Annotated in this window: 32 protein-coding genes (1 of these 32 cut by a window edge); 16 read left to right on the top strand and 16 right to left on the bottom strand. The window is 71.3% G+C overall.

Features of this window, described 5'->3' with window-relative positions; genetic code table 11:
- Positions 1–238 precede the first annotated feature (238 nt).
- From AB7F12_RS22940 to AB7F12_RS22925, 4 genes are all read left to right on the top strand, one after another.
- Positions 239–1,771: a sugar transferase gene (locus AB7F12_RS22940; protein WP_428501161.1), complete on the top strand. Its 1,533-nt coding sequence runs from the start codon at positions 239–241 to the stop codon at positions 1,769–1,771.
- On the top strand, positions 1,764–2,924 hold the full coding sequence (locus AB7F12_RS22935) for a glycosyltransferase family 4 protein (protein ID WP_428501162.1): 1,161 nt from the start codon (positions 1,764–1,766) through the stop codon (positions 2,922–2,924). The genes AB7F12_RS22940 and AB7F12_RS22935 overlap by 8 nt, the downstream gene beginning before the upstream one ends.
- Positions 2,925–2,987: 63 nt before the next feature.
- Complete coding sequence (locus AB7F12_RS22930; RefSeq protein WP_428501163.1) at positions 2,988–4,010, top strand: hypothetical protein; 1,023 nt, start codon at positions 2,988–2,990, stop codon at positions 4,008–4,010.
- Positions 4,007–6,112: an O-antigen ligase family protein gene (locus AB7F12_RS22925; RefSeq protein ID WP_428501164.1), complete on the top strand. Its 2,106-nt coding sequence runs from the start codon at positions 4,007–4,009 to the stop codon at positions 6,110–6,112. The genes AB7F12_RS22930 and AB7F12_RS22925 overlap by 4 nt, the downstream gene beginning before the upstream one ends.
- Before the next feature lie 1,348 nt (positions 6,113–7,460).
- Here AB7F12_RS22925 and AB7F12_RS22920 read toward each other — a convergent pair.
- On the bottom strand, positions 7,461–8,546 hold the full coding sequence (locus AB7F12_RS22920) for a hypothetical protein (RefSeq protein ID WP_428501165.1): 1,086 nt from the start codon (positions 8,544–8,546) through the stop codon (positions 7,461–7,463).
- 417 nt (positions 8,547–8,963) lie between these two features.
- On the opposite strand from AB7F12_RS22920, the gene AB7F12_RS22915 reads away from it, so the two are divergent.
- Entirely contained in the window at positions 8,964–10,166 is a 1,203-nt protein-coding gene (locus AB7F12_RS22915; RefSeq protein ID WP_428501166.1) for a hypothetical protein, read from the top strand.
- 1 nt (position 10,167) lies between these two features.
- Here the strand turns inward: AB7F12_RS22915 and AB7F12_RS22910 are convergent, their stop codons facing one another.
- The gene (locus AB7F12_RS22910) at positions 10,168–11,424 is read right to left on the bottom strand and encodes a hypothetical protein (protein ID WP_428501167.1); all 1,257 of its coding nucleotides are present in this window, start codon (positions 11,422–11,424) and stop codon (positions 10,168–10,170) included.
- Between the two features lie 251 nt (positions 11,425–11,675).
- Between AB7F12_RS22910 and AB7F12_RS22905 the strand changes: the two genes are divergently transcribed.
- From AB7F12_RS22905 to AB7F12_RS22895, 3 genes are all read left to right on the top strand, one after another.
- Positions 11,676–12,872 carry a glycosyltransferase family 4 protein gene (locus AB7F12_RS22905; RefSeq protein ID WP_428501168.1) on the top strand — a complete coding sequence of 399 codons (1,197 nt, stop codon included), beginning with the start codon at positions 11,676–11,678 and terminating at the stop codon, positions 12,870–12,872.
- 43 nt (positions 12,873–12,915) lie between these two features.
- On the top strand, positions 12,916–13,683 hold the full coding sequence (locus AB7F12_RS22900) for a polysaccharide deacetylase family protein (protein WP_428501169.1): 768 nt from the start codon (positions 12,916–12,918) through the stop codon (positions 13,681–13,683).
- A gap of 189 nt (positions 13,684–13,872) precedes the next feature.
- Entirely contained in the window at positions 13,873–14,856 is a 984-nt protein-coding gene (locus tag AB7F12_RS22895; RefSeq protein ID WP_428501170.1) for a polysaccharide deacetylase family protein, read from the top strand.
- A gap of 79 nt (positions 14,857–14,935) precedes the next feature.
- Here the strand turns inward: AB7F12_RS22895 and AB7F12_RS22890 are convergent, their stop codons facing one another.
- Positions 14,936–15,997: a GNAT family N-acetyltransferase gene (locus AB7F12_RS22890; RefSeq protein ID WP_428501171.1), complete on the bottom strand. Its 1,062-nt coding sequence runs from the start codon at positions 15,995–15,997 to the stop codon at positions 14,936–14,938.
- A gap of 122 nt (positions 15,998–16,119) precedes the next feature.
- Here AB7F12_RS22890 and AB7F12_RS22885 point away from each other — a divergent pair, with 122 nt between their 5' ends.
- The 4 genes from AB7F12_RS22885 (at position 16,120) to AB7F12_RS22870 (ending at position 21,352) form a co-directional block, all read left to right on the top strand.
- Entirely contained in the window at positions 16,120–17,472 is a 1,353-nt protein-coding gene (locus AB7F12_RS22885; RefSeq protein ID WP_428501172.1) for a sensor histidine kinase, read from the top strand.
- A gap of 9 nt (positions 17,473–17,481) precedes the next feature.
- Complete coding sequence (locus AB7F12_RS22880) at positions 17,482–18,171, top strand: response regulator transcription factor (protein WP_428501173.1); 690 nt, start codon at positions 17,482–17,484, stop codon at positions 18,169–18,171.
- Between the two features lie 113 nt (positions 18,172–18,284).
- Positions 18,285–19,472 carry an ATP-grasp domain-containing protein gene (locus tag AB7F12_RS22875; protein WP_428501174.1) on the top strand — a complete coding sequence of 396 codons (1,188 nt, stop codon included), beginning with the start codon at positions 18,285–18,287 and terminating at the stop codon, positions 19,470–19,472.
- A 218-nt stretch (positions 19,473–19,690) separates the two neighbouring features.
- On the top strand, positions 19,691–21,352 hold the full coding sequence (locus tag AB7F12_RS22870) for a right-handed parallel beta-helix repeat-containing protein (protein WP_428501175.1): 1,662 nt from the start codon (positions 19,691–19,693) through the stop codon (positions 21,350–21,352).
- Between the two features lie 43 nt (positions 21,353–21,395).
- Here the strand turns inward: AB7F12_RS22870 and AB7F12_RS22865 are convergent, their stop codons facing one another.
- The 6 genes from AB7F12_RS22865 to AB7F12_RS22840 all read right to left on the bottom strand — a co-directional run bounded on the left by AB7F12_RS22865 (position 21,396) and on the right by AB7F12_RS22840 (position 26,599).
- Positions 21,396–22,880 (bottom strand): sensor histidine kinase, encoded by a 1,485-nt coding sequence (locus AB7F12_RS22865; protein WP_428501176.1) that lies wholly within the window; start codon positions 22,878–22,880, stop codon positions 21,396–21,398.
- Positions 22,881–22,987: 107 nt separating this feature from the next.
- A complete protein-coding gene (locus tag AB7F12_RS22860; RefSeq protein ID WP_428501177.1) occupies positions 22,988–23,515 on the bottom strand; it encodes a DUF5130 family protein in 528 nt (175 codons plus the stop codon).
- A complete protein-coding gene (ctaJ, locus tag AB7F12_RS22855) occupies positions 23,505–23,744 on the bottom strand; it encodes an aa3-type cytochrome oxidase subunit CtaJ (protein ID WP_428501178.1) in 240 nt (79 codons plus the stop codon). The genes AB7F12_RS22860 and ctaJ overlap by 11 nt, the downstream gene beginning before the upstream one ends.
- A 104-nt stretch (positions 23,745–23,848) precedes the next feature.
- Entirely contained in the window at positions 23,849–24,715 is an 867-nt protein-coding gene (locus AB7F12_RS22850) for a hypothetical protein (protein ID WP_428517990.1), read from the bottom strand.
- A gap of 226 nt (positions 24,716–24,941) precedes the next feature.
- Entirely contained in the window at positions 24,942–25,619 is a 678-nt protein-coding gene (locus tag AB7F12_RS22845; RefSeq protein WP_428502267.1) for a sugar transferase, read from the bottom strand.
- 41 nt (positions 25,620–25,660) lie between these two features.
- Complete coding sequence (locus tag AB7F12_RS22840) at positions 25,661–26,599, bottom strand: phytanoyl-CoA dioxygenase family protein (RefSeq protein ID WP_428502268.1); 939 nt, start codon at positions 26,597–26,599, stop codon at positions 25,661–25,663.
- 91 nt (positions 26,600–26,690) lie between these two features.
- Between AB7F12_RS22840 and AB7F12_RS22835 the strand changes: the two genes are divergently transcribed.
- Genes AB7F12_RS22835 through AB7F12_RS22825 form a run of 3 tightly spaced genes read left to right on the top strand, consistent with a single transcriptional unit; the run spans position 26,691 to position 31,225 of the window.
- Positions 26,691–28,760: a polysaccharide biosynthesis protein gene (locus tag AB7F12_RS22835; RefSeq protein WP_428517988.1), complete on the top strand. Its 2,070-nt coding sequence runs from the start codon at positions 26,691–26,693 to the stop codon at positions 28,758–28,760.
- Positions 28,757–29,971: a DegT/DnrJ/EryC1/StrS family aminotransferase gene (locus AB7F12_RS22830; protein ID WP_428517986.1), complete on the top strand. Its 1,215-nt coding sequence runs from the start codon at positions 28,757–28,759 to the stop codon at positions 29,969–29,971. Before AB7F12_RS22835 ends, AB7F12_RS22830 begins: the two co-directional genes overlap by 4 nt.
- Before the next feature lie 18 nt (positions 29,972–29,989).
- Positions 29,990–31,225: a glycosyltransferase family 4 protein gene (locus tag AB7F12_RS22825; protein WP_428502271.1), complete on the top strand. Its 1,236-nt coding sequence runs from the start codon at positions 29,990–29,992 to the stop codon at positions 31,223–31,225.
- On the opposite strand, the gene AB7F12_RS22820 is transcribed toward AB7F12_RS22825, so the two are convergent.
- The 6 genes from AB7F12_RS22820 to AB7F12_RS22795 form a co-directional block, all read right to left on the bottom strand.
- Complete coding sequence (locus tag AB7F12_RS22820; protein WP_428502272.1) at positions 31,204–32,136, bottom strand: GNAT family N-acetyltransferase; 933 nt, start codon at positions 32,134–32,136, stop codon at positions 31,204–31,206. The genes AB7F12_RS22825 and AB7F12_RS22820 overlap by 22 nt on opposite strands.
- 323 nt (positions 32,137–32,459) lie before the next feature.
- Positions 32,460–33,797, bottom strand: coding sequence for an O-antigen ligase family protein (locus AB7F12_RS22815; protein WP_428502273.1), 1,338 nt, complete (start codon positions 33,795–33,797; stop codon positions 32,460–32,462).
- Positions 33,794–34,957 carry a glycosyl hydrolase family 28-related protein gene (locus AB7F12_RS22810; protein WP_428502274.1) on the bottom strand — a complete coding sequence of 388 codons (1,164 nt, stop codon included), beginning with the start codon at positions 34,955–34,957 and terminating at the stop codon, positions 33,794–33,796. Before AB7F12_RS22810 ends, AB7F12_RS22815 begins: the two co-directional genes overlap by 4 nt.
- Positions 34,954–35,805, bottom strand: a complete 852-nt coding sequence (locus AB7F12_RS22805; protein ID WP_428516810.1) for a glycosyltransferase family 2 protein — start codon at positions 35,803–35,805, stop codon at positions 34,954–34,956. The genes AB7F12_RS22810 and AB7F12_RS22805 overlap by 4 nt, the downstream gene beginning before the upstream one ends.
- Positions 35,806–35,819: 14 nt before the next feature.
- Entirely contained in the window at positions 35,820–37,031 is a 1,212-nt protein-coding gene (locus AB7F12_RS22800; protein WP_428516812.1) for a lipopolysaccharide biosynthesis protein, read from the bottom strand.
- An 80-nt stretch (positions 37,032–37,111) separates the two neighbouring features.
- Positions 37,112–39,085 (bottom strand): polysaccharide biosynthesis tyrosine autokinase, encoded by a 1,974-nt coding sequence (locus AB7F12_RS22795; protein ID WP_428502404.1) that lies wholly within the window; start codon positions 39,083–39,085, stop codon positions 37,112–37,114.
- Between the two features lie 282 nt (positions 39,086–39,367).
- Between AB7F12_RS22795 and AB7F12_RS22790 the strand changes: the two genes are divergently transcribed.
- Positions 39,368–40,294 carry a GNAT family N-acetyltransferase gene (locus tag AB7F12_RS22790; protein WP_428516814.1) on the top strand — a complete coding sequence of 309 codons (927 nt, stop codon included), beginning with the start codon at positions 39,368–39,370 and terminating at the stop codon, positions 40,292–40,294.
- 49 nt (positions 40,295–40,343) lie between these two features.
- Here AB7F12_RS22790 and AB7F12_RS22785 read toward each other — a convergent pair whose 3' ends face one another.
- On the bottom strand, positions 40,344–40,734 hold the final stretch of the coding sequence (locus AB7F12_RS22785; RefSeq protein ID WP_428502406.1) for a UDP-glucose dehydrogenase family protein. 929 nt of this gene lie beyond the right edge of the window; 391 of the gene's 1,320 nt are visible here — the last part of the coding sequence; the start codon falls outside the window, past its right edge; the stop codon is at positions 40,344–40,346.

The raw sequence follows: 40,734 nt of genomic DNA, 5'->3' as shown, positions 1-40,734 counted from the left end.
ACTAGCCCGATGGGTTGTTCGAAGACCGGAAGCAACATCCCCGGCGGTGAAACGTCTTTAGGGATAGCGGCGATGGCCGTCGTGAGTGCCCGGGTCGTGTGGACGTCGAAGACGCGCCGCACAGCAAGGGGGCCCGGAGCCTTCTCGAGGAGGAACGTAGTTGACCGAGGTATTCGATTCGGCGAAGCGTCCGACGGCACCGCCGACGGACCCGTCCGCCGGGGGGAGCACATCGGCGATGGGCAGGCATGCGCGTGGGGGCCGCGCGGCTCGCAACAAGTTCACGATCATCGTGAACAGCTTCGAGGTCGTCGCGCTCGTCGCCACGGCCGCTCTGACGGCGCTGCTGCTCGCGCCGCTGCCCGCCGTGGTCGTCACTGCGGCGATCGCGATCGGCGCCCTGGTGAGCCGTCGCAACGCCTGGCGCTTCGCCCTGTCCGTTCTCGACGACCTGCCGGCCACCGCGCTGCTCGTCGCCGTCCCGACGGTCCTGGCCGACGCCGTCCTGGTCCCGCTGGGCCTGGCGCGCCCGCTCGACGTGCTGCTCACCGGCGTGGCCGCGCTCGTCGCGCTCGCGCTCGCCCGCACCGTCGCGTTCGCCGTCGTGCGGCGCCGCCGCAAGGACGGCCGTGACCACCTGCGCGCCCTGATCGTCGGTTCCGACGAGGCCGGCACCCGCCTGGGCAGCAGCCTCGACCACGGCCTGCGGTACGGCATCCGCGTCGTCGGCTTCGTCGACGACGACCGTCCCCTGCTGGCCGACCTCGGCCCGCAGCTGGGTTCGGTCGACGGGCTGGCGCAGCTGGTCGACGAGCACCGCATCGACGTCGTCCTGGTCACCTTCGGTGCCCACCGCGACGATGCCGTCGTCGACGCCGTGCGTGAGCTGACCGGCTCCGCTGCCGAGGTCTACGTCGTGCCGCGGATGTTCGAGCTGCACCAGCGCAACAAGGTCTCGGAGATGGTCGACGGCATCCCGCTGCAGCGGCTGCGCCCGATCAGCCACCCGCGTGGCGCCTGGCGCGTCAAGCGCGCGATCGACGTCACCGTCTCCGCCGTCGCGCTCGTGATGGTCAGCCCGGTGCTGGCCGTCATCGCCGCAGCCGTCCGCAAGGAGACCGGCCCGGGCGTCATCTTCAAGCAGGAGCGGATCGGCCAGCACGGCGTCCCGTTCACCCTGTTCAAGTTCCGCTCGCTGATCCCGGTCGGCGGCGAGGGCGACGTCCGCTGGAACATCGACACCGACACCCGCCTGGGCCGCGTCGGCAAGTTCATCCGCGCCACGAGCCTCGACGAGCTCCCGCAGCTGGTCAACGTGCTCAAGGGCGACATGAGCCTGGTCGGCCCCCGCCCGGAGCGCGGCTACTTCGTCGAGCGCTTCAACGAGACGATCCCCGGCTACCGCTTCCGCCACCGTGTCCCCGTCGGCCTGACCGGCTACGCAGCGGTGCAGGGCCTGCGCGGCGACACCTCGATCCACCAGCGTGCGCACTTCGACAACCTCTACGCCGAGTCCTGGTCCGTCTGGCTCGACGTCAAGATCGCCTTCTGGACGATCTCGCAGCTGGTTCCGAAGCGTGCCCCCGAGGCCGTCCTGCCGGTGCCGTCCCCGCCCGCCGAGGTCCCCACCCCGCCGGCGCCGATGGACGACGCGCCCACCACGGTGCTGCCGCGGCTCCCGCAGCACACCAGCATCCAGAACCCCGTGCGCGACGAGCCCACCGCGGCGTCGCTCGAGATCACCCACGAGATCACCCTTCCCCGTGACTGACCGTTCCCTCCGCGTCCTGCAGATCATCGACACGTTCGCCTACGGCGGTGCCGAGCGGCTGCTCGCCACCCTCAACGGGGTCGCCCCCGACCTCGGGCTCCACATGTCGGTGGCGTCCCTCGCGCCGCCGACCCCGGAACGGTCACTGAGCTTCCCGGTCCTGCGGGACGCAGGGCTCGATCCCAGCTACATCGGGATCAGGCTCATGCGTCAGCGCAACGCCGTCCCGCTCATCGCGAAGAAGATCCGCGAGGCCCGTGCCGACGTCGTGCATGCGCACCTGGGCACGTCGTCGGTCCTGGTGCCACTCGCGGCCCGGCTGGCCAAGGTCCCGGTGCTGTCGACGCTGCACCACCTGCCCGCCCACGGCCGCGCCCTGCCGGCGCGGACCAAGGAGAAGCTCGCGATCCGCTCCGCGGGCCGCGGCCACTCCCTCATCTTCGTCTCCGAGGCCGCGCGTGCGGCCGCCGAGAGCATCCACGGCTCGCCCCGCCCGTCGTGGCGGGTGCTGCACAACGGCGTCGACATGTCGTCGTTCCGCCCCGCCGCAGGCGGCGTCCCCGAGCCGCTGCCCGCCGATCTCGGCGTGCCGTCGGGCGTGCCGGTCGTGACGATCGTCGCCGCCCTGCGCAAGCCCAAGGGCCACGAGGTCGCGCTGCGGGCGTGGCCGTCGGTGCGTGAGCGTGTGCCGGGCGCGACCCTGCTGATCGTCGGCGACGGCGAGCACCGCGCGACGCTGGAGTCGCTCGCGGGCGAGGGCGTCGTGTTCGCCGGCTCCCGCGACGACGTCCCCGCCATCCTGCGCGGCTCGACGCTCGCCCTGCTGCCCTCGCTCACCGAGGCGCTGCCCACCGCCGCGATCGAGGCCGCCGCGAGCGGCCTGACCGCCGTCGCGACCACCGTCGGCGGCACCCCCGAGATCGTCGACGACGGCCGCACCGGCCTGCTCGTCGCACCCGGTGACGCCACCGCGCTCGGTGACGCGGTCGTCGCGCTCCTCACCGATGACGCACGCCGTGCGGAGCTCGGAGAGGCGGCCCGTAGACTCGCCGAGGATCGCTTCGACCTCCGCCGCTGGGCGGGTCGGCTGGCGGACCTGTACGACGACGCCCTCGCCGTGAAGGCGGCCGGTTCACGCCGGGTGCGCGTCTGACCCCGTCCCACCTGGGACGACACGACCGACCGTCCTCACCGTCGACCCACATAAGGAGGCGACGTGAACGACCAGGGACTCAGTCGCAAGGCGTTGCTCGTGATCGCCGCGACCGGACTGGTCACCGCGCTCCTCGCCCTGCTCGTGACCCACCTCGTCGTCGGCTCCGCGCAGCCGACGTACCGCGCGACCACCCAGGTCGCCCTCGTGCCGGCGCCCACCGTGCCCGCCGAGCAGGTCCCCTCGTACTGGGAGTCGCTGGCGGGCGGTCAGGCCGCGACCATCGGGGCCGAGGTCCTCAAGCAGACGCAGTGGCTGGCACCCGCGGCGCAGGCCGCGAACGTCAGCCCGGCCGACGTCACCGTCACCGCCGCCGCCACCGCGAGCACCAGCCTCATCACCGTCACGGTGACGACGACGAGCCCGCAGGGCGCCGAGGCGGCCGCGACCGCGCTGGTCACGGCGGCGACGCCGACGGTCCAGCAGGTGTCGGGCCCCTACGTCCTCCAGGTCGCGCAGCCCGCCGCGGGAACGGCCGTCTCGGCCGGCATCCCCGAGAGCCAGCTGCTCATGGTCGTCTTCGCCGGTGGGCTGTTCATCGGTGCCGGTGTGGCGCTGGTCGTGGCCCGGGCGCGGGCGCGCCGGCAGGAGCCTGCCGCCGCCGAGCCCGCCCCCGCACGCCGTGTGCCGCCGCCCCCGGCCGGCCCGACGAACGGCAACGGTCCCGTGCCTGCGGGCGTACCCGCCGGTGCCGGCGCGAACGGCCCCGGTGCCAACGGTCCGGGCAGCAACGGCCCCGGCGGTCCGAAGGGCTCCTCCGGCGGCCCCAAGGGGCCCGGCGCTCCCGGCCCGAACAGCGGTCCCGGCAACGGTCCCGGCAACGGCCCGGGCAATTCCGGCAACGGTCCCAACGGCGGCCCGAACAACGGCCCCGGCAAGGGACCGAACGGCGGCCCCGCCAACACCGGAGCCAAGAACGGCGGCCCCGGCAACGGCGCGTCCGGTAACGGCGGCCCCGCCAAGGGTCCCGGCGCCCCCGCCCGGCCGTCCGGCGCCTACACGCCCCGCGGCTCGTCCTCTTCGTGACCACGACGTCGGTCCGGCCCCCGGAACGGCCTCCCGCCGCTCCGGAACGGCCGGCCCCCGCCGACACCGCGCGGTCCACGCCGTCCACGCTGAGCCTCGCGGTCCAGCGCAACGGCGGGTACCTCGCGGCGCTCGGCGTCGCCATGCTGGTGCTGGCCTTCACGGTCGGGCCGCAGATGGCGCTGATCGTCGTCGGCGCGATCGTCGCGGTCGCCGTCGTCGGCGCGGCCGTCATGATCCCGACGGTCGCGCTGTTCCTGATGGTGGCCAGCGAGTTCGCCAACGCCAGTGGCGTGATAGCGACCCCGGTGTCCATCTACACCGCGCTGCTCGGCCTCTGCGGCATGTCGGTCGTCGTCGGGCTCGCGCGCAAGCGCTACCGCGACCGCGTCCGGCCCGGCTGGTGGATCCCCGCCGCCCTGCTGCTCGCCTACCTGGTCACCATCGTGCCGTCCGCGGCGATGAGCCAGGACCCGGCGTCGACGACCTCCGCGCTGTCCGACCACCTCAAGGACATCGTCTTCGTCGTCATCGTGTCGCTGCTGCTGCAGATGTCGTCGAAGCCCTGGTACACGATCGTCGCGATCCTCGTGCCACTCGCCGGGATCTCCGTGCTCACCGCGCTGAGCGAGTACGTCGTCGGCAACTCGCAGACCTTCGGCGGCTTCTCGACGATCCAGTCCAACGCCGGCGCCGGCATCGCCGCCGCCCGCCACTCCGGGCCCCTGCCCGACCCCAACTTCTGGGGCCGCTTCCTCATCCTCGGCCTCCCCTTCGGACTGGCGTTCGTGCACCGCGCCCTCGCCCGCCGCAGCCGCTTCGAACTGCTCTTCTCCGCCGGCGCGACGCTCGCGATCCTGCTCGGCCTCTACCTCACGCAGTCGCGCGGCACGATGCTCGCCGCCGGGCTCACCATCGTCGTGTGGCTCGTCGCCGCCGGGCCGCGGGTGCGCCGCCGCGCCTTCTTCCTCGCGCCGATCTCGCTGCTGATCCTGCTGCTGCCCGGCATCGGCGACCGCCTGCTCACGCTCACCCAGGCCGTGTCGTCGGCACCCGACTACGCCGCCGACCAGTCCCTCACCGAACGCAGCAACATCGGCGAGGTCGCCTTCGGCGTCTTCAAGGCCAACCCGCTGTTCGGCACCGGGCCCGGCTCCTTCGCGCACACGATGTCGCAGTACGCGCCGCTCACCAACGCGGGCCCCACCGGCGACATCACCGCGACCCACAACCTCTACCTCGAGCTGCTGTCCGAGACCGGCATCGTCGGCATGCTCGGCTGGTCGGTGCTGATCGTCGGCATGCTCGTGCTCGGCTACCTGGCCACCACCCGCCTCGCCGGCACCTTCCCCGACGCCCGCGGCGGCCGGCTCACCCGCGGCGTCGGCGCCGCCGGCATCGCCGCCATCGTCGGCTTCTCCGCCGCCAGCCTGTTCCTGCACCTCGCCTACTCGCGAACCTTCCTGCTGGTGTGCGCCCTCATCGGGTTCGCCTACAGCGTGGCCCGCACCGACCGCAGCCTGCGCAGACGCATGCCCGCCCGCGCCACCGCGCAGGCCCGCAAGGGCTTCTTCTTCGCCGCCGCCGTCACCGTGGCCACCGCCGCCGCAGCCACCGTCGTCGGCGCCACCCTGGTCACGGTGCTGGGCCGCGACACCTACGTCGCCACCAGCGAGCTCACCCTGCAGGCCACCGGCGCCGGCTACCCGGGCTACGCCATGGACATCCGCCGACGCACCGCCGTCCTCCCCGCCTACGCCTCCGTCATCCAGGGCGGCGCGGCCACGCAGGAGACCACCGTCGTCGCCGACCCCGTCCGGGGCGTCATGACGGTCCGCGCCGTCGGCGACTCCCCCGCCGAGGCCATCCAGCGCCGCGACGCGGTGGTCGTCAACGCCCCGAAGGCCATCTCGCAGCAGGGCCTCAACGCGGTCTACAACGTCGTCACGGTGTCGGTGCAGGACGTCGCCGATGAACGCGTCGTCGACGGCACCACCCTGCGCATCGTCCTGCTGGCCACCGCGGGCGAGATCGCCCTGGTGCTCTTCCTCTGCGGCAGAATCCGCAGCGAGGAACGCCGCCGCGGCGTCTGGCTGATCTGACCGTCCGCAACCTCACTGCTCGTCGGGCTCGCTCCGAGGACAGTGAGGTTGCGCCCCGCAGGCGCGCTCCCCAGCCGCGCCGTTCTGCGCGACTTACCTGGGCACCCCACGCGCCCCAGCCCGCACCCGGCTCGCCCGGCCCCCACGTTCGCCGTCGGTCCGGCCGGCCGACGTGTCGTGAGCGCGCTCCGACAGCTGTCACGACACGTTCGGTGACCCGGGCCCGGCCCCCCGTGTGCCGCGCAGGACTGGCGGCACGACCGCCGAGCATGTGGTGAACGCTGCGGCGCGACGCTGACGACACTCTCGGCGCGACGGCAGCCGACGAGCGTGTCGTGAGCGCGCTCGGGCAGCTCTCACGACGCGGGTCGCCCGGTCCGCACGTGGGTCGCCCGGTCCCCCCGCGGGTCGCCCAGCCCGCACATGGATCGCCCGGCCCCCACATGGATCGCCCGGCCCCCACGCGGGTTGCCCGGCCCCCACATGGATCGTCCGGCCCCCACGCGGGTTGCCCGGCCCCCACATGGATCGCCCGGCCCCCACGCGGGTTGCCCGGCCCCCACGCAGCCACCGGCATCCACACAGCCACCGGCGTCCACACAGCCACCGAACGTGCTGTGGGCCCGGCGACCTGGCTCGGTGCCGCACCCACTTCGGGGCGCCGCACCCACTTCGGGGCGCCGCACCCACTTCGGGGCGCCGCACCTCCTGGAAGAGGTGCATCGCCCCCGCAACGGGTGCAGGAGCGGCCAGCCGACAGCCCAGGCGCAACCTCACTCCTCTTCCGAGCCGCCAGACCAACCATGAGGTTGCGCACGAGGCTTCACAGGCTCGCATCCATGGGCGCGCCGCCATCGCGTTCGCCGAGCCGGCAACCGGGCCGCCACGTCACCCGGAGAACAGAACCAACGCGGTGACGGCGACCTACGAGCACCGCCCACCGCGCCTCTCATTCGGCTGACAGTGCGGCGGCTCATCACCACGTCGAGAGAGCCGGCCACCTGGGAGCCGGGGATCGACTCGACCACCGAAGACCTCACCACCGGCGAGCCGGACACGCTCCGCCCCGGCCGGCTCCTGCACCCCTTCCCGAGCCCCCGCACCCCTTGCAAGGAGTGCGCCGCCCACGCAACGGGTGCTGGAGCGGCAGCCCGACGCGCACAGGCCGGGGCGCCACCCCCGCGCAACCTCGTTGCTGTCCCTGGGCACGGACACAACCATGAGGTTGCGCGCGGCAGTTCCGGACCGCCCCGCGGCTCCGGACCGCGCGGCTCGCCTGGGCCCTGTGCCGCCGCCCGGGCCGTCACAGCGCCCGGACGCCGCGGCACGACCGGGAGCCCGAGCGGGGTCAGTCGTCTTCGCCCCCGCCGTCGCCCCCGCCACCGTCCTGCAGCGGCGGCTGCAGGACGGCCTCGTTGCAGCGGTTGGTGATCGGGGGGCCGTCGTGCTTGTCGACCTGCGGGCCGTCGTTGACGACCTGCAGCTTGTCGAAGGGGATGTCGCTGACGTCCTTCCAGATGTCGTGCGACCAGCTCTGCGGGTACGGGAAGGACGCGAAGCTCTGGGGCGAGGCGGCGTAGAGGGTGAAGCCGCCGGCCGTGTCGGCGAGGATCATGCCGTACTTCTGCAGAGCCTTGGCGATGACGGTCTGGGCGGGCGGCAGGCCCAGGGAGTCGACGTCGATCGACGGGTCGAGCCGCAGCCTGGCACCTTCGGGGAGGGCGTCGGAGCCGCCGGTGGTGCCGTCGCTGGAGGTCGCGGGGGCGACGGGGCCGCCGGACCTCGTGTAGGGGTAGGCGAAGACGAGGGCGTGGTTGATCTCGCCGGCGGCGAGCTCCTGGGGCCAGATCAGCCCGGCGCCCGCGGAGAGGCCGCTGGCGCGGGCGGAGATGCCGTCGGGGTAGATGCCGTCGCCGTCGGCGGGGGTGGCGTTGACCCAGGAGGCGCCCCAGCCGCTGCCTTCCTTGCGGGCCTGCCAGAACTCGTAGACGCAGCCGGCCTGCCGGTCGACGACGACCATGTGGCCGTCCTCCTGCGGGTCGGGCTTGGCGTTGGCCGGGATGGGGACGCCGGGGATGACCCAGCCGCCGTGGCCGGTGTGGTCCTCGGAGGCGGTGACCGTGTACTTGGGGGTGGCGGCGTCGGCGTCGTAGACGGGGATGGTCCAGCCGTTGACGGAGACGAGCGGTCGTTCGGTGAGCAGCTTCTGGACGTAGCGGTCGGACCCGGCGACGGGTGCGGTGCCGTCGGGGACCGGGGTGGTCCAGGGGTTGCCGGCGCCGGTGAAGAGGCGGGATCCGTCGGGGCCGGTGATGCCGGTGGGGATCTTCTCGGCGTCGGCGGGGGCGTTCGCGGTGGTGGTGGGTGCCTGGTCCCCGCCGCCGGAGCCGGAGCAGCCGGCGACGAGCACGGCGAGGGTGGCGAGCAGGACCACTGCGGTGCGGGTTCGGGACGTGACGGCGAGTGCCGATGGCCGACGATGCGGCCGGGGGAACGACATTGACCAGCCCTCCGGGTGGCGGCCGGCGCGGCAACCGGACCGGGGTTCAACGGTACCGCCGGTGCGACGGGCGTTCCCGCGCACCCGTCGTTCGGGGCCGACACGCCGTCGGTTCCTGGGGATCGACCGCCGGGCGACCGGTCGTCCCCGCGACCACTGCATGTCGGCGACGGGTTCGGTTGTCGCCCGTTCGGGTGGTGTTCGGACGGGCATACTCCGTCCCGGGGGGGAGCTGTGCGTCCCGGGGCACCCGTCCCGGGGCGGTTGAGGAGTTCGGGGATGGGACCCGGGCTCCGGTTCGAGAAGCCGACGTTGGGGCCGACGGCGAGCATTCGGAAGGACTTGCACACCGTGACTCGACACCGTCGGTCGGCGGCTCGACCACGCCGACGTTCGACGGGCCGGCTGCTGCTGGCGGTCGCCGTTCCCGCCCTCGTGGCGTTGGTGGCGTCGCTGCTGCCGATCGTCCTGAACGCACCCGACTCCAACGCGCCTCTCGACACGTCCCCGGACCCGGCGGCGTTGGTCGTCGAGACGAGCCCTCCGGTGACGACCGCTCCCCCGCAGCCGCCGTCGAGTGCGGAGAACTCGCCGACGGCGCCGCGCCGGTCGTCGTCCCCCTCGACGGGGTCGCGCGGTACCGGCGGTGGCGGCTCGACCGGGGCGGGCAGCGGCTCGTCGGCGCTGTTCAGCGGCCCGGGCAGTCCGTGGGGTCAGGTCCTGGCGGCGAGTGCCGCGGTGGACCCGAACTCGTCGGGCTACGTGAGCGCGATGCAGGGCGAGAAGTTCCTGATGTCGTTCAAGCAGTGGACGGTGCCGGTGTACTACGCCGACGCGTCGACGCCGCGCCAGACGGTCCGGTTGACCGAGGACTGGGGTGCGAGCGAGCTGCGCAACGTGCCGGTCCCGGCGAACGCGAAGCCGGACCCGTCGGAGGACGCGCACCTGTCGATCGTCGACCGGTCGACGGGCTGTGTGTACGACTTCTGGGGCGCGAAGGGCGGCTCGGGCGGACTGTCGGCGTCGTGGGGCAACGCGATCCCGACGAACAGCAACGGCATCTACCCGGGCGGCATGGGGTCGCGCGGGTCGGGCTTCAGTGCGGCGGCAGGCATCGTGACGGCCGACGAGCTGCGCCGGGGCGTCATCAACCACGCGCTGGTGTTCGCCTACCCGCAGACGAAGTCGGGTGGTCCGGTGGCGCCGGCGACGAAGAGCGACGGCACGTCGGGTGGCGGCAACGCGTTGCCGGAGGGCGCACGGATGCGACTGGACCCGTCGTTGAACCTGAAGTCGTTGGGGCTCAACAAGTACGAGCTGACGATCGCGACGGCGATGCAGAAGTACGGGATGATCCTGGGCGACACGAGCGGCGGCTTCACGATCTACGCGCAGCACCCGCAGAGTGCGCCGGGCGCGTTCACGGGACTGCTGCCCGACGACACGTGGGTCGACCTGACGAAGATCCCGACGGAGAAGCTTCAGGTGATGAAGCTGCCGGCGCAGGCGTCGAACAAGTCGTTCGTGGTCGGGAACCGCTGCAACGGCTGGTGAGTCAGCCTTCTGCCGACGCGCGTGCCGTCGCCGGTGACGGGGCCGGCAGGGCCTGACCCCGGCGGACCCTGCGCTGCACCGACCCGGCCGCCTTGCCGCCGAGGCGACGCAGTTCGGCGGTGAGCGGGGCGCGGTCGGCGGGCGCGGCGAAGGCGGCCATCCGGCCCTTCGCCCCGCGCAGGGCCGCGACGAGCGCCCGGACGTCGAGCGCGCGGCGTGAGGCGGCGACCGCGAGCGCACGCAGGATCGTCGTCTCGTGGATCCAGACGGCGGGTCGCGGCGCCAGCACCGGGGGCAGGTCGAGGCCGAGGGCGTCGCGGACCTGCAGCACGGTGAGGTTGACCCCGGCGGCGGTGGCGATGTTGGACTGCAGGTTGGGCCGGCCCACGGTCGGCTCGGTGATGTAGAGCCTGCCGTCGGCGGTGCTGCGCTTGACCTCGAGCGAGCCGATGCCGACGTGGCCCGCGGCGTCGAGGAGGTCGCGGGTGAGGGTGTGGAGGTCGTCGTCGGCGGCCGTCGTGGCCAGGGCGGTGGAGCCGGTCCCGACGGGCCACTGGACGAGCTTGCGGCCGACCTGGGAGGCGACCTCGCGGCCGGTGCGGTCGCGGTAGACGAGGCAGAACCACACGTCGGCGTCGGTGCCCGGGATCCACTGCTGCACGACGAACCGGGGGGCGGCGTCGAGGAGCCGGAACCCGAGGCGGTCGACGTCGGCGGCGGACTCGAGCCGGTAGGCCTTGTGCCGTGGGCTCGCCGCCTGCCACTCGGGCGTGCGTTCGAACGGCTTGATCACGGCGGGGTACGGGACACGCGCGAGCGCGGCGTCGAGGGCCGCCTGGTCGGCGACGATCTCGGTGTGGGGCACGGGGAACCCGTGGTCGACGGCCCAGCTGTGGAAGGCCGTCTTGTCGAGGAGCGTGGTGACGACGTCGGCCGTGGGCATCACGAAGTCGACGACGGTGCGGAGCTCGTCGGCGTGGGCGGCGACGAGCTCGACCACGTCGTCGCGGACCGGGACGAGGACGGGACGGCCGTAGCGGGCGGCGGCAGCACGGATGGCGGCCAGCCGCGCGCCGGTGTCGTCGCCGCCGTCGTGGACGATCTCGTGCCACAGCGCCGACCGGCACGGTGAGGCCGTGACGTCGGCGGCGAGGCCGACCAGGGTGAGCCCCTCGTCGCGCAGTGCGCGGGCGACCCCGAGCCCGGTGGGTGACTCGGCCCCTGCGACGAGCACGACGGCACGATCGGGCTGCGGCATCGGCCGATTCTCGACCATCGTTCGGTCCCGGGAGCGGCCGGGGTCACGTACGCACGGTGACGGGTGAATCGGGCGTTGTGTCCGGTTGTTCAGCTCGTCAGTGTGGCACCGCGACCGGCCGGCGCGGCTCGCGGGTGGCCACCGGCCGGGATGTCGGGGCGGTCTGGTAGACCCGACGTCGGCAATCCCCCGACCGGGTCACCGGTCGACGGCCCGCCCGAGCCGGTCCCCGAGATCACCCGAGAGAGCCCGTGAACCGCAGACGCGTCGCCTTCGTCGAGTTCCCGCCCGCGGGCGGGCTCTACCAGTTCAGCGCGCAGCTCGCCGCGGCGATGGCCGAGCGCGGCCACGAGGTGCACCTCTACACCGGGCCCCGCCCCGAGCTGGTGCCGCAGCACCCCAACCTGCGGGTCCGTCCGGTGCTGCCCACGTGGCACCCGGCCGACCCGAAGAAGATCCATCCGCTGCTGCACAAGGTCCGCCGGGTCCTGCGCGCGGGCCAGCTGGTCGTCGCCTGGGTCGTGCTGCTGGCGTTCCTGGCGCGCGACCGGCCCGGCACGGTGATCTGGTCGAACTGGCGCTACACGGTCGACGCGGTGGGTGTGCTGGCCGCGCGCAGGCTGCTGCGGAGGGCCCGGCTGGGGCTGATCTCGCACGAGCCCGTGCTGCACAACCAGCAGAACACCACGGTCGACCGCACCGGCCGCGTGCTCGACCCGACGCTGGCGAAGGCCTGGGCGTCGATGGACGTCGTCTTCGTGCTGGGCGAGGAGCCGCGGCGGCGGGTGCTGGAGCGTTGGAAGGTGACGTGCCCGGTCGTCGTCATCCCGCACGGCGACGAGAACGCCCTGCGCGGCGACGCCCCCGTGCCCGATGTCGCCGACACCGGCCCTAACGTGCTGTTCTTCGGCACGTGGAGCGCCTACAAGGGCATCGACGTGCTGCTCGACGCGGTGCCCGCGATCAGGGCCGCGGTGCCCGACGCGAAGGTCGTCGTGGCGGGCGCCGTGTACGGGGTCGACCTGCCTGCGCTGCAGGCGCGCGCCGACGCCCTGGGCGTCGAGACCCATCCTGGCTACGTCCCGGCCGAGCAGGTGCCGGTGCTGTTCGGCGCGGCGCGGGTCGTGGTGACGCCGTACAAGCGGGCGACCCAGAGCGGCGTGGTGCACCTGGCCTACACGTTCGACCGCCCGGTGGTGGCCACGTCGGTGGGCGAGCTGCCCTCGGTCGTGCACGACGGGGAGACCGGCCTGCTGGTCCCGCCGGACGACGCACCGGCGCTGGCCGCGGCGGTCGTCGAGCTGCTCACCGACGCCGAGCGTGCCCACAAGATGGGGCTGGCGGGGGCGCGCTGGCTGACCGACGTGGCGTCGTGGGCGGCGGTCGCGGAGAGGATGGACGCGGGTCTGACCGAGGCCGACGCGGCGCGGGCGGGTGCGGGGCGTTGATCCCCCGGACCGGTCTCTCAGGATCCTGTGGCAGGGTCGAGCTGTGAGCATCCTGTGTTACCACTCGGTCGCCCCGGGGTGGGACGACCCGGTGTCGGTCGAGCCGATCGACTTCGACGCGCAGTGCGCGGCGATGGCCCGCCGGGGTGGCGTCGTGTCGCTCGACAGCGTGCAGGCCCACGTCGCGTCGCACGGTGACGCGCCCGCGGGTGCCACGGTCCTCACGTTCGACGACGGCTTCGCCGACTACGTCGACCACGCGGTGCCGATCATGTCGCGCTACGGCCTGACGGCCTCGATGTACATCGTGGCGGGGTCGCTGCGCCCGGAGGGCGTGACGATCGACTGGATCACGGGTCTCGACCCGGCCGACGCGCCGCCGTTGATGACGGCGGAGCAGATCCGCGAGCTGCACGACCGGGGCTGGCACATCGGCAGCCACTCGATGGTCCACGCCGACCTGCCGACGTTGTCGGAGGCCGAGTGCCTGGCCGATCTGACGGAGAGCCGCGAGCTGCTGTCCGACCTGCTGGGCACGGCCGTGACCACGTTGGCGTACCCGTTCGGGCACCACGCCGAGCACGTGCGGCGGGCCGCGCAGAAGGCCGGTTACGACGTCGCGCTGGCCCTTCCCGACAAGCCCGAGCAGGGCGAGCGCTACGCCGTTCCGAGAACGGGCGTGTACCGAGGCAACCCGATGTGGAAGTTCCGCGTCAAGAACATGGGGTTGTACGCACGTGTCCGGACGTCGTCGGCCTACCAGCACGCCACGGGTGCGGCGAGCGCGTTGCGCTCACGCATCGGTGCCTGATCGGCGCCCTTTCCGAAACGAACCGACACCGTCGTCCGAACGTTCCCTGAGGGGAACACTGTCACCACAATCGTTCCGAACCGCACGATTTCCACCACGAATCACGACCAGACGCACCGGTCACACCTCGCGCCCCCTCCGCGGAGCTCGCCGGTCGCGACTTTCCGGACAGGAAGGACGCGCAGCCGCATGTCCCGCACCGAACAGGCCGCCCGGCTCCTCCGGCTCACGAGGCTCGACGCCCTCGCCCGCCGCACCTGGAGCGGCCTGCTGATCTTCAACTACCACCGGTTCGGCTCCGCGGGCCCGCACGACGATCCCGATCTGTTCAGCGCGACGCTGGAGGACTTCGACACCCACGTCGCGGAGCTGGCCGACCGGTTCGAGATCGTCGCGGCAGGCAGCGCGGAGTGGAACGACGACGCCCCTGCCCGACGCGTCGCGATCACGGTCGACGACGGCTACCGCGACCAGGTCGGCGCGGCCGAGGTGCTGGCCCGGCGCGGTGTGACCGGCACGTTCTTCGTCTGCACCGGGTTCGTCGACACCCCGCACCACGCGTGGTGGGACGAGATCGCCTGGCTGACCGGGGGCGGGGCGTGCGACCTGCCGCCGTCGGAGTGGTTCCCCACCGGGCTCGACTCGGCGGGTATGTCGACGACCGCGTTCCGCCGCCGTGTCAACCTGGCCTACAAGGCCCGCGCCGGTGAGTACGGCGAGAAGTTCCTCGACGACCTGGCCGACGCCGTCGGCCGGGCCCGGCTCGCCCCCGGCACCAGCGACCACTGGATGAGCTGGGACGACGTGCGCCGGGTGCGGGAGCTGGGCATGGAGATGGGCGCCCACACGGTCACCCACCCCGTGCTGGCGACGTTGCCGAAGCAGCGCCAGCACGACGAGGTCGCGACGTCGATCGAGCGGCTCTCCGCCGAGCTGGCCGAGCCGGTCGACCTGTTCAGCTACCCCGTCGGGGCGCGGGCGAGCTTCGACGACTCCACGCGCGGCGTGCTGCGCGAGATCGGTGTGCGGCGGGCGTTCAGCTTCTACGGCGGCGTCAACGGCCGTCGCCACGACGACATGTTCGACGTGCAGCGCGCCGGGGTGTACGCGGCGCACTCGACGCCGGTCGTGCGGGTGATGGCCGACCTGCCGCGCGTGCTCTGCAAGAACTAGCGCCGTCGCGCAACCTCACGGTTCTCGCAGCGCCGGACCACGACAGTGAGGTTGCGCGCGGGCCGGGGCCGCCGGGGACTCAGGCCCGGACGCGCGCCTTCACCGACCGCAGCGTCCGGCCCACCGGGCCCTCGTCACGGGCCAGCGGCGCGAGCCCGGCACGGACGACGCGCTTGGCCCGCCGCGGCAGCGACGACAACGACGCGGCGTCGAGCGAGCCGGTGCGCACGACGAGCTCGCCGGTGGCCGTGGCCTCCTTGTAGTCGTGCGCGCCGCGGCCCAGGTCGAGCTGGGTGATCCCGCGCCCGGCGGCCGCCTCGGCGATGGCGAGCAGCAGCAGGATGCCGGGCGAGTAGCGGCCGAACTCGGCGTCGTAGGCGGGGAACCACCACGACAGCACGGTGTCCGAGTGCAGCCCGAGGTGCGCGGCGACGAGCTGGTCGCCCGCCCACAGCGCCGACACCGCGCCGCAGCACTCGGGCGCCTGCGAGGCGGCCAGGGTGCGGGCGATGGAGGTGATGGCGGGGTCGGCGAAGCGGTCCCACTCCCCCAGCGCCGCGTACTGCCCGGACTTCCACTCCATCAGCCGGGCGAGGACCTTCGCGTCGTCGGTGTGGAACTCGAAGCGGATCTCGCCGACCTCGCGCTCCAGCTTGCGACGCTTGCGCCACGTCGACGCCAGCCACTTCTTGGAGCGGCCCGAGATCGTCGTGAGGTAGTCGTCCCAGCCGGGCGAGAGGTCGAGGACGGGCGAGCGCTCGGCGTCGACGCGGTAGGCCCCCGCGGGGAGCAGCCCGTCGGCGAGGGTGTCGAAGTCCCACCCGGCGAGGCCCTCGTGGGCGAGCAGCGCCGCCATGTCGACCGATACGCCCGGCGCGAGGACGGGGCCTTCGCTGTCGGCGAGCAACGTGCCGACGGGCCGCGCCACCCGTCCGTGTCGTTCGTGGGCGAAGAAGCCGACCGTCGTGGCGGCGTCGTCGATCACCGTGACGCGCGTGTCGGGGCGTGCCGCGCCGACCGCGACGGCGAACTCCGCGGACAGGAAAGGGTTGCGCGGCAACGTTCCTGCGGCCCGCAGGGCCTGCCAGCGGGCGAGCTCGGGGGTGCCCAGTTCGCGTGGGTGGACCGTGGAGAACCGCACGCGACAAGCTCCTCGTTCGACGTCGGTGGGGGTGCTGGGAGTCTCGCACGGGTGACGCGCGGGCATGATGGCGCCCGGAGCCGGGTCGTCCGGGGACGTCGATCGGAGAGGGGTGACCGCCGGTGCGCAAGCGGATCGTGCTGCTGACCGTGGCCGCCTCGACGGTCGCGATCCTGCTGTTCGTGCTGCCGCTCGCGGTCGTCGCGATGCGCTTCTACACGCGCATCGAGTACGCCGAGCTGGAGAGCCGCGCGCACACCGTCGTCGACCGGATCTCCGACACCGTCCGTGACGGCGGCGTCCCCGTTCCGCGGCAGATGCACGTCGGTGACGACGACACCGGCGCCGCTCTCTACGGCCCCGACACGGTCCGGCTGGTCGGCGACGGTCCGCCGATGGGCGAGTGGCTCGTCGACGACACGATCCACACCGGCGAGGTGCACGAGGGCGATGTCGACGGCGACCTCGTGGTGGCGGTGCCGATCATCGAGGACGGCGAGGTCGTCGGGGTGGTGCGGGCGGCGACGTCGTCCGGCGACGCGGCGTCGCGGATCGCGACGCGCTGGGTCGAGATGTTCGGCCTGGCCGTGGTGGCGCTGATCGCGACGTGGGCGTTCGCCCGCTACCAGGCCCGCCGCCTGGCCGACCCGGTCGAGGAGCTGGCCCGCGACGCCGAACGCCTCGGCGACGGCGACTTCCACGTCGAGGAGCGGACCGTCGGCATCCCGGAGGTCGACGAGGTGCGCACCGCGCTGAACGCGACGGCGTCGCGGCTCGACGCCCTGATCGCCCGCGAGCGCGCCTTCTCCGCGGAGGCCTCCCACCAGCTGCGCACCCCGCTGACCGGCCTGCAGCTGCGGCTGGAGGCGGCGCTGCGCACCCCGGGCAGCGACCACACCGCGGCGATCCGGGCGAGCCTCGCCGAGGTCGACCGTCTGGAGCGCACCATCGCCGACCTGCTGGCGCTGGCCCGCGGCACCCGCCAGCGCGGCGTGCTCGATCTCGACGCCCTGCTGCTGGAGGTGTCACAGGTGTGGGGGCCGCGGCTGGGCAGCCAGTCCCGCGGGCTGTCGTTCGCCGTCGAGCCCTCGATCCCGCCGACGGAGGCCTCGACGGCCGCGATCCGGCAGGTGTTCACGGTGCTGCTGAGCAACGCCGTCGAACACGGGGCCGGCGCGGTCACGGTCGGTGTGCGCGACATCGGCGAGGCCGTCGCGATCGACGTCGCCGACGAGGGCCGCGTGACGCAGGGCCCCGACCTGTTCGAGCGTCGCGAGCCCGACGCCGAGGGCCACGGCATCGGCCTCGCGCTGGCCCGCCGCCTGGTCGAGGCCGAGGGCGGGCGGCTGCAGCTCACCAGCGCCGACCCGACCCGGCTCACCGTCTTCCTGCCGATCGTCACCCCGGCTGTCGACGAGGCTCCCGCGGTCTCCCGTGCCGAGGTCTCCGACAGCGCGCCCGTGTCGCCGTCCTAGGCTGGCGACGTGGCCCAACTGCTGCTCGTCGAGGACGACGCGACGATCGGGAACGTGCTGCAGGCCAGCCTGGCGTCGTCGGGGCACGAGGTGACCTGGCACTCCGAGGGCCGGCCCGCGATCGAGTTCGCGACGACCGCGCAGCTCGACCTGGTCCTGCTCGACCTCGGCCTGCCCGACATCGACGGCATCGACGTGTGCCGCCGGGTCCGTGCGGTGCAGCCCGGCTGCGTGATCGTGATGCTCACGGCGCGGCACGAGGAGATGGACGTCGTCGTGGGGCTCGAGGCCGGCGCCGACGACTACCTGATCAAGCCGATCCGCCTCGGGGAGCTGCTGGCCCGGGTCCGGGCGCACCTGCGCCGGGTCGTCGCGGCGGGGTCCGACGAGACCCAGGTGATCGGCGACCTGGTCGTCGACGCCGGGCGCCGGAAGGTCACGGTGGCGGGCGAGGAGATCGCGCTGCGCACCAAGGAGTTCGACCTCCTGGCGCGACTGGCCGCCGAGCCGGGGGTGGCGCTGAGCCGCAACCAGCTGATGGCCGACGTGTGGGACACCAACTGGTTCGGGTCGACGAAGACGCTCGACGTCCACGTCGCCGCGCTGCGCCGCAAGCTCGAGGCCGCCACGGGCAACGAGGCCCGGGTGCCGCAGATCGCGACCCTGCGCGGCTTCGGGTACCGCCTCGAGGAAACCTGACGAATCGGGCGGCCGAACCGGTCACACGGGCACGAATGTGACATCGCAAACCCTTGCCCGACGGTAGCGCTGACTTTGCCGAGCGCTAACCCGCGGCGTTCGAGACTTGTCCCATGACCGCGACGCTCCCCGTCTCCGACCCGACCGCCACCGTTCCCGCCTCACGCCGGCGGCGGGTCCTGGTGACCGGTGTCGAGCACGCGGGGGGTCTGGCGGCGTTGCGCGGGCTGGCCGCCGCCGGGTACGAGCCGTGGGCCGCGACCGACGACACCTCGTCCTACGGGGCGGTGTCCCGTGCCGCCGGCGGCGTGGTCGAGGTCGCCGACGCGCGCCTGGACGCCGAGCGGTTCGCCCGCGACCTCGTCGCGGCCGCAGCCCGCATCGGCGCGGTCGCCGTGCTGCCCGGCACCGAGGCCGCGCTCATCGCGCTCGGCCGCCACCGCGATCTCTTCCCCGCCGACGTCGCCGTCGGCGCCCCCGACGTCGACGACACCGTGGCCGTCCTCGACAAGGACGCCCTCGCCGGGCTGGCCGCACGCGCCGGGTTCCGCACGCCGCCGACCCTGCGGCTCTCGGCCGCCGACGTCGCCACCGCCGACATCACCTTCCCCGTCGTCGTGAAGCCGGTGCGCTCCGAGCTGGTCACCGAGGACGGCCTGGCCCGTTTCGAGGTCACCCGCGCCGCCAACGCCGCCGAGCTCACCGCGACGCTGGCCGCGCTGCCCGGGCGCGAGGGCCTGGTCCAGCCGTACCTGTCCGGGCGCATCCGTACCGTCAACGGCGTCGCGTGGAAGGGCGAGACCCTCACGACGGTCCACAAGCTCGCCGAGCGCACCTGGCCGGCCGACTGCGGGGTCGTCACCTGGGCCGAGACCGTCGACCGCGACGCAGGCCTCGACGTCGCCGCCCGCGCCCTCATGGCCGAGCTCGGCTGGAGCGGCCTGTTCAACCTCCAGCTCATCGAGTCGGCGGGGCACCACTACCTGATCGACGTCAACCCGCGGATGTACCACTCCCTGGGCCTCGCCGTGGCCGCCGGCGTCAACCTGCCGGCGATGTGGACGGACCTGCTGCTGGGCGAGCGCCCCGAGGTCGTCGAGTTCACGCGCGGCGTGCGGTTCCGCTCCGAGGAGGACCTGCGCAGCCTGTGGGCGATGTTCCGCTCCGGCCGCCGCGGCGCCGCGCTCCGCGGGCTGCTCCCGCACGCCCGGACGACCCATGCGGTGCTCTCCGTGACCGACCCGGCACCCATGGTGGAGGTCGTTCGTCGGGCCGCGCGCCTGGTCACGCGTAGTAGCTGAGCCGGACGGGTGGTCAGTCACACCCGCCACTTGCACCACATAACACAACAGGGTTCTCTGCCGTCCATAGCGTCACTCTGATTGGTGATCTTCCTGTCAGAGCTTCGGCGTGGCGTGACGGAGGTGGCTAGCGTCCCGACGTCATCGCCACTCCATCGGATAGATCGGCCGAGGCACCCATGTACGCAAAGCGACAAGAACGGAGCCGACGCCCCCTCGTGGGCGCCGCCTCCGTCGCTGCCCTCGCCGTGCTCGTCGCTGCCGTACTCACCTCGGCACCGCCGCGTTCGGACGACACCGTCGACCTCGCGGCGACCACGATCCCCGCCCAGACGGCCACCGGCGCCACCCTGCGCGTCGGCCCGGGCGCCCAGTACACGACCATCGCCGACGCCGCCCGCGCCGCGAAGGCCGGTGACACCGTCGTCATCGCACCCGGCAGCTACGCCGGCTTCCAGGCCCCCACCAGCGGCACCGCGGTCGCGCCGATCACCTTCAAGGCCGACGGCGGCAAGGTGATTCTGACGAGCGGCGGCACGAGCAACGGTCGCCTCGACCTCAGCGGTCGCTCCAACCTCCGGTTCGTCGGGATCGGCGTCTCCAGGTCGAGCCGGTTCGGCATCTACGCCACCAACGCCCAGAACATCACGCTGCAGGACTGCGAGGTCGCCGACTCCCAGGACGGCGGCGCGGTCTTCGTCGGCGGTTCGAACATCCGCGTCATCGGTTGCGACGTCCACGGCAACAACGCCCGCGGCACCAGCGCCGACATGGAGGGCATCAGCCTCGAGAACATCGACGGCTTCGAGATCGCCGGCAACCACGTGCACGACAACGGCGAGGAGGGCATCGACGCCAAGTACGAGACGCGCAACGGTTCGATCCACGGCAACCGCGTCGAGAACAACCGCGGGCCGAACATCTACGTCGACTCCGCACACCAGATCAAGGTGTACGACAACATCTCGATCGGTGCGAAGGAGAGCTCGAAGGCGGGCATCGCACTGGCCGTCGAGAACTACTCGAAGACCCGCAAGACCTACTCCGTGCAGATCTACAACAACGTGATGATCGGCAACGCCGGCGGTGGCATGAGCTTCTGGACCGAGGGCAGCGGATCGTTCACCGACATCGCGGTCGTCAACAACACGTTCGTCGACAACAAGAAGGCGGGCATCTCGATCGCGGGCGGCCAGTTCGCGGGCACGAACATCCTGCGCAACAACCTGTTCAGCGGCAACCCCACCGCCGTCTCGGGCAGCGCCTCGGCGTTCGAGGCCGACCACAACCTGTTCTCCGGCACCGGGATCGGCACCGACCTGGTGACGGGCGTCGTCAAGTTCGTCAACGCCGCCGCCAACGACCTGCGGCTGGCCCCCGGCTCCGCGGGCATCGACGCCGGATCCGCCGACGCCGCGCCCACCACCGACCTCACCGGCGCCCCGCGCCCGAGCGGCAAGGGTGTCGACCTCGGCGCCTACGAGCTGCAGGTCTCCCCGCCGCCCGTCGCCCCGACGACGACGGTCGGGATCGCCCCGACGACCGCCGTCCCCGTTCTCCCGACGACCACGGTCCCGACCACGACCGTCCCCACCACGACCGTCCCGGTCTCGGGGACCACCACCACGACGGTGGCCGCTGCCCCGACGACCACCCGGGTCGTCCCCGCGGAGGCCGTGACCACAACCTCGCAGACGCCGCCGAGACCCACGACGCCCGTCGTGCCGCCGACCGTCACCCCGGGGACGTGCATGCCGCTGGTCGTGCAGGCCGTCGCACCCGGTGGCGCCAGGACCATGCTGTTCTTCCCGATCGGCCTGATGCTGGTCCCGGGGACGGTCCCGTTCTACCTGCCGTGCACCCTCCCGACGACGGTGTGACCCGCTCCTGACCCCCGGCCCGGCTGCGGGGCCGGGGGTCGGATCAGTTCCTGCCGGGGATGCGGTCGTCGACGTTCTCGGCGGCGGGATCGGCGGCCACGAGCCGCAGGCGGGCGACGGTGCCAGGACCGCCACCGGCCAACCCGTTCCCGCCCGGGAGCAGGACGAGGCTGCCACCGTCGTGTTCGGCGAGGCGGCGGCTGATGTGCAGGCCGAGCCCCGACCCGCCGCGGCCGGCGTCGCGGGTGCCGCGCTCGAACAGGCTCTCGGGGTCGCCCGGGGGCAGCCCCGGCCCGTGGTCGCGCACGTCGACGACCACGGCGGGTCCGTCGCCACGGGCGGTCAGCGTGACCGGAGCACCGGGTGCGTGCCGCTCGCAGTTGGCCAGCAGGTTCGCGACGACCTGCGACAGCACCGCCGAGTCCCCGCACGCTCGCAGCCCCGGCTCGACGTCCAGCTCGACCTGCTGGTCCGACCCCGCTGCGCGCAGCGCGACGAGCCCGCTGAGCACGGGTTCGACGGCGTAGGTGCCGTCGACGGTGAGCTCCTCGCCGTCGAGGATGCGGTGCAGCCTGCCCAGCTCCGACAGGACGGCCAGCTTGAGCCGCTCGTGCTCGTCGTCGCCGGGATCGGCACCGAGGAGGTGCGTGATGCCGGCGAGCCCGGCGATGCCGTTGCGCAGCTCGTGGTCGCGTTCGGCGGCGTGCTCGGCGGCGCGTTCCATGTGCCGGGCGGCGGTCTCGAGCTCCTCGCGCTGCACGGTCTCGCGACGGCGCACCGAGCTGAGCGCGGCCGCAGCGAGCTGCGCGACGCCGACGAGCACGATCGCGAGGCCGAGGAACCGCAGCGCCCCGAACGCGAGGCTCGATGTCGCCCCCGTCGGGGCGACCAGCCGGTACAGCTGGGCGGCCGCGATCACGACGAGGCCCAGCCCGATCCGGGCCCGCGGCATCGACCGTCTGGTCAGCGCGTCGACGACGAACCCGACGGCGACGACCACCCACCCGACGAGGACGACGAACGTCGGGATCGGACCCTCGACGATCACGCGGACCGGCTCGGTGCCGGGCACGGTGAGGGCCGTGACGGTGGCGACGGCGCCGAGTGCCGCGACGACCCAGCCGCCCCACCAGCCCAGCCGTCGGGGCGGGCGGACGGCGACGACCAGCAGGATCAGTGCCGTCGCGTAGGCGACGAGGCGGGCGAGCCGGTGCGGCACGTCGAGCGTGGCGCCGGGGGCCGCCGCCGTCCACGGCAGCACCACGACGCAGTACAGGACGAGCGCGGGCGCGAGCCACGCCATCCGGAGGTCGCCGAACAGCCGGCCGACGACGACCGACAGGATCGCCGCGCCCGCCCCGACGGTGGCCGCGGCGACCGTCAACGTGGCCGTGGCCAGCGCCGGGTCGACGCCGGCGACGGGGCCGCTGACCAGCCCGCGGGCGACCAGGATCCCCACGCCGACGCACACCACCGCGGCGACCAGCACGTCGACGGCCAGCCGCGCGGGGAATCGCAGCGCGTTCAACACCTCGACCCTTCGCCTCCTGTTAGGGAGTGAGCGGGATCACACCAAGGTGCTCAAGCTAACCATGCGCGCACAAATGACACGCCAGGGGTAACCCGATTGCCGGGTCAGACCACGACCTGCTCGCGGATGCCGACGTGCTGGATGGGGGCGTGCCGCCCGGCCTGGTCGGCCAGCATCCGCAGCCCGCTCAACAGCCCGCCGACCAGGTCGCCCTCCTTGAACGACGCCACCATGCTCATGATGGCGAGCTTCGCGCTGCGGTCGGGCAGCCGGACCCGCGCGTCGTGGCCCGTGAGGACCTCGACGAACCGCTGTCCCGGGCTGACCGCGATCAGCACCGCGTCGGCCGCGCCCTCGACACCCGCGTGCAGCTCGCCCGTCCGCGCCACCGGGTCCTCGCCCAGGTCGCCGACGTAGACGTTGAACCGCAACCCGGTCGAGCGGCTGGCCAGCATCATCGCCTCGTCGATGCGGGACAGCTGCTGCGGCGAGAACGGCTCCGCCTCCGGCAGGGTCTCGGAGTAGGACTCCGCCGCCGAGACGCGCCCCGACAGGGTCACGTTCGCGCCCTCGGGAAGGTCCTTGGGGTCGACGACGGTGCCGTGACCGTGGTCGCCGTGGTCACCACTCACCGCGCGCACCTCCTCGTCCGGTCGCCGCGGCCGGGTCGCCGACCCGCCCCGGGGGCAGACCGGTGCCCGCCGGGTTCGCCGTCCAGAACAGCGGCTCGTGCGTCCACGGCTGACCGACGCGGTAGCGCGACCGACGGCTGCGGTTGCGGCCGACGATCACGGCGAAGAAGGCCCCGTAGACGGCGGCCGGGATCAGCACGTAGATGCCGATGGTCTGCCACACGCTCATGTCCGGGACAGTACTGGAGACGACCTGGTCACGAACATGTGATGCCTGACGTCGCATCCCCCGCGCGGGGGATGCGACGTCAGGTGGCCGGCCGGAGCTCCGGTTCACGCGAAGTTCGACAGCAGCTCGAGGACCCGGTCGACGTCCGCGTCTCCGTAGCGGTGATCGAGGGGCACGGTGAGGATGCGGGCGGCAAGATCCTCGGCACGCTCGTCCCCCGTCGACACGCCCTCCCACGGCTGAGGCCAATGCACGGGGGCGAAGACGCCTGCGCCGGCAAGATGGCTGCGCAGCGCGTCGCGCGCCTCTCCCGAGTTGCAGACCAGCTGGACGTTGAAGGGCACGTCACCGCCCGACGACGGCAGCAACACGGCCCACGGCCCGCCCAACGACGCAACGCCGTCCTCGACCCGACGGGCGTTGCGGGTGCGGCGATCGCGCATGCCGACGACGTCCAACGCCTGGAGAACAGCCTTGCTGAAAGCGCTGATGCCCGGCATACCCTTGGTCACGCCGTCCTCACCGGCGAGCTGCAGCTGTCTGAAGGTGCCCTTCTCGACAGCAGCGCCGGCGAGCCAGGCGGCCTTGAGCACCATGGCCTCGAGCTTGTCCCCGGCGGCGGCGCAACCGACGCTCGAGGCGGCGGGTACCGGGAGTCCGCGCGGAGACCACAACGCTGCTCCGTCGGGAACGGGCAGGACCTTGCGCAGCGAGGCCACACAGTAGTCGGCGTCGCTGGCAACTGCCCAGTCGGAGAACGGCGCATGCGTGTGGTCCTCGACGTACAGCACGTCGGGGTGATCGCGTCTCCAGTCCTCCCACCATTTCGGATCGGCCTTACCGAAGGTGTTGACCGCGACGACGATGTCGCCGGGTACGGCCCGCAGCGAGTCGAGATCGGGGCCGTTCCCGTCGGGCAGTTCGCGGTACCAGCCGATCCGCGCGACGTCGAGGCCGAGCCCCACTGCCACGGCGACACAGAAGAACGTCGGAAAGAAGAGCGTGCGAGGTCTTGCGGAGTTGCGGTCGTGGAGAAGTGCCCGCAACGCTCCGGTCGCGGAGGCGTAGAGGCTCTCCTCAGTGAACCGCGGGTCGGGCGGAGAGACCGTCGGCAGGAGAACGGTCGGGTCCCAGTGGAACTCGGACCCGACCTCCCATCGCTGCGTCGGTCCGTTCCTGCGGCCCGGCCGGACCGGATCAGCCACCGGCGGCAGCTCGCAACCGGTCGATGTTGTGGTCGTCCTCGATCATGACGGGCTCGTCGCGGCCGATCTGCGCGAACGTCATCCAGACGATGCGGGCGTCGAGGCCGATCGACTGGTTGTCCACGTACCAGGCGTCGAGTTTGAAGCGCTCGGGCCACGGGAGGTCATCGCGGCCGTTGACCTGGGCCCAGCCCGTGATACCCGGCTTCACCTCGAGTCGGCGAGCGTCGGCGGCCGTGTAGTTGACAGCCTGCTCCGGCACGTCCGGGCGGGGCCCCACGAGCCGCATGTCGCCGCGGGCGACGTTGATGAGCTGCGGCAGCTCGTCGAGGCTCGTCCTACGCAGGAGTCTGCCGACACGGGTGATCCGGGGGTCGTTGTCGACGATGCCGAACGGATCGTCGGTGAGCTTCATCGTCTGTCCGAGCCGGACGGCGTCGTTCACCATCGTCCGGAACTTGAACATCCGGAACACGACGCCGTCGCGCCCGACCCGGTTCTGGATGAAGAAGACCGGCCGGCCGCTGGTCACCAGGACGGCGAGGACGAGCACCGCGAGCAACGGTGCAAGCACCGCGAGCAACGCAATCGCGACCGCGCGGTCGACCACGTCTCGAGTACCGATCCCGAGCGTCCGGAACGGGTTGCGCCGCCCGCTCTTCTGAAGCATGTCCTACCCCGCTTTGCGAGTGGTTCGAATCCCGGCGGCCGTCAGCGGGTCCTCGCCGACCACAGGACCGGGAAGAACTCCGGGTCCTGGTAGTCGGGCGCCCCGGCGGCGTCCTCACGGCAGATGCCGTCCAGGTAGTGGTGGATGTCGACACCGTTGTTCACGAACGGCCGGTGACGGTTGTCACCGTCCTGCAGGTAGAGGGCGAGTGCCATGCGGTGCCCGGCACTCGCGTTGGGCCTGCTGCCGTGCACGAGGTAACTGTGATGGAAGCTGACCTGCCCCTTGCCCATGACCATCGGCACCTCGACGAGTTCGCGGCCGCGACTGCGGAACTGTTCGGCCACACCGTCGAGGTCCTGGTCGTTGAAGAAGCGCAGGTGCTCGGTCTCGGGCCACTTGTGGCTGCCGTCGAGGACGACGAGCGGCGCGCGGTCGGGCGTCACGTCGTGGGTGGGAACCCAAGCGGACAGCATCTTCTTCGACGTGCAGTTGGACGAGTAGGAGTAGTCGGTGTGCCAACCGACAACGCCGCCACCGCCACCGACACCTGATGGCGCCTTGTAGACGAGAGTGTCCTCGAACAGCCGGGTCTCGTCGGTGCGAGCCAGTCGGGCCGCGATCGCGCCGACGATCGGCTGGAGCGCGAGGTCGCGAAGTTCGTGGTTGCGGTACGACGCATGCTGGCTGTTCCGCACGGCGTCGCCGTCGCCCGGTGACCAGTCGGAGTACCCGGTCTCGATCGGAAGCCGGCGGTCCCAGTCGCCGCTGTAGAACCGCTCGGCGCCCCGTGCGGCACGGTCGAGGACCTCATCGGACAGAACGCGCTTGGAGATGTACCAGCCGTGCTCCTCGTAGAACCGGATGTCCTCCTCCGATGGGAGCAGCGCCTCCTGCTCTGCCGTGAGGGACATCGGGTCCTGCTCCGCCACGTCGCGATCCGCGCCGTCCGCCGCCCTCGTGAGCAACCCCTCGGTCATGGACCAATCCCTCCTCGCCGTAACACTGTGTCTACATTCCTGAAGGTCGCATCACTCGGTGCGGGTGTTACACCAGCCATGAGTACTCCTAATGGCCCAGTCGTGCTCGCATTCTGCTTCACTGCGATACATGATCTTGGGCCGTTCGGATAACACTTCAGGGAGAGATAACGACTCCCTGTGCATCGGCCTTCGTCAGCATCGCCGATTGGGAAGGGGAGCTCCCGTGGGTATGGCTACGCGAGCGGGGTGGCCGCACCGGATGTCGCCTGTCGCGTTCGCGGCACTGGACGGTGCCGCATGGACTGTCGGACTCCTGGCAGCCGTCTGGGCTCGGAACGAGTGGGAGCTTTCGTCCCATTCGGACGGCGGGGGGGCCGCTGTCACCTCGGTCCTGATCGTTGTCGCGGTCCAGATCGCCGTCGGACTGCTCGTCCGTCTCTACAGGGGGCGTTTCTGGGTCGGCAGCCTCGAGGAGGCCAAGCACCTCGGGGCCGCGGTGCTCTGTTCCGGAGCGGTGCTCCTGGCTGTGTCACTCACCACGTCCGGTCTCACCGTGACACCATCGGTGGTCCTGACGGCGACCCTCCTCACCGTTCTCATCTGCGAGACGGTCAGGGTCCTGGTCCGCCGCGGCCTGGAGTCGGCGATGCGCGCGATCAACCCGGACGCGGAGCGGGTCATCGTGTTCGGCGCGGGTGAGGCAGGACGCCAGCTGACCCGGTCCATGCTGTTCGAACCGGGCAGCCGCTACCTGCCCGTCGCGTTCATCGACGACGACCGCAGGTTGCGCGGCCGGACGCTCTCCGGCGTGACCGTGCTCGGGAGCCGCGAGGACATCGAGACGGTCGCGGCCACCGTTCGTGCCGACCTTCTCGTGATCGCGGTGCCCAGCGCTGGGCCGGAGGCCACGACGGTCGTGGCCAGGGCGGCGATGGAGGCGGGTCTCTCCGTCAAGGTGCTGCCGCCCCTCGCCGAGTTGGTCGAGTCCTGGGTCGGCTTCACCGACCTGCGCGACATCAACATCACCGACCTGCTCGGCCGGCGACCGGTCGAGACCGACGTCGCCGCGATCGCCGACCGCCTCCACGGAAGGAGGGTCCTCGTCACCGGCGCGGGTGGCTCTATCGGCTCGGAGCTCTGCCGTCAGATCCATCGCTTCGACCCCGCAGAGCTGATCATGCTCGACCGGGACGAGTCGGCGTTGCATTCGGTACAGCTGTCGATCCATGGCCGGGCCCTGCTCGACTCTCCCGACGTCGTTCTGGCCGACATCCGCGACGCGGTGACCATGCGCACGATCTTCGAGCGGCGTCGTCCCCACATCGTGTTCCATGCGGCGGCGCTGAAGCACCTGCCGATGCTCGAGCAGTACCCGGACGAAGCGTGGAAGACCAACGTCATCGGGACCCAGAACGTCCTCGACGCGGCAGTCCACAGTGGTGTCGAGACGTTCGTCAACGTCTCGACCGACAAGGCCGCCAACCCGATCAGCGTCCTGGGCCGATCGAAACGGTTCGGCGAGCGGTTGGTCGCGAGCGTGTCTCGGTCCGCCGCGACCGGCACCTACCTGTCCGTCCGGTTCGGGAACGTCCTCGGCAGCCGTGGCTCGGTGCTGATGACGTTCGCCGACCAGATCGCGTCGGGGCGCCCGCTCACGATCACGCATCCCGAGGTGACGCGTTTCTTCATGACGATCCCCGAGGCCGTGGAGCTGGTCATCCAGGCCGCAGCCATCGGCCGACAGGCGGAGGCTCTCGTCCTGGACATGGGCGATCCGATACGCATCGTCGACGTCGCGCACCAGCTCATGGAGCTCGCGGGCCGGCAGACGCAGATCGTCTACACCGGACTCCGGCAGGGCGAGAAGCTGCACGAGGAGCTCTTCGGCGACGGCGAGCGCGACGTCCGGCCGCACCATCCGGCCATCTCACACGTCGACGTGCCACCGCTCGAGCCGGAGCTCGTCTCATCACTGTGGACGGTCGTCGACCCGTCGGAGGCGATGGAGCGAGCCAGCCGCACAGTCGCTGCCACCCCGGTGACGCCCCACGAGGCTCCGATCGTCCCGGCGCAGGCACAGCTCGTACTGACCGTGCCCGCCGAGCCCCCTCTCCAGGTCATTTCCGGCCAGCACCAGACCGAGCGGGCGGCACAATGACACGCACCTTGTCCTCCCTCGCGATCGACGGGGGCCCGGCAGTGCGCAGCACACCGATGCCCGGCTGGCCCCACTACGACGCCGACGAGCGCGATGCCGCCGGAGCGGTGCTCGAGTCGGGACGCGTCAACTACTGGACCGGGGACGAGTGCCGTTCCTTCGAGCGCGAGTTCGCGTCGTGGAACTCCGCCCCGTTCGCCGTCGCGGTGTCGAACGGCACGGTCGCGCTGGAGCTCGCCCTGGGCGCTCTGGGAGTCGGAGCGGGCGACGAGGTCGTCGTGCCGGCCGCGACGTTCGTCGCCACCGCCGCGGCTGTCGCGACCTGCGGCGCAGTCCCGGTCGTGGCCGACATCGACCCCGCCACGCAGGGTCTGTCGGCGGACACGCTGGAAGCGGCGATCACGCCCCGGACCGTCGCAGTGGTGGTCGTCCACCTCGCCGGAGTTCCCGCGGACATGCCCGCGATCATGCAGGTGGCCCGGCGACACGGCCTGCGCGTCGTGGAGGACTGCGCCCAGGCGCACGGAGCACGACTGGGCGGGCAGGTGGTCGGCGGCTTCGGCGACATCGCTGCGTGGTCGTTCTGCCAGGACAAGATTCTCAGTACCGGCGGCGAGGGCGGTGCCGTCACGACCGCGGACGAGGCTCTCTGGCGACGCTGCTGGGAGCGGAAGGACCACGGGAAGAACTACGACGCCGTCTTCCACACCGAGCACCCGCCCGGGTTCCGGTGGCTGCACGATCGTTTCGGTACGAACGCCCGGATGACGGAGTTCCAGGCGGCGATCGGTCGGATTCAGCTGCACAAGCTGGGCAGTTGGGTCGCCACCCGACGATCGCATGCAGCCGCGCTCACCGCCGGCCTCGAGGACCTGGTCGCACTGCGGCTACCGGCACCTTCGACCGATGCGGAACCCGCCTGGTACCGGTACTACGTCCACGTCCGCCCGGATCGGCTGGCCGCCGGCTGGGACCGCGGCCGGGTATGTGAGGCGCTGCAAGCGGAGGGTGCGCAGGTGAACCACGGTGGATGCATGGAGATCCACCGCGAACGCGCGTTCGCGAACATCCGCCCCACGTCGGAGCTTCCTGTCGCGGCCGAACTCGGACGCACCGCGCTCGCCGTACTCGTCCACCCGACGCTGACCGGAGACGACGTCCACGACACCGTCGAGGCGTTCCGCAAGGTCATGGCCGTCGCCACCGCCTGATCACGACCAAGGACAGCCGTGCGAATCACGTACATCCACCAGTACTTCGTCACCCGATCGATGCCCGGCGGCACGCGGTCCTACGAGCAGGCGCGCCGTCTCGTCGACGCCGGGCACGAGGTCCACGTGATCACGACGGACTCCGACGCGACCGAGCTGTCGCTGCGGTGGCGGACGACTCAGGAGGACGGGATCACCGTTCACTGGCTGCCCGCGCCATATTCCAACACTATGTCGTTCGCCCGGCGGATCATTGCGTTCTTCCAGTTCGCCCTGTTCGCGACTATCAAGGCCACCCGCATCGGCGGCGACGTGGTCCTGGCGACGAGTACGCCGCTCACGGTCGCCGTTCCGGGCGTGATCGCCGCGAAGCTGCGGCGGGCCAGGTTCGTCTTCGAGGTCCGCGACCTGTGGCCGGAGCTCCCCATCGAGATCGGGGCCCTGCGCAATCCGGTCGCCCGTCGTCTCGCCTTCGCTCTTGCCCGCTTCGCCTACCGCAACGCCGATCGCGTCATCGCCCTGTCCCCCGGGATGAAGGACGGCGTTGTGGCCCAGGGATATCCGGCGGAGTCCGTCGTCGTCGTCCCGAACGCCTGCGATCTGGACCTCTTCGCCACCGATGATTCCGCCGCGGCGGAGTTCCGCGCCGCACGCCCGTGGTTGCAGGACCGTCCCCTGGTCACCTATGTCGGCACGTTCGGTCTGATCAATGGTGTCGGGTACCTGGTCCGGCTGGCTGCGCGGGTCGCGGAGATCGACCCCGAGGTCCGGTTCATGCTGGTGGGTGACGGCGCGGAGCGCGACGAGGTGGTCGCGCTCGCCCGAGAGCTGGGCGTCCTGGACCGGTCGGTGTTCGTCGTTCCACCCGTCACCAAGGCCGAGGTCCCGACAATTCTCTCGGCCGCCACGGTGGCGACCAGCATGTTCCTCCCGCTGCCCGGGATGGCCGCCAACTCTGCCAACAAGTTCTTCGACGCGCTTGCTGCCGGCCGGCCGATCGCCATCAACTACGGCGGCTGGCAGGCACCGATCCTCCAGGAGTCCGGAGCCGGCGTCGTCCTCGATCCGTCAGACCTCGACCTCGCGGCGAAGGACCTCGTGGCGAGGGTCCGTGACGACCGATGGCTCGCGGAGGCGCGTCGCGCGGCCCGCATGCTGGCGACGACGAGGTTCTCCCGTGACACGCTCTTCGACGCGTTCTCAGAGGCCGTGACAGGTGAGCGGTCGGCGCGTCAGCGGGCCGGGGCGCGGTAGGACGGGAAGTACCCCGTCTCGATGTCGCCGCTGCTGAGTGCCGCGTACCGAGCCGGATCGCACACCAGCTCATGGGTGACGAAGCTCGCTTCGGTGTTGGTGTAGCTGCGCTTCGAGGCCTCGATGCCGTCGCCCGGGGTGAGGCCTCCCCCGTGGTTGAGCCTGACGGCGAGCCGGTCGGCGAGATCGAGGGTCGCGACCGTGGCGTTCTTGCCGGGGGACCGCATCCGGTGAGCCGTCCGTGTCCCGGCGAGGTAGGAGTGCAGCACTCCGTCACTGCCGACGAGCAGCTCCGCTGCGGCGACGTCGCCGTCGGGGCCCCGTGTGACGGCCAGCCACGAACGTTCGAAGTCGAGGCACGTACGCAGGTACTTCGGCGAGAACTCGTAGCGCGTTGCGGCGCCGACGTGCGACATCGTCTCGGCGTAGGCAGCGGCGAAACCCTCCAGGACCTCGTCGTCGACATCGCGGCCGTCGAGTACTTCGGTGGAGTAGCCGTCTTGCTCGTTGCGGCGGACGTCGCGCCGATAGGACTTGCTGACCGTCCGCGGCAGCGCAGGGTCGTAGATCATCACCCTGCCGCGCGCGGTGCCACCGGCCAGCGACGGAGCGCCGAGCCCATCACGGATGAACGCGGTCACGAGCCCCGTTCCCGAGAGGTCGACCTCGCGCGCGTCGGGCGCGTCCCCCTCTGTGGTCGCACCCGGGTAGCCGTACGGCGAGACGGCATCGCGGTCCGACGTACCCGGGACGTCTCTCACGACCAGCGGGATCGCACACCTGCCGGTGTCGGTCTCGATGACGAGCGTGTGGGTGACTCCCTCCGCGTCCAGGAATCCCGGATGACGGAAGAACTCGTCGGCCGACGCCGCACGTCCTTCGTCGGCCAGCAGGTCGACGCGTGCCGACACCAACTCCGCCCCCCTCGATCGTTACGCCACGTACAGAACTACTCACTCAAGTACCGTGGCCCTGGGTTTCTACCAGCCCCGGTCACCGGCTCGAGTCGGTGCTCCGATCAGCGGTCACTGGGAGGCGGCGACGTGGCTTTCGTCCACCTCGACCAGTTCGGCCGCGCGTTGCCGCCGCCTCGGGCCGGCACACCGGACGGTACCGAGGGCCCACCCCTTCCGCCTGACATGTGCCGGCTGTGCTGGCGTGACCGCCTCCAGTGGCGCGACGGCGTGTGGATGCTAGACCACATCGGGCCGTACGACTCCTGCCTGCATGCCTGTCACGACAGCGGGACATTCCTCGACTCGACGAGCTGACGGCGTCGGTCCACGGTTGCTGCAGTCCGCTTCTCGGCAAGCTGTGCGCCGGCGAACAGCCCGATCATCACGACGACCAGGTGGGTCGAGGTGACCGCGGTGAGTGCATCTTGGACCGATCCTGCGACAGCGACGGCAATGAGCACGAAACCGGCCAGCGTTGCCCAGAAGCGTGTGGTGAGTGACGCGTCCCGGTCGGCCGCCACTCGCCTGGAGCGCACGTAGACGGTGACGAAGATGGCGATGAACAGGCCGCCGACGAGGAGCCCGTAGTCGAGGACCGCACGCAGGACGATGTTGTGCGCCTCCGTCCACGGGTACTCCGGGGTGCCGAGCTGTCCGGGGCCTATACCGATGAGGAACTGGTCGTGGACGATGCGCAGCAGCGGGCTCCAGATCAGGTCGATCCGGTCGGACACGCCGCTCTCGGCGCCCTCCGTCGACAGCCGTCCGGCGTTGGGCAGCAGCGCGACGAGCGCACCGAAGACGACGAGCAGGACGACTACGAGGATCGGCTTGCGGCCACGGTCCAGCGTCGGTCGGGCGGCGAGGAACACCACACAGACGGCCGCCGCCACGAGGGAGACCCGGGACTGGGTGACGAAGGTACCGGCGAAGCCGATCACCATCATGGCAACCGCGAAGGGCCGGGATCTCATCTTCGTCCGGAACTCCGCCGCGCCGAGTGCGGCGACGACTGCGAAGTAGAAGCCGGCGCCCAGCGAGCTGGGCTCGCCGATCAGCATCGGCCCGTACGACTGGGTGACGCTGGAGACCGCTTCGCCGAGCAGCGTCTGCGGCTTGCCGACGATGAGCTGGTAGACGACCCATGCGCTGTTGAGCAGGACTCCGAGATGCATCGCCCGCAAGGCCCATGGCCCCGCTCTCGGCCCCGCTCGCAGGTAGAGGGCCGCGACGACGATGGCGATCACGAACGGTTCGACGGCACGGCCGAGGAATGCGACGGCGCGCAGCGGCGACACCGCCGGATCGAAGAGGTGGAGGGTGGTGACCGTCGCGGCTCCGACGAGCCACCACACGAACCAGGAACCCCAGGTCGCGACAAGGGATGGGAGGCTCGAGGCGAGGAAGGCGAAGCAGATCAGGAAGAGGAAGTCCTGGAGCCGGGCGTCGACCGCCTTGTCCGCGGCCTCGCCGAGGCGGAGCCGGGGACTTATCGCGACAGCCAGCACCATCGTGCAGAGCAGGACGCCGAAGAAGCCCTCTCGCAGCGACTCCTGCCGGATGCGCAGGAGGGGTGTCTCCGGTCGAAGGCGGCGCAGGGCGGGTGCGATCGTCATTTCGGCGCCCAGCCGGTGGCGTCGGTTCCCGCCTGCTTGACGTAGAGCGTCGTACCCTCGGCGCCGTCGGTGCGGATCCAGAGCGATCCCACAGGGCCGACCTGCGCTCCCTCGGGGTCACCGGTCCCCCAACGGATCGAGGGCGCCTTGTCGGGCGTGCTGGCGGCCGACTCGCCGCCGCTCACGATCGCCTTGCCAGGGTTCACCGTCAGCCTCGACACCCGGACGATCGCGCGGTCGGCCGCAGGGGTGCCGTCCCAGGTGGTGACGGGCTCGTCCTTGAGGTCGCCGATGACGGTGGCGTTGGAATCGTGCAGCTCGAACGGTGTCGCCTTGTTCGCCTCGGTGTAGAGGTTGATGATCGTCGCCTCGGCGCCGGACATCCGGAGCCCTGTCCGGCAGTACTCTGCGATGTCGCCGTTGAACACCGACAAGACCGGGCTCTGGTCGCAGAGGATGCCGTAGTTCGCCCCGGCGGTGATGTAGTTGCCCCAGGTCGCCATGGTGGTGCCGGCGAGGCCCGTCGAGCGGTCCGGTGTGAAGTGGATTCCGGCGTTCCCGTTGGTGCCGCTGGGGTCGGCTGCATTGATGCGGTTCCAGGCGATCTGGGACTGGAGCCCACCTTCGAAGCGGACGCTGTCGCCGCCGAAGCCCTCGATGCCGCACTGCTGGATGATCCAGCGACGCGGGTAGAGGACGACGATGCCGTCGTCTCGGTTGCCGCGCACGGTGTTGCGGATGAGGACGTCCCGAACAGTGCCCTGATCAGAGCTGTTGACCGCACGCAGGAACGAGGAGCGGCTCGTGATCCTCGTGGTCTCGCGGGAGGCGCCACGGATCGTCAGGTTCGGGACGGCGTCGAGGAGGAGCGTATTGGTGACATAGTCACCGGGGGGGACGAACATCTCTCCCCCACCCGCCGACTTGACCATCGACAGCACCTGTTGGAACGCCGCCGTGTCGTCGGTCTGTCCGTCGCCGATGGCCCCGTGGTCGCGGACGCTGGTCGTGAGGGTGCTCGGAGTCTGCGTGAGATCACCGGCTTGCTGCTTGCTACCGCTGGTGAGGAAGATGCGCGGGTCTGCGGCGTCGGCAGCGGCCGCTGTCGTGAGCGCTCCCCCGAGGCCGATGAGCCCGAGCATGCGGCGCCTGTGGATCACGGTGTCGCACGCTCCGATGCCGCCCCCCGAGCCCTGCGGACGTGTGCGAGCTCGCGCTGGACGAACCAGACCCCTTCTCTCTTGCGCCGGGTGAGTTCGCGGCTGGGCATTCGGCCGGTGGTGGCGTGGCCGAGGTGGCGGACGCGGGCCGCCGGGTCGTACACGACAGGAACGCCGCGCTCCCAGCAACGACGGGCGACCGCGACCTCCTCGCCGTAGAGGAAGCGCTCGTGGTGCACGTCGAGACCCGCGGTGAAGTAGCCGCGGGAGAACACGATGACCGAGCCGTGGGGGGCGAAGATGCGCTGCTCCGGCTGTGTGGGCGGGGTGGGCGCGATCGATCGTCTCCTCCTGCCTGTGACGGCGGTGGAGTACGTTCCGGCGAGCCTGCCCAGCAAGTGTGAGGACAGCACCGCCGTCCGGAGCGCGGTCCTGCCACGGCTCGGCACGCTGCTCATGAAGGGATTCTGCTCACCCATGACGGGCGAGACGACAGAGGGTGCCAGCACGAGTGGCTCGTCGGCGTCGCGACGACGCAGGTGGGCGACGAACCCGGCGTCGTCGAAGCGGATGTCCGGATTGCAGACGACGATCCACTCGGGGGCTGCCGGGCCCACACGCAGGTCGTCGACGCCGAACTGGGCGCCGTTGAAGTACCCGAGGTTGTTGTCGGGGCGCACGACGCGGACACGCTCACGGGCGGCGAGCTCGTCGAGGAGGGCCCGGTCGTCACCGGAGCCGTTGTCGACGATCACGAGTTCCCAGGCGGGGTCGTTCTGCGTCAGGAGGGTGTCGTAGAGCTCGGAACAGTGACGTTCACTGTGGTAGTTCACACAGACGATCGCCACGGACGGTACGGGCCTCACAGGACCTGCCTTTTCATCCGGTGCCACGAAGGCGCACAGAAAGCGAGATAGGTGGCCGGGCCGGCGAGCGCGGCGCAGGCGGCGCCCACCCCACCGAGCGGCGGGACGAGCAGTACCGCGAGACCGATGCTCACGACGATGGCGACCATCATGTAGATCAGCATCGACCGGCTGCGGCGGTCGATCTCGAGGGGTTTGTGCAGGATGAGCGCGGTCTGCCAGAGGATCGACGTCACCAGCAGGAGGATCACGGTCACCGCGTCGAAGGGTTCCGGATCGAGGCCGATGATCCGCGCGACGAGCGGGCTGGCCGCTGCGCCGAGAACCAGGACCACAGCCGACAGCAGGTTCTGTTTGCGGAGCATGCTGCGGCATTCGACGACCGCCTCTGCGCGTCGGTCGTCGTTCCACAACGCCATGACTCGAGGGTGTCCGGCGAGGACGAACGGGATCAGCACCATGCCCGCGCCTCGGACGACGATGTCGTAGAGAGCCGAATAGTGCCCGGCGGCCGCGGGGCCGTTGACCGCGGTGATCACGAAACGGTCGGCGAACTGCACGATGGTGGAGCCGGCGAGCCAGAACGCCATCGGCCAGCCGTAGCGCCACCACTCACCCACCTCCGCACGGCTGAGGATGCGCCGGGTCGCCGGCGCGACCCGCTTCCCTCGGAAGGTTCCGGCGACCATGCCTCCAGCAAGGGCGACGAGAAGCCCCCAGGCGAACGGGAGGACGAGGCACGCGACGATGCCGAGCGCGAAGCCGACGAGGGCGCGGATGATCTCGAGTCGCGCGTAGACCCCGGGCATCTGGGCCGACTGGACGTCGGCGAGCGCGAGTGACTGTGCGCAGCTGACCACGGCGAACAGGCCACCGGCGATGACGGCGGGAAGAGTCGTGTCGGATCCGGTGGAGACGACGCCGAGGCCGATGACGAACGGCGCCGCCACCACACACACCGTGATGAGCACCCAGGTCGGCACGTCGTCGACGCGGTGGGCACCCGATTCGCGGAGCAGCGCCTGCCGCGTCCATCCGGTGAGAATGTTGGCGGCGACAGCCGCGCCTGCGAGGTACAGGCTCGCGAGACCGTACTGATATTCCCCCATGAACCTCACGTAGAGGATCACGCTGACGAACGAGACGGCTCCGGGGACCGCTTTGGAGAAGAGGTATCGGGCTTCGGCGCTGGCGACGACACCGCGCACCTGCGACGGCTTCGCGTGTCGGGGCCGACTTCGCGGTGGTGGCACTGTGATCCCCATGCGAGCAACCGGTCCTGTCGTCGTCAGGGACGGCCGGCAGGGTGCCGCGGCTTGGGGCTCGGGGGCTTCGGAGCAGGCCGGAACAGATCGGGCTCGGATGCCGCCGCCCGGAGCTTGACGGTCGCCTCCACGTCGGCGTTCGCGACCTCGCCCTTGGCGCCGTCATCGCCGGACGTTGGCTCGCCGGTTGTGGTCTCGGTCGCAGAGGCTGCGGGCTCGGCCGGCCCGGGACTGTCCGGGATCGTGCGGGCAGTCTTCTGCCTGCCCGGCTTCGGTCGGGCCGGCCTCGACACCGACGACGGCTGCGGCGCCTCCGGCTCCGTGGCAGCGCCGGGTTCGGATCCGGTCGAGCGCCGTGTTGCGTGGTTCGGCGTGGCCGAATCGGGCGTCAGGTCGCGGGGCCTCGGCGGGGCGAGTTCTGTGGACACGGGGCCGCTGGGCGTGACTGCTTCGTTCTTCACGGTCGCCGACTCGTCGGCCCGGATGGCGTCCGTCAGGCTGACGGCCGCGCCGTTCGTGGTGGCGTGGTCGCGCTCGTCCTGCCTGGGAGCCTTGCGGAGGTCCGGCCGGGCGCCAACGGGCACCGCGACCTGCTGGTCCGCGGCGGGCTCGGCCTCGTCCCGCACGCGGTCATCCGGTGCGCGGTCGACGGTGTCGGCGTTGCGGACCGTCCGTGCTGCGCGGCGCCTTGCTCCGGCAGGCGCCATGTCGAGGACGAATCCGACGAGGTTTCCGGACACCGCGGCGAGGGCCCGGACAGCTTCGCCGGCGTCCTCGACGGGTGTCTTGCCGTAGCGGGTGACGAGGATGGTCGCGTCGCAGTGGGGCGACAGCACGGCTGCGTCGGTGAACGGGACGATGGGCGGCGCGTCGACCAGCACGACATCGTAGCGACGAGCGAGGTCGCCCAGCAGCTCCTGCATGATCTGGGAGGCCAGCATCTCGCTGGGGTTGGAGATCTCGGGCCCGCTGACGAGCACGTCGACGCCGGGAACCCCGTCCCACGGCTGAACGGCGGCCGCCGGGGCGCAGGAGCGCTGGAGGACACCGACGAGGCCCTGGTCGTTGGGCATACCGAGGTAGTCGGCCACCCGCGACTCGCGAAGGTCGGCGTCGACGATGACGACCCGGCGCCGTTCCAGGCCGAAGGCGATGGCCAGGTTGCACACGATCGCGGTGCGGCCTTCCACCGGGAGCGCGCTGGTGACCAGGAAGGTCCGTGCGTCGCCGCCGACGGCGGCCCGCAGGTTGGTGCGCAGCTGACGGAACGACTCCGCGAGCGGACCGCGTGGCCGTTCGTGCATGAAGATCGGGTACTCGCGCAGGCTCCGGTCGAAGGGGATCACTCCGAGCACGGGCCCGCCATCGAGGTCTTCGAGGGCCTCGATCGTGCGGACGGAGCGGTCGACGACGTGGGCGATCAGCGCGGTCGCGAAGCCGAGGATGAGACCGGCGACGAGGCCGAGACCGATGTTGGTCACCATGCGCGGAGATGCCTCGGACGACGGCAGCTCTGGGCTCTGGAGCACTTGGACGGTGACCGGCGACGACGGTGCGTCCTCGGTCGCCGCTTCCTGCTCGAGCCCGTTGACGAGCCTGATGAAGACTTCGCCGACGGCGGTTGCCATGCGCTCGGCGAGCGCGGGCGTGGACGCTGTCGTCGAGACCTGGAGCACCGGGCTGTCGGTGTCGAGACTGACCGAGATCTGGGACGACGCGACCGGGGTACCGACGGAGGCCTGGACGTCACGCCGGACGCGGTCGTCGAGGATCAGCTGCGAGTAGACCTTCGCCTTCTGTTGCGCGAGCAGACCACCCTGGTACGCCTCGTCGAGCGCGGACACATTGCGCGACGAGACGTAGAGCGACGTGGTCGCGGTGTACTGCGGACTGCTCAGCAGGCCGTAGGCCGCGCCTCCGATCATGCCGATCAGCAGGCAGACGAGCACGATCAGCTTGCGTTCGCGCAGAACACGCAAGTACTCACTGGGCGCCACGAGATCCCCTTCTGGCGGTATTGACATCTGTTAGCTCGCCCTTCGGGGGGCAAGTGGTACCGCTGAGCAACGAGGTTCACCCATACGGGGTATGGAGACTCGCTCATCTGAGACAATCGATGCTCACGCTCCGTCATAATGCGCACTAACGCATTCAATGTCCGATTTGTCGACAATCCTCGACGAACGACACATTACGCGCTCGATGAATCGTGCGAGATCGTCCTCGGGGGCAGCTGTCGTACCTGTATTCGACAGGCCGTGACGAATGGGGGACCGAGGGTGAGTCGGCTCGTCGAACTACGCTCTGACCAGGGCGAAGCCGCGGTCGACAACGAATTCTTCCGGTCCGCGGAGTTCTACGCCGTGGAGGGCGTGACACATACCCTCCTGTTCACCTCCGAACGAGAATCCTGTGCGATTCCTGTGATTGTGCGTGAGATCCCTCAGGGCGGCCGCGACGCCGTGTCTCCGTACGGCTACCCGGGAGGGTGCGGCGCGTTCGATCCCGTGACCTTGGGTGCCGATGCACTCGCCGGAGCCGGTCTCGTGAGCATCTTCGTGAGGGATCGCCTCGGGTCACCGACGCTCGCAGGCGGGAACCCGCGATCCACCGTGCTGCTACACGATCCACGCAAGCCGCGTCAGGTCCGCGCCACCACGACGAACAACGTCCGCCGCAACATCGACCTCGGATTCACGACGTCGACGACGGTAGGCCCCGACCTCGACGAGGATGCACTGGCGCAGTTCACGAGCTGCTACCGCGAGACGATGACGCGCGTGGCGGCGGCGACCCGCAACCTCTACGACGCGGACTACCTCCGCGCATGCCTGTCGTTCCCACGGTCCTGGCTGGTTGCGACGCACGCACCGGGCGGGGGCTTCGCGGCGGGGATGCTGCTCGTGCGCAGCGACGACACACTGCACTACTACCTCGGCGGCACCACCGACGCGCACCTCGACCGGTCACCCGTCCGCAACGCGTTCCTCGCCGCGATGGACCTGGCCGACTCGCTCGGCCTGCCCCTCAACTTCGGCGGTGGAATCCACCCCGGCGACGGCCTGGAGAAGTTCAAGCGCGGCTTCAGCAACGCCGAGGCGACGTTCACGACACATGAGATCGTCGCCGACGTCAAGGCGTACGCGCGCCTCTCGGGCGAGGAACCGAACGCGGCGTTCTTCCCCGCCTACCGGGCGCCGGCGTGACCGGCGCCCGGTAGGGCGGGTCGTGACCGGGGTTCGACGCGCTAGACGGTCAGCCCGCGCGCCGGCCGAGCGCCCGGTAGCTCCATCCCGCCGCCTCCCAGCGGTCGCGGTCGAGGGCGTTGCGCCCGTCGAGGACACGCTTCTGGGCGACGACCTGTCCGAACGCGACCGGATCGAGCTCGCGGTACTGCTTCCACTCGGTCAGCAGAAGGACCGCGTCGGCCCGTTCGGCCGCCTCTTCGGCGGTGTCGGCGTAGTCGAGCTGCGGCCAGTCCCGCTTGCAGTTGTCGACGGCGGCGGGGTCCGTCACCCGGACGGTCGCGCCCTGGAGCCCGAGCTGCGCGGCGACGTTGAGCGCCGGGGAGTCACGGATGTCGTCGCTGTCGGGCTTGAACGCCGCCCCCAGCACCGCCACACGCTTGCCGAGGAGCGACCCACCG

Origin of the sequence: Pseudonocardia sp., assembly GCF_050250275.1 — a bacterium.
Taxonomy (GTDB): domain Bacteria; phylum Actinomycetota; class Actinomycetes; order Mycobacteriales; family Pseudonocardiaceae; genus Pseudonocardia.
This window is presented reverse-complemented; position numbering and strand designations above follow the sequence as displayed.

What these genes read in the sequence shown, in the direction of transcription:
- AB7F12_RS22845 (WP_428502267.1), bottom strand. Translation starts at nt 25,619, where the DNA reads ATGCTTCAGAAGAGCGGGCGGCGCAACCCGTTCCGGACGCTCGGGATC.
- AB7F12_RS22910 (WP_428501167.1), bottom strand. Translation starts at nt 11,424, where the DNA reads ATGCCGCAGCCCGATCGTGCCGTCGTGCTCGTCGCAGGGGCCGAGTCA.
- AB7F12_RS22830 (WP_428517986.1), top strand. Translation starts at nt 28,757, where the DNA reads ATGACACGCACCTTGTCCTCCCTCGCGATCGACGGGGGCCCGGCAGTG.
- ctaJ (WP_428501178.1), bottom strand. Translation starts at nt 23,744, where the DNA reads ATGAGCGTGTGGCAGACCATCGGCATCTACGTGCTGATCCCGGCCGCC.
- AB7F12_RS22895 (WP_428501170.1), top strand. Translation starts at nt 13,873, where the DNA reads ATGTCCCGCACCGAACAGGCCGCCCGGCTCCTCCGGCTCACGAGGCTC.
- AB7F12_RS22840 (WP_428502268.1), bottom strand. Translation starts at nt 26,599, where the DNA reads ATGACCGAGGGGTTGCTCACGAGGGCGGCGGACGGCGCGGATCGCGAC.
- AB7F12_RS22835 (WP_428517988.1), top strand. Translation starts at nt 26,691, where the DNA reads ATGGCCCAGTCGTGCTCGCATTCTGCTTCACTGCGATACATGATCTTG.
- AB7F12_RS22940 (WP_428501161.1), top strand. Translation starts at nt 239, where the DNA reads ATGGGCAGGCATGCGCGTGGGGGCCGCGCGGCTCGCAACAAGTTCACG.
- AB7F12_RS22815 (WP_428502273.1), bottom strand. Translation starts at nt 33,797, where the DNA reads ATGACGATCGCACCCGCCCTGCGCCGCCTTCGACCGGAGACACCCCTC.
- AB7F12_RS22875 (WP_428501174.1), top strand. Translation starts at nt 18,285, where the DNA reads ATGACCGCGACGCTCCCCGTCTCCGACCCGACCGCCACCGTTCCCGCC.